Origin of the sequence: Paucimonas lemoignei, assembly GCF_004342585.1 — a bacterium.
In the GTDB taxonomy this organism is placed as follows: Bacteria; Pseudomonadota; Gammaproteobacteria; order Burkholderiales; family Burkholderiaceae_D; genus Paucimonas; species Paucimonas lemoignei.
Map to the genome: position 1 here is coordinate 57,672 of NZ_SLZQ01000011.1, position 57,671 is coordinate 115,342.

Here is a 57,671-nt window from a genome sequence, read left to right on the forward strand (position 1 = left end):
CATTCGCCCAAACCTTTGCCGATACCTTCCAACAAGAGATGCGTAACAAGCAAGCCCAGGATAACAGGCAGCAGGCCTTCCTCAATAACCTGGGAAACCAGATGCGCGAAATTGATAGGCAAAGGGAGAGCAGGCAGGAAAGGGAGCGGGAGCGCTTGCGGGAGACGGAGCGCAGCTATACGCCAAGCACTTCGCCTCAGCTCAGCAGGGACAATGTGCCATCTCGTGGAACACCGGCAACGCCTTATGCTTCTGCGAGAAGTGCCGAACCGCAAAGGCGAGTGGCGGAGCCCGAACGTCAGCTGCAGCCTAGTATTCAGCAACCCGTACGCCAGGCTGCCGCGCCCACCACGTCATCGAATACCAGCGCGGCTGATTACTGGGCCGCGCGCCGGGCCGGTATCGACCATCCTGACAACAGGAACTCGGACGCAACCAAGCAAGGGGCGGCATCACTGGGGCGTGCGGGCGCCTGGTGTATCAAGGCTAAAGGCGGCAAATTCATGTGTACTGGACCTTTTCAAAAGCTTTGGGCGCCCGAAGCCACGCTCGAATTGGCGTTGAGTCGTGTGGGATGCGCAGGGGGCTCCGGCTATAGTCCTTCGGAATTGAAAGGTGAGTATTTCGACTGCGGCCGCGACCTTAAGCCATCTGAACAGAAAATGCCAACTTACGATCCTTTTGCTAACTACAACAAGTAAGAAACTAGAATGCGAAAGCTTCCATGCGAGGCGGCCACTTCGACATTAAAAACATAATGAAATCATTCCGACTTCTTTTCCAGACCTGCGGCGTTGCCGCCGTTTTGAGTCTCGCGCTTGCACCTCTCTCGGCATGCGCCGCGCCGCAAGATTCTCCAGGTCAGAGCGTGACATTGAAAAGCGGGACCAGTCAATCGGTAAGGCGTGTCTTTCTTGGCCTTGAACTACAGCCCGTAACAACAGATATTGCGAGGGTTCTAGCACTACCGGATGAAAATGGAGCTTGGGTATTTAGCGTAGTGCCAGCAGGTCCTGCAGAGCAAGCAGGGATCGAAGCTGGAGATGTTGTTCTCAAATTTCAGGACGAGAGCATCACTACCGCTCAGCAGCTGTTGAAAGCAATAGCCACGCAAGAGCCAGGCGTTGAAGTCGCTCTTCAAGTTTGGCGAAACGGGAAAACATTGAATTTGCGCGCGCGTCTGTCCACACCTCCAACAGAATTTCAAATGGCTTCTCCTGGTTCTTGCACCGGGAAGCCCCAAGCACTGTCATTCACGCAGGCGATTTTTTATGGTCCCTATCTTGGCGAGTGCAATCAAGCAGGCCTGGCTCATGGACGTGGCCGAGCAACTGGAGTGATCCCCTTTTTTAAGACTGGGTATTGGTTGAATGAGGTAGAGAAAAATATCGAGAAAGTCAGAGCCTTTGCTTACTATGGGGAATTCCGAGAAGGTGTCCCTCAAGGGAGCGGCACTCTCATCGCACCCGCAGGAACAAAGATTGGAGACTTTGAACTGAAGAGCACCTATAAATATAGTGGGGAATTTGCCTACGGCCGGCCAACGGGTAAAGGCATTGTTCATTATAAAGGTGCCAAACTAAGCCTTAGCCCCGATCTCTTAAGGAAGCAGTGGGGCATTTTGCCGGAAGTTATGCAGAATAAGTGGCTAACGCAGAATATACACAAGTCGCCAGTGTCGTACGATTTCGCCTGGATCTTACCTGGACTAGTGATGCAACAGCACGTTAACGGCGCGACTAGCGAGGGCATGTACGACCGCGTCATTATTCACTACAACGAAACTAATGAATCCCTGTCTCTGATTGCCATGCGCTTAGGTAACACATGGGTTGGGAACGCCACTAGCGATGGTTCTGTTTTATTTGAAAAGGATGGACTGCTCAAGGGGAATGTACGCATCACGAAAACAGAAAATGGATTCAAGATTGAAAATGATGGATTAATGAGTTTGACTGCGATATCGCGACTCAATAATCCTTCCTATTTTTATCCGTATTCCGAGGAAGCGGCCGAACAGATGCTGGCCCAAGTCAGCGCTGAGGTCCGGGCTGAGAAGGCGGAAAGCGCTGCTTTCTGGAACAACATGGCAGCGGGGATGGGAGCAATGGCACGGGGCGCTGCTCAGGTTTCGCAAGAATATGCGGCGCAACGAGCCAGAAGCGATGCTTTGAATCAGTCGATCCAGCAATCGAGAGACATTGCGGCGGCGAAAGAAAGAGATCGTATCGCCAACGATCAGGCTCGACTCAATTCGAAACAGTCACAGCAGACAGCACAATATCAGGCGTCTTCTCGATCTCAGAATGCAGCAAGTAACCGTCAAGCTGCGCCTCAAGGGCAAGACGTCACTAAAGCCGTTGAGCAGCCAAAAAGAGTGATCGAGCAACAGGCCCAAATACAAGCGAGTGTCCAGCAACCGGCGCGTCAAGCTGTCGCGTCACCTACATCGACAACGTCGTCAAATACCAGCGCGGCTGATTACTGGGCCGCGCGCAGGGCCGGTATTGACAAGCCGGAGTCGGATAAATCGACGGCAGCATCCAGGGGACCGGCGCGTGCCTGGTGCCGGCAAGATAAGGAGGGCGCATATTGGTGCAGTGGGCCATTCCAGAATAACGTATGGGGTGAGACGCTGGAGCTGGCTCTTAATAGATCGGGATGCGCCGGCGGAACCGGCTATTCACCGAAGGTAGGGCAAGGCGGTTCCTCCTTCAATTGCGGACGCGAACTCAAGCCAGGCGAGATCATGGTGCCGACGTACGATCCGTTCTACAGAATGAATAAAGATCGGTGACGTCGCTGCGTCGAGCTGTTAAAAAATGCCGAGCTACGTGTGTATTGCTTTCTACAACAAGTAAGCAATACGAAGGCAATGGTTATTGAAGCTACCGGTACCCATGAATAAAAAAATATTGACATCACCAGGTTACCTGGCCACAGCCGGCATCTTGTGCATGGCCGCCATCGCGCAATCACCGGCTGCCCGAGCCGGCGACTACCTGTTCGTCGGCGTGCATCGTCCGCCACTGGCCAACAATAAAGCCTGCCCGCGGTTTGCGCTGGTGACCGAGGAATTTCAGACAGAGGATGAAGCCAAGGCCTTCAAGAAGTCATTCCTCGCCAATAAAGAATTCATGGACAAGAGTACGGAGATCTTCAAGCCCGGCAGAACGGGTCTGGTCTACCAGTACCAGGGACATTCGCCGGGCCTGCATGGCAAGTGTGTCTTTACAAAATACTCGACCGCGATTGGCCGCGATGAACCAAGCGCCCGGGATAATCTGGCCGCCCATGTGCGAACATTCCGAGAATACTTTATTTCCGAGCCCGAGGTCATCAAGGTGTGGGACAGAAGCGGGTTGGATCGCATCACGCGTCACTACGATGGCGTCGAGGTGACTTATCTTGTCCGTAAGACGCCAAGCGCTTCCACGGTGGTTGCACAGATCCGCAACACCAATCCCGACAAGCTGGCCCGGCTCTTCTTCCGGGTTAATGGCAAGTTGCTGAAGAAGCCGGTAGATGTGGACCCGCAAGGCAAAGCCAACTTCAATCTTGGGCGCGATGTCGAGCACTTCGGCGCCGCGGTCCAATGGCTCGATCCGCAGGAGCGCAACCAGTCCATCAGCGATGAGATGATGAATTCGCTAAAAAATAGCGTGCGTGAACAGATCATGATCAAGGATGGCAAGCCGCAGGGTAAAGGCAGTGCTATCGGGGTTAGAGGGTAGACCAGCCAGTAACTGAGGCCGCGGCGATCAAGTGCTCCGGTATTTTCAGGCAACCACACTTATGGTTTACTGCAGCATTCATAAATATAAACCGGAGACAAAGCCATGCGTATTGCAATCCACCTGTCGTTCGGCGTGCTCGGCGCCGCCCTGCTGATGAACGCTGCCACAGCCGCCACCGTCATCCGGATGGAAGCCGGCCCAAACGGCGCCCGCTCGCTCATGACGGTTGAAAAAGGCAAAGCCCGCATGCAGTCCGAGCCGCAAAACTATATCCTCATCGACCCCAGCGCTGACCAGTATCTCTACATCCTCCCGGAAGCGCGCCAGACCGTCACGATGAATAGCAAGCCGCCCATCGAAGCAGCGCAACCGGTCAAGGCCGCCAAGCCAGCTACCGTCAAGCTGGTGAACAAAGGCACGGGGCCGAAAATTGCCGGCTTTGCCACGCAGCGCTACCAGCTCTTCGCCAATGGCAAGCTCTGCTTGAACACGTATCTGTCGCGCGAGGCATTGCAGCGCGGCGAACTGAAGGATTTCCTCGCCGGCTTTCACCAGCTGCATGCCAAACAAAAGCAGCAATACCGCGCCATCGGCACGCAATATGCGCCCTGCGACGATGCGCAAGAGACCCTGATGGGGCGTTACGCCGAACTGGGCCTGGCAATGCGCACAGTGGATGCGGATGGTTCGCTGCGACAGGAAGTGGTGAGCATGGAAACCGGCATCAAGGTCAATGACGATACCTTCCAGGTGCCGGAAGGCTTCAAGCAATTGACGCATGAGGAATTCCTGCGCCAGCTCGAAGGCGGCACGGGCGGGAAGCAGGAGCCGACTCCCGCAGCCGACAAGCCGGGCAAGAGCTAAGCCTATCGCTGCAGGACTGGCTATGCGAGCTTGACCACAGTGTAGCCAACCCTGCTGCCGGATCATGGAATTTTCTATGGTAGGTTGACAATGGAATTCCAGTTTCTCGGTACCTCATCCGGCACGCCCACCAAGACCCGCAATGTCGCGGGCCTGGCACTGCGGGTGCCGAATGCGCGCCAGTGGCATCTCGTCGACTGCGGTGAGGGCACGCAGCACCGTATCCTCAATACCAATCTATCTCTTGCGACCCTGCGTGCGATTTTCATCACGCATATCCATGGCGACCATTGCTATGGCTTGCCTGGCCAGCGATTTCGACCGCTATACCCTCGATAAGGCCGGCGTTCTCGGCAAGGCCGATGCGGATCACTGACGGCGGCCATGCAGGCCCTGTCCGCACAGGCTAACCTGTCATGGATTTTTCACAAGCTGTACCCGGCGTAGGGATGGACGCGTTATCACCATGTGATCATTTGACAGCAAGCGCACCGAGGCATATAGTTACCCTGGTTTACTAAAGCCCGAGGTAGGTCTAGCGATCCATGCAAGGTTTTTTTCGCCAATACCTATTGGTGTACCGCCCGCTCATCCAAACCCTCAATGATCTACTCCATCCCTTCAACCTGAGCTATTCGCTCTGGCAAGTGATGGTATACCTGCATGAGCATGAGCAAGCGTCTCTGGTAGAAATTTCAACGCACTACGGCATAGAAAAGCCTGCCATTACCCGGCGCGTGCAGCGCCTGGAAGAATTGGGCTACATTACGATTGCCCAAGGCACTGACCGCCGCGAAAAAGCGATTGCCTTGAGCAGTCAAGGCCATGGCGTTTACGCGCAGTGCCGCCAGCGGATCTCGGCGCTGGAGCGGCGTGTCACCGCAGACATCGCTGCCGCCCGCCTTGAGCAGACCGCCGCAGTGCTGCAGCAGATTCGCGAAAACCTCATCTAGATTTCTGCACTTTTCCTATGCAATCCACACGACTCTGGACCCGGGACTTTGTCATTGTCTCGGGCGTCAATTTTCTTTTGGGCCTGGTGTTTTACATGCTGATCGTGGTGATCGGCTCGTACGCCATCAAGCAGTATGGCGCGTCGTTCAGCCAGGCGGGCCTGGTTGCCGGCATTTTCGTCATTGGCATTTTCCTCGGGCGGCTCGTGATCGGGCAGCTTGTCGATGTGCTTGGCCAGAAAAAGACCATGATCATCGGCATGATCGCCTTTACCTTGACCTCATGCCTGTACTTCCTCAGCAATTCCGTCATGACGCTGCTGGCCGTGCGTTTCGTGCACGGGTTTTCGCTCGGCGTGGCCAGCACGGCCGCCGCCACCGCCGTGGCGCACATCATTCCGCATCACCGCAAGGCTGAAGGCATCGGCTACTACAGTCTCAGCACCACCTTGTCATCGGCCAGCGGGCCCTTCATCGGTCTGTGGCTGCTGCAGCATATGGATTTCAACTGGATATTCGCGGCTTGCCTGCTCGTCGCGATCGTCGGCCTGTTTGCTGCGACACAGCTGCGACTGGCCGCGAAAGGCGCATCGCGCGGCAGTCTCAAAGATTTTCAATTCTCGCTGGCGAACCTGATGGAGTCCAAGGCAATCCCCATCGCCCTGGTCACTTTCCTGTGCGGCCTGTGTTATGCCAGCGTGCTGACATTCATTAACGCCTACGCCATCGAATTGGATCTTGTCACCGCGGCGAGCTTCTTCTTTATCGTCTACTCCGCTGTCGTGCTGTGCTCGCGACCGCTGACGGGAAAGCTGCTCGACCGCAAGGGCTCCAAATACGTGGTCTATCCCTGTTGCGTGTTCCTAGCCGCCGGCATGGTCTTGCTGGCCACCGCCCAAAGCGGGACGGCATTGCTGCTGGCAGGGGCATTGGTCGGCCTAGGATTCGGCAACCTGCAATCGGCATTGAACGCGATTGCCATCAAGGTGGTCGCGCCCGAGCGCATGGGACTGGCAACCTCGACTTTCTATATCTTCCTGGACGCCAGCCTGGGATTCGGTCCCTATCTGCTTGGCTTGCTGATTGCACAGACAGGCTACCGTAACCTGTACTGGAGCATGGCCGTGCTGGCTGCCGCATGCATGCTGGCGTTCTATCTTTTGCACGGTCGGCACGTGGCGCGGCTGCGGGAGCAGTTGGCGCGATCCACGTAAGCGGATGTCGGGCGCCTGGCGAGCGGCGCCCTGCATGAGCAGCAAACAGTCACTTCCAGTTCAAGCAATCTTTTTATCGCGTTCCTGCTCCACCAATGCGATATCTTCCGAAGAGGAATCATCGCGCCAATACAGCCTCTTCATGCGTTCGCAAAATTCGACCAACTTGGGATGCCGATGAAGCAGATTCCTGATTTCGCTTTGTCCCGGGAAGCCAAGCGCATTGGCGAACAAGCCATAAGCGGAAGCATCCGCCACTCCCGGCCGCTCGCCATGGAAGAAAGGCTGCTCGCCCAATAGCATCGCGAGCGCTTTCACATCTTGCGCTGCCAGGGCAAGGATCTGCGCCGGTTCATGCCGTGCCACGCCCTGGCCATGCAGCAGGGTACGCATCTTGCGGCGCACGAGGCCGGCGATCAAGTTACGTATTCCGGCCGGCAGCGCGCCAAAGTAGCCGGCCCGCGTGATCGGCCAGGATTCCGGATGCATCCATCGTTCCCAGGCGCCGGCGAAGTAGAGGCTTTCTTCCAGCGTGCGCAGGATAAGGTGTGCGCGCGCCTGCTCTTCTGACGATACACCATAGGTCAGGTCGATGCCGTGCTCGTTGGCCAGTGTCGCGATGATGATATTGCTGTCGGCCAGCGTGCTGCCGTCGTTGCGCAGGATGTACGGCACCTTGCCGGTTTTCGATTGCGGCATGCTGTTAAGCGCCACGCAGGTATAGGGAATCTTTTCCATGCGCAGCCAGGTTTCCAGCTTCAGGCAAAACGGGCTAGGGCTCGGCAAACCCCAGATCGACGGCATTCCGACAACGCGTATCGCTTCCATGCTGCGCTCCTGTGAGAGGTAAATGGTATTCCATACCGTAAGGTATGGTCATCATTCCATCAAGTCTTGTCATTGTCAATACCTTGAGGTATGGTGATGTCATGGATGACAAACTGAATCGACAGCGCTGGCTCACCGCCGGCTTGCAAACGTTGGCAGAAGTAGGGCCGGAAGGTTTGAGGATCATGCCGATTGCCGAGCAATTGGGCGTGACCAAGGGGAGCTTTTATTGGCACTTCAAGAATCTCGAGGATTACCAGGCAGCCTTGCTGGAAGAGTGGGAACACAGCTACACGCAAGAAGCGATTCAATACCTGGAAAAAGAAGAGTCTGATCCCACTACCAAACTACGCACCTGGATCACCGGGGCGGCGTATGCAGACTTCAAGCTGGACCGGGCGATCCGTTCATGGTCGTTGAACAATACGAATGTACGAGAAGTGCGAGCCAGGGTCGATCAAGAGCGGATCGATTACCTTGCGAAGTTATTGCGCGCGGTCGGCTGGTCGAAGGAGGAAGCGCTCACGCTCGCGCAATGGACGTATTGCGCCTGGGTCGGTTATGCCATCCTGGACGGGACGACGACAGAAAAACAGCTCAAGCTGATTCTCTCGATTCTCACTCCCAGGTAAGCCATCAGCTTTTGTTTTCTCCATTCGGCAATTCGCTGGCGCTGCCGGTCATGAGCTCGTACTGCGCAATTACCTGCGCACCAAACAGCAACAACGTAGCGGCAAGTTCCAGGCTCAGCAATAGCACCACCGCCGTGGTTAGCGCGCCATACACGACGCTGGCTTGCGAGAGATGGGCGAAGTACCACAACAGCACGCGCCGCACGCCTTCCCACAGGAGCGCTGCCGTCACGCCGCCGATCAGGGCATGCTGAAACGACAGGCGGCCGACCGGCATGAACCAGTAAATCAGGGTAAACATCAGCACTTCACCGCCCAGGCCCAATAGATACAGCAGCAAGCCCGATACGCGTTCCAAACTCCAGTGCCGTGAGCCCAGCACCAGTTCATGCTCGCTCATGATTTCCACGCCATGGACAAGCATCGTCAGCAGCAAGAGGCCGATACCAAACAGCAGGACCGCGCTGTAAGGCAGCAGCGCTGAAATCAGGAAGTGGCGCCGGCGCTTGGCAAAGCGATGGTAAAAAATGATCGACATCGCCTGGTTCAATACCGAGAATGCCAGCGAACTGAAAAACAGCATGCTGCCCAGCAGAGCCCAGCCGATCACCGAGCGGTTATCCAGGAAATTCAGCAATTCCTCGATCACGGCCCGGGATTGGCTCGGCACCAGCCACTCCAGGTAACGCCCGGCCGTATCCAGCAGTTCCGCCTGGTCGACCACGTGGGAGAGTGCAATGACAATCAAGATCAAGAGCGGCACCAGCGACAGCATGGCGTAGTAAGCCACGGCGCCGGCCAGCAGTAAGCCATTATTGGCCAGGAAGCTTTTCGCTGCCTGCAGTAAAAATGCACCCGGGTGCTTGAGGATGTGGGCTAGATGTTTGTTCAGTAGCGGCATTCGCTTCCAGGCAAGAGTGAATGTTGCATAGCTATAAGCATTCGACACCGAGCCTTGTGAAACGTTTATCCGCTTTCATTTGCGCCGCAATAACGGAATTGCCGCGTGACGTGGTGGAGAACATCGCTTACCAAAATGGCGCGGCGATGTTCAGCGTGGAGAAGTTCTAAGCTTCTTTGGTCAGCCGTTCAACGCCGCCTTGGCCGCTTCCTCCGGCGTCAAGCCTTCATAGAACTGGTCGGTGAACCATTCGACCTCTTCCTCGATATGTTCTTGCGCCTGTTCCAGCGTGGCGCCACCCGCCACCAGGTGTTTTTCAACCTCGATGCACCAGGCAATCAGCGCTTCGGTTTCCGGGTCGAGTTGTTCTTTCTTGGCCATTGCTTTGTCCTTTCAAAGCCGGCGCATCACGCTGCTACGCCGGCAAAATTTTATACGCCGATAAAGCGCATCCTGAAATTGCGCCCCTTGATATTGCCTTTGGATAGCGCCGCAAACGCCCGCTCGGCAACGCGACGGTCGAGCGCGACATAGGTCATGAATTCAAAGACATTGATCTTGCCCACCTGTTCCTTGGTGAGGCCAACTTCGCCGGTCAAGGCTCCGAGCAAATCACCTGGACGCAGCTTATCCTTCTTGCCGCCCTGGATACACACGGTCACCATCGGCGCGCGCAAGTTGTTGGGCTGTGCCTCATCATAAGCCGGCAAATCAAACCATTGCACCGGCTTGGCCTGGTATTCCTCTATCAGCTTGACCCATTTCTTTTCATTCGGCGCGCATAGCGACAGCGCCAGGCCTTTTTCGCCGCCGCGCCCGGTGCGGCCGATGCGGTGGACATGCACTTCGGCGTCTTTGGAGACGTCGACATTGATCACTGCGCCCAGCGTTTGAATATCCAGGCCGCGCGCGGCGACGTCGGTTGCCACCAGTACCGAACAACTGCGGTTGGCAAACAGCACCAGGATTTCATCGCGCTCGCGTTGTTCCAGGTCGCCATGCAGCGCCAGCGCGGAAAATCCCTGTTCACGCAAATACTCGGCCAGCTCGCGGCAATGGATCTTGGTATTGCAAAAGACTAGCGTCGACACCGGCTGGTAATGGTGCAAGAGCCCCGCGACTGCCGTGTGGCGCTCTTCATAACCGATTTCATAGAATCGCTGTTCGATCTGGCCTTCCGCGTGCTGCGTCTCCGCCGCGACTTCAACCGGGTCGCGCAAGAACGGACTGCTTAGCTTGCGGATATCGTCCGGGTAGGTCGCGGAAAAAAGCAATGTCTGGCGCCGCGCCGGGCAGGCGCTGACGATGCCGGCAATCTCTTCCTGAAAGCCCATGTCGACCATGCGGTCGGCCTCATCCAGCACCAGCGTCTGGATCGTATTGAGATTGATGCTGCCGCGCCCGAGATGGTCGCGAATGCGCCCCGGCGTGCCGACCACGATATGCGCGCCGTGTTCGAGCGAGGCGATTTGCGGGCGCATCGGCGCGCCGCCGCACAGCGTCAGCACCTTGATATTGTCGGCAAAGCGCGCGAGCTTGCGCAACTCATTCGATACCTGGTCAGCCAGTTCGCGCGTCGGGCACAAGACCAGCGCCTGGATCGCGAACCAGGTCGGGTTCAAGCGATGCAGGATGCCGATGCCGAATGCCGCCGTCTTGCCGCTGCCGGTCTTGGCTTGCGCGATCAGGTCGCGTCCTTCGAGGGCGACGGGCAAGCTTTGCGCCTGGATCGGCGTCATCTCTTGATAGCCGAGCGAGTCGAGATTGGCCAGCATGGCAGGCGCCAGCGGCAGGCTGGAAAATGAAGTGGTAGTCATAGAATCCTAGAGTAGGAAGACAGTGTAACAGGTCAACCTATGGCGGTTGAGGCCTGTGGTGCACGCTGCGCTTCCTAGGCTATGGCGGTGGAAAAGCGTGATGTGAAGATGAGGATGCAGGCATCGCGATCATGACAAGATAACGCGCATCCTGTGACGGCGATGGGCTTTTACCAATGTTTATTGCTATCAACGCTAAATGAAAATATGTGTAGGTGATTCGCAGGATTACCTGTATATTGAGCTTTGCACGTGCAGTTCAAGTCGTTTTATTGTCGGTCTCTCTCCCGTCTAGTTCGTTTCAGAACTATTCCTGTTTGAATCCCTTCGGTTATTTCTCTTGGTCTCCCGCGTGTATCTCCGGGTTTCAACCCTTAATTTTTTTACAAGGTAATCACATGAGTATTCAAACTGGCACAGTAAAATGGTTTAACGACGCTAAAGGTTTCGGCTTTATCACTCCGGAAGGCGGCGGCGCCGACCTGTTCGCCCATTTCCAGGACATTCAATCGACCGGCTTCAAGAGCCTGACTGAAAACCAGCGCGTCTCGTTCGAGCGCGGCACCGGTCCGAAAGGCGAGAAAGCCACCAATATCCGCGTCATCTAATAGATGACAGCGGCACTGCGCCGGCATCGGGCCTGCCTTGGGTAGATTCGATGCATCAGCAATAAAAAACTAGTCACGTCATCGGACCGGGACACCACGCAGATAGCATGGGTACCCTCCAGAAGTGACTAACCTGATCCGGATGGATTCGCTAAGCCCGCTGATGCGGGCTTTTGCGTTTACGGGCGCACGCCATGCGCGAGTTGCGTACCGCAAACTGCAGCCGATTGATCTGCCCTCACAGCAGTTAAGAGTTGTCAGAGAGGTCCGAGGAGAGATGGCCGCCTTCGTAATCCCAGGCAGCCTCGGCCTGGTCAAGATCATAGCCGGGGGGCCGGTACATTCCAGGTTTCCTCACGGCTTCGTCCACTTCTTGAGGCGTGAGCAATACCGTCGTTTTACACAAGGCGGTGCCTGTCGAATTGACCCGCAAGGCAAGCGCGGTGGCGGTGACATTGTCCGGAAGGTCGCCAATGATAAAGACATCTCTTTCACCGAACGCAAAATAATAGGCTTCGACTTTGCCGCCCACGGACTCGAACAACTGGTCGACGGCTGCACGGCGCTTGGTCCCGCCTTCTTTCAACAGCCCGCTTATGCCATCACCGATGTAATTCACCTCGATCAGATATTTGGCCATTTGCATCTCCTTCCGACACCGTGCAGTGACTCATTCTTTATAGGTCACTTCTGCATTTAGCAAAGAAGGAATTGCAAAAGGCTTGAGCAATCCGTGTCTCTTATGCCATGGTGCAATCAAATCGCGCAGGCATCGGCGCGGATAAGCATCAACCCTGATCCCTCACCTTGGCAACCGGACTATGCCGCAAGCGAAACGCATCCGGCATGCCCGAGCCTAATAGCGGGCGCAGATACAAGCGGAAGGCATCGGTAATATCGGTGCCGCTGGCAGTGATGAATTCATCTTCCATGACGCGCGTCTTGCCGGCTACCGCCTCCAACGGCAGCAATTCGTACTCGACCGAGTAATAGCCGGTGCGCTTGATCGCGACTGAGCCGTCGCGGTCGCCCCACATGGCGAATTGCACTGCCTTTTCCCCGACCTCGCGGGCTTCGCGCTGGTCGACGTCCGAGACACAGCCGATGAAGGAGCGCTGCAGGTAGCCGAAGGTATCGCCGCGCACCCGCTTGATGCCGAGCTTGGACTTGATTTCCTCGCATAGCAAATCCGCCATCGCGCCGGTGCCGGAGAGTTGCACATTACCGTGCGCATCGTGCTCCATTTCCTTGGCCAGGAGGCTGGCGATCGGCGCGCCGGATACATCATGGATGCCTTCGGAGACGGCAATCACGCAGCGGCCGAAGCGCTCGTACGTCGCTTTCACATCAGCCAGGAATTTTTCCAGGACAAAGGTGCGCTCCGGCAGATAGATCAGGTGCGGGCCATCGTCCGGAAATTTCTTGCCCAGCGCCGAGGCGGCAGTCAGAAAGCCGGCATGCCGCCCCATCACCACGCCCACATACACGCCCGGCAGCGAAGCATTGTCGAGATTGGCGCCGGTAAAGGCTTGCGCCACGAAGCGCGCCGCCGAGGGGAAGCCGGGCGTGTGGTCATTGCCGACCAGGTCGTTGTCGATGGTCTTGGGGATGTGGATGCTGCGCAGCGGATAGCCGGCCTTGCGCGCTTCCTCGCTGACAATGCGCACCGTGTCGGAGGAATCGTTGCCGCCTATATAAAAGAAGTGCTCGATCTCATGCGCGCGCAGCACCTGGAAAATTTCCTGGCAATACTTCAGGTCCGGCTTGTCGCGCGTGGAGCCCAGCGCGGAAGAAGGCGTGTTGGCGACCAGTTCCAGGTTGTGGCTGGTTTCCTGGGTGAGATCGACGAAGTCTTCATTGATGATGCCGCGCACGCCATGCCGCGCCCCGTACACCCGCTCGACTTGCTTAAAGCGTCGCGCTTCGAGCGTCACGCCGACCAGGGATTGATTGATGACCGCAGTGGGGCCGCCGCCTTGGGCGACCAGGATTTTTCCGGAAGGCATACCAATCCTCCTTGTTGTTGTCGATCTGGGACGATGCGTGATCCGATTCTATACCCAGCAATGGCGGCAATGACAACAAGATGGAGAAAAAGTGGAGGCTAGTGCGGCGAGATGTCTTTCTGCTGCGGCGCGGGAGCGGCGTCATTCCAGGCTGCCTGCACGGCTTTATCGACTTCACTCAACATGAAGTCATACCAGGAATCCGCCCTTTGCTTGATTTCTTCCAGGGTATCCATGGCAGCCTCCTTCTTTGTCGGTGGTGGTGACTTGACTATAGCACCAGACTTCGTTCCTAACGCGAGCCATGCATGGCGCTTATATAAATTTCCTTGTGCCCGTACCTGGTACCCGGCACCGGTTAATCTTCAGCCAGCTTCGTATATTTTTTCGCCGATCCATACGCCAGGCCGACCGGGTACTTCTGTTCATTCTTCTTCAGCTTGGCGGCTGCCGCTTCCAGCAAATCGAAGCCGGCTTCATCCGCCACCAGCAACAGATACATCAGCACATCCGCGCATTCCTCCTGCAGTGCCTGCCGATAGGCCGGGTCATTCTTGGCTGCCTGCATCTCGTCATCGGTTTTCCACTGCGTCAGCTCCAACAGCTCCGCCGCTTCGATGCTGACCGAGGCGATCAGGTTTTTCAGGGTATGGAATTGCTTCCAGTTGCGCTCGTCGCGAAATTGGAAGAGGGCGGTCTGTAAAGCGGCAAGGTCATTCATAAACGGCGGGCAGGTGGCGAACAATGGGCGGCAATATTTGCATCACATCATATACGGATTGGCTAGCCATGGCACCTCGCGCCACATTGTGTAAGCTTAGCTTCAAGGCGCCCGCCGCGTTACAATGGCGGCCTGCGCGGTCTATCTGTAGCCCTCTCAATTGTCCCTCATTAATTTTCCTTTCGAATGCCTGCAACCATGAGCAACACACCTTCCACAGCGCCTGCCGCTTCATTCGCCGAACTGAAACTGGGCGAGCCCTTGTTGCGCGTGCTGCAGGAACTCGGTTACGAAGCGCCATCGCCGATCCAGGCCGCCACCATTCCGGTGCTGCTGACCAACCGCGACGTGCTGGGGCAGGCGCAAACCGGCACCGGCAAGACCGCCGCTTTCGCCTTGCCGATCCTGGCGCGCCTCGATAGCCGCCAAAGCGCGCCGCAAGCGCTGGTGCTGGCGCCGACGCGCGAGCTGGCGATCCAGGTGGCCGAAGCCTTCCAGCGCTACGCCACGCATATCCCCGGCTTTCAGGTGTTGCCGATCTACGGCGGCCAGAGTTACGGTCCGCAGCTTTCCGCCTTGCGCCGCGGCGTGCATGTCGTGGTCGGCACGCCGGGCCGGGTCATCGATCACCTGGAAAAGGGCACGCTGGACCTCTCGCAATTGAAGACCTTGGTGCTGGACGAAGCCGATGAAATGCTGCGCATGGGTTTCATCGACGATGTCGAGACCATCCTGCAAGAAACGCCGGCATCGCGCCAGACCGCGCTGTTTTCCGCGACCATGCCCTCGGCGATCAAGCGCATCGCGCAAACCTATCTGCGCAATCCCGCCGAAGTGACGATTGCCGCCAAGACCACGACTTCTGAAAACATCCGCCAGCGCTACTGGCTGGTCTCCGGCATGCACAAGCTCGACGCCCTGACGCGCATCCTCGAAGCCGAGCCTTTCGACGGCATGATCATCTTCGCGCGCACCAAGCTGATGACTGAAGAGCTGGCCAGCAAACTGCAGGCGCGCGGCTTTTCGGCGGCAGCCATCAATGGCGACATGGCGCAGCAGCAGCGCGAGCGCACCATCGAGCAGCTTAAAAACGGCAGGATCGATATCCTGGTCGCCACCGACGTGGCCGCGCGCGGGCTGGACGTCGAGCGCATCAGCCATGTCATCAACTACGACGTGCCCTACGATCCGGAAAGCTATACCCACCGCATCGGCCGCACCGGTCGCGCCGGCCGCAGCGGCGAAGCGATCCTGTTCATCGCCCCGCGCGAACGCGGCATGTTGAAGGTGATCGAGCGCGCCACGCGCCAGCCGGTGTCACCGCTGGAGCTGCCGACCATCCAGGCGGTCAACGATGTGCGCATTGCCCGCTTCAAGGAGCAGATCACCGCCACCCTGGAAGCCGGCGGACTGGAAGTGTTCCAGTCGCTGATCGAGGATTACGAGCGCGAGCACAATGTTCCGGCGCTGGAAATCGCCGCCGCGCTGGCGAAAATTGCGCGCGGCGATGTGCCGCTGCTGCTGGATAAAAACCAGCGCGAGCCGCAGGCGGAAAAATCCTGGTCGGATGACCGGATGGCCGCGGGCGGCAGGTTCGAGCGCGGTGAACGAGGAGAACGTTTCGACCGTGCCGAGCGCCCGGCACGCGCGCCCAAGGAGCGCGTCCACCGCGAACCCGATCCCGGCATGGCGACCTTCCGCATCGAGGTCGGTTACCGGCAAGGCGCCAAGCCCGGCAATATCGTCGGCGCCATTGCCAATGAAGCGGGGATCGATTCCAAGCATATCGGCCGCATCGAAATCTATGACGATTACAGCACGCTCGATTTGCCTGACGATTTGCCGGCCGCGCTTTTGCAGCAATTGCAGACGGTATGGGTCGCCGGCAAACAATTGCGCATCAGCCGCGACGGCGAAGCGCCTCTGGCGGCGGATGAGCCCGCAGGTAATAAAGGCCGCGCAGCCGAGAAGGCGACGACCGACAAGCCGGTAAAAGAAAAGCTGGCAAAAGAAAGGCCGGCAAAGCTGGAGTCATCAAGCGACAGGTCAGCCAGCGACGGCGTCGCCCGCCCCTCTGAAAAGCCGGGCCATAAGGAACCCGGCGCTCTTGAGGCAAGCGAGCGCCCGGCTGCACCCAGGAAAGCGCATGCAGACAAAGGGAAGGGCAAAGGCGAAGTCGGCATGGAAGCCTACCGTATCGAGATCGGCCACAATCATGGCGTCAAACCCGCCAATATCGTCGGTGCGATTGCCAATGAAGCCGGGCTCGAGGCCAAGTACATTGGCCGCATCGAGATCTTCGATGACCACAGCGTGCTCGATCTGCCGGAAGGCATGCCGAAGGAAATCTTCGAACAGCTCAAGACCGTCATGGTTGCCGGACACCAGCTGCGCATCAGCCATGCCGGGGCGGCAATGGGCAACGTTGGTCCAGGCGGCGCCAAAAAGCCGACCTTCAGCGCCCCCAAGAGAGGCGGCGACCGCCGCGTGCAGGAAAAATCCTTGCGCGACAAAGTATCAGGCAAAGGGTTTGGCAAAGGCGGTGCAGCGCCCAGCAAGGCAAAACCAAAGCCGCATCGCAAAGGGAATATCTGAAACTGGACGGCGGGCGCAACAGCGCCACGTCCCTCGCTTATACGCCAAGTTCCCAAACGCTTCGGCTGCATGAAATGTCGAATTAACTTACATGCAGGGCGGAATTTGGAAAGGAAAAGTGCTTAAGTAATTGTTTTTACAGGAAGTTAAATTCTTGGTGCAAAAATTGCTTTTCATGCGATCTCTTAATAAAAAATTAACCCAAGGGAAATTTCATGAAACGCATACTTGCAACTTTGCTGATGGGATTCAGCTTTTTCGCTGCCTCCGCTCATGCTGCTGTTGAAACGTTTGATAGTGCTTCCTCTGCTGCGGCCAATGGCTTCCAATTGTCCAGTAACATTGAATTTCACGATGCCGGCAGGCCCTATCTCGAGTATTACGATCAAGGCCACACTATTACGGCTGCCAGCCCATTTGTTTTCAACAGCATCGACTTCAACTACGATCCCTGGAATAACTACAATGGCGGCTCGGGGAGCATCCTGAACATGCGCTTGCTTGACGCTAGCATGAACGTGCTGCTCGATGCATTCATCACCATTCCGACGGATCGCCAATGGATCACCTATTCCAATACCGTGGCGAATGTTCGCTATATCGATTTTGCCGCTACCAATGGTTTCTGGCCTAGCTTCGACAATCTGGTTTACAACGAAACACCTTCCAACGATGTTCCGGAACCGGCGACCATCGCAATGCTCGGACTTGGCCTGGCAGGCTTGGCGGCTTCCCGCCGTAAATCGCGCAAAAACTGAGTTGCCGCTTCCGGCTTCATCGGTCTGTCCGGTGCCGTTAGCGTCGGCAGAAACACCAGTAAAAAAGCCCGCTTGTTGCGGGCTTTTTCTTTGCCAGGCTCTCAACGCCTGCAAGGCATGTCACGTGCTTTGTAACGTGCCGGTAATTCGGGCGCGAGTCCGGTCAGGTGCGAGCCCGTCACTAATCGGCGAGCGGCACAGACGCCGCCGGCCGCCACAGGTTGAAGCGCTTGATAACGTGCCAGACTCCGGCTGCCGCGATCAATACGGCCAGGATTTCGAAGGTGAGCGGAAAGCCGCCATGGTCCGCAATGATACCGAACAAGAAGGGCAGGCAGCGCGTGCCGATTTCGAAGGCGAGCAGCACCCAGGTCGAACGTACGCCGCGATCCGCCTCATCCACCTGCTTGATCAAATACGCCATACAACTCGGATACAGCAGGCTGTATGCCGCGCCATAGGGTATGGCGCATAGCGCAAACTGCAAGGGGGAATGCGCAAAGCCCAATACCGCGATGGCGATGGCCGCGACGGTAAAGCAGGTTTTCACCACATGCTGCTCGCGCTCGCCATTGAGCCAATGACCGAAGAATATGCGCGTGGTCATGATGGTGAAAAACGTCGTCGTCAGAAAATATCCCGGCGAAAAACTCAGTTCGCGCGACGCACCCAGCCACATCGGCACGAATTGCAGCGGCAAGCCGAAGGTCAGGCCCAGGATCGCCATCAGGATAAACACTTCGAACATGGAGCCGGCATGGCGCGGCTTCTTCGCATCATCGGCAGCATCCGCAGGCAGCGCCTTGGCATGCGGCAGATACCGGCAAAACACCATCGCCACCAGCGCCAAGGCGAGCGGCAGCCAAAAGATGCCGCGCGTGCCGAACTGCGGCTCTGCGATTGCAGCGATGATGCTGAAAGTGCCGATACCCAGTTGCACCGACAAGCTGATATAGGAGATGGCCTGCGCATAATAGGCCTTGGGCGCCGCGTCTGTTGCACTGGTCAATAGCGGCCCGAAGGCAAAGGCATAGCCAAAGCCGGAAAGCAGCATCGCCGGAATCAACCAGGCAAGATTGGGCGCGCTGGCCAGCAACACCATTTGCACGGCGTAACACAGGAGCCCCATGCGCAACTGCTGGCGCAAGGTCCAGCGCGCCGCAATGCGGCGACCATTCAGCGCCACCAGCAGCACCGGCAGCAGCGACATCACCAGCAACATGCCGGCGACTGTCGCGCTGCCGTTTAATTGATGCACCAGGCGTGCTACATAAAACTGCGCGCCCATCACCCACCCGCAGAGCAGTCCCAATCCCAGGACGATGATCAGCTGACGGCGCATGTCAGGGGCGATTTCTTTCCACATGAGTGGCTCCTTTTTTATTGCAGCCAGCATGTCAGAGCCATTTATAATGTTCAACAATCTTGATAACTGCTATTTACAGCGTAAATAACTGATGGAACTGCATCAGCTCGATTTGAACCTGTTGCGCGTGTTCGACGTGGTATATGCGCAATCCAATTTGTCCAAGGCGGCAAAGGAATTGGGCATTTCGCAATCCGCCGTCAGCAATGCCCTCGGGCGCTTGCGCGACGCGCTCGGCCAGCCGCTATTCGTGCGCGCCGGCCAGGGCGTGGTGGCAACCACCTATGCCGACAGCATTGCGCCGCAAGTCAGGCAGGCGCTCGGCTTGCTGCAAAGCGCGCTGCAGGAAGCGTCCTTCAACTACAGGCTATCGAACCGGCGCTTCACGCTGATCTGCAGCGATTATTCGGCCGCCGTCGTGCTGCCTGCCGTGATGGTGCGCGTACAACAACTAGCGCCTGGCGTGACCCTGCATGTGGTCGCCAAACACGACAGCGGCGACTTTGCCGCGGCGCTGGCCAAAGGCGAAGCGGACCTGGCGATCGGCGGCTTGCCATTTTTGACCGGGCCGACCCGGCAGCAGCGCCTGTTCGACGAAAGCATGGTCTTGCTCGGCAGGCGCCAGCACCCGGCCGCCAGGAGCAGGCTCGGCCTGCAGGTGCTTAACCGCTACCCGCATGTGCTGGTGAACCCCTACGGCCACTGGCTGCCGTGGGAACAGTTAAAGGAAAAAGACGGCGTCGAGATCGAGCCGCACATTGCAGTGCGAGTGCCTACTTACCTGGCGGCGCTGTTGTTGCTGGAGCATTCGGATTATTTGACCTCGTGCCCAAAGCGTTTGGCCAATCTGCTGCTGGCGCGTTTTCCACTCATGGAAATCAAGCTGCCGATGCCGCTTGCCGACATCCCGGTCGGGCAGTACTGGCATGAGCGCGCGCATGAAGATCCGGGGCACCAGTGGCTACGGCAGCAGGTGCATGAGGTTTGTTTGGGGATGTAGGGCGCAGACGCCTGGCTTGGATCAGATCCCGGACCCTTGCAGCTTTCCCGCCCCGGCCGCCTTTTCCGCCAAGGCCAACCTGTCGCCCCGATTCGCCCTCGCCTGCGCAAACGTGATGGCAATCACCCCGCAAACGATCAATACCGAAGACAGCACCATCAGCGCAGTCATTTTTTCATCCAGCACCAGCCACCCCAAATAGAGCGCGACCACCGGATTGACGAACGCAAAGGTCGCAACCAGGGTAGGGGTCGCCGCCTTCACCAGCCAGTTATAGACTGGATACGTAATCACGCTGGCGACGATAACCAGATAAGTGACCGCCCAGCCCGAGCGGGGCGTGATTTGGCCAAACGAGAAGGTTTGCCAATCCCCGCACAGCGTGGCAACCAGGATCTGGCAAGCGCCGCCGGTCAGCATCTGCATCGCCGCGCCCTGCAGGGCGGACCCTTGCGGCGCCCTGCGCTTCATATACAGGGCCGCGACTGCCCACGACAGCGTGCCGAGCACGACCGCCACCAGTCCTTCAAGCTGCCAGTGCGTTCCCGCGCCGCTGCCGCGACCCACCAGCAAGGCCATGCCCGCGCTGCCCAGCAACAGCCCGGCCAGCACCCCGGCGCTTGGCCGCGTGCCGCCCGGCATGGCCCACTGCAGCAGCGTGGTCCAGATCGGCAACATTGCAAACAGCAAGGCAATGATCCCCGAGGGAAGCATTGGTCCGGCATAGACCATGGATCCTTGTCCAATGGCGATCATCAGCACGCCTGGCACGGCGGCCACCTTCCACTCGCCGAGCTTGGGCAACCGCGCGCCGGATAATGCGCTGATCAGCAGTAGCACGCTGCCCGCAATCAAAAATCGGATGCCGGAAATGAGAGAAGGCGGCATGCTTTCCAGCGCAATCCGGTTGGACAGGTAAGTGCTGCCCCACACCAGGTAAATCCAGCACAATGCCGCGCCGACCGGAATGCTTAACATGCCTGCTGCTTTTTTACTCATGCTGCTGTGATTCACTTTACGCTCACGGTCTGACTCCCATCGGGTAAGCTGGTAGTGTGGCGCGGCATGGTGCAAAAGCCCAACGAGAAATTTTGACGTAAGATGTAAGTGCAACTAACACCCTACGTCATGTACAGAAAACTCCCGCCCATTTCCATGCTGCGCGCCTTCGAGGCTGCGGCGCGCTTAAGCGGCTTTTCGGCGGCGGCAAAAGAGCTGTTCATCACGCATAGCGCGGTGAGCCAGCAAATCCGCGAGCTGGAAAACCGCATGGGTTGCCAGCTCTTTTATCGTTCCGGCAATGCCATGCTGCTGACGCCGGCGGGCAAAGGCCTGGCCGATAAAGTCCGCAAAGTCCTGCATGAACTGGAAGGCATGTTTCCGGACGCGCCCAGGCAAGGTGCTGCCGACCGCACCCTGACGCTGGAAGTGATGGCGCCGATTGCCGAGAATTGGCTGATTCCGCATTTGCAAGCGTTTAATCGGCAGCATCCGGATGTGCGCCTGAATATCCGCACCACGCCCGACCTCGTGATCCTGCAAGACGAGGCGGTCGACATGAGCTTGCGCTATGGCGACGGCAACTGGCGCGGCGTGGAAAAGCTCAAGCTGCTGGATGAAGAAATCTTCCCCGTCTGCAGCCCGAAATTTCTGCAAGCGCACCCCGGGATTACCCTGGACACTCTCAAGCAATTTCCCTTGCTGCGGCATTCCGTCATTTCCTGGAGCAACTGGTTCAGCAAGGCAGGCTTGTCACCCGATGAGCCGGACAATACCCTGGCATTCAACGAAATCACGCACACCATCCATGCCGCGCTACTCGGGCAGGGGATTGCTTTGGCGAGGTCGCTGCTGGTGCAGGAATATCTACAGCAAAGGCGCCTGGTCCGCTTGTTCGATATCGCGGCGCGCGGCGCCTTCAGTTATTACCTGGTCTGGCGAAAAAACGATGTAAAGGAGGCGACCATGTCCCTCTTCAGGAATTGGGTGATTGCGGAATTGCGGAAGACCACCGCGGCCGACACCGATTGCCTGCCGCCATTGATGGGATAAAGGTTTGTTTGGGGATGTAGGGACGCAGACCCCGGCCCGTTGCAGTGTCTACCCCAACGCCGGAAGGGCGCCGAGACGTTTCAATTCATCCGAGGCAATCGTCGCCAATTCGCGTAACGCGCGGATTTCCTTTTCGCGCAAGCGGCGCGCCTCGCGATCCAGCACACACAAGGTCCCGAGGCGAAATCCGTCCCGGCTGATCAAGGGCACTCCGGCATAAAAACGGATATAGGGGTTACCGGTAACCAGCGGATTTTGCTTGAAGCGCTCATCTTCCCGTGCATCTTCAACCACGAACAGATCATCCTGCAGGATCGCGTGGCTGCAAAATGCCCATTCGCGCGGCGTTTCGGCGAGAGTAATGCCGGCCCGTGACACGAACCATTGGCGCTGCGAGGTCAGCAGCGTAATCAAGGCCATTGGCATATCGGTGATTTCGCTCGCCAGCCAGGTGAGACGATCGAACGCCGGGTTGTCCGAAGTGCCGACCAACTCGAGCGCATGCACTGCCTTCAGGCGCGCCCCTTCATCCTGCGGTATAGGGTAGGCCGGTTCAGCGACAGGCTGAAATTCCGCATCAAGCGGGAACGATGACACCTGTGGCGCCTGATTCGCCTGCGCAACTTTCACTCTATTTTCCAGCAAGCGCATGACCGCGCTGGTTCTTACACGCCGATGTCCACCCGGGGTTTTCCAGGACGGCAGCGCACCACTCTCAATCCATTGTTGTGCGGTGCTGACCGCCACTCCCAGCAGCCTGGCAGTGGCGCGGGTGGTGAGAATAGGGTCGGCATCTTCTTTGAAAGACGCGGTTTTGCGGGGCGATGACATGGGCGTGCGATTTATGTGTGGCGCAAATTATAACCGTCATTCAGCAATAATCAATAAAAACGACGAAACTGACAAATCTATCGATGTTATAGAAACAAATTATGGATATATCAGCGGTTTTTCATGCGAATATCTTGCAAGCGATTAATTTTACTCAATAAGCAAAAACCAGTTTCGTCATTTTCGTCACATCTTGATGGGAATGGCTGGTCCGGCAGCCAAAGGAAGCAACACCATGTCCCATCCAAACGAAGAATCCAATCCGAGCGATACCTATGAAGCCCGACGCCTAGAAGCATTGCACCGGCTGGATTTGCTCGACACCGCGCCGACGGAGGCATTTGACCGCATCACGCGCATGGCCGCGCAGATTTTCAATCTGCCGATTTCGGCGGTATCGCTGACCGACGCCGACCGGCAGTGGTTCAAGTCCCGCGTGGGCGTAGCGCATGACTCCATCCCGCGCGACAAGGCGCCTTGCAGTCATGTCGCCGATACGGCGGGCGTGGTGGTCATTCCCGATCTGCTCGACGATGCGTGTTACCGCGACAGTCCGCTTGCCGAAAGCGGCATCCGTTTTTACGCCGGCGCGCCGCTGATAACTGACGATGGCTACAGCCTGGGAGCGATGTGCGTGCTCGGCACCGAGCCGCGCCAGACGACTCCAGAGGAAATGGCATCCCTGCACGACCTGGCGGCCATGGCGATGGCGCAGATCGAATTGCAGCACGCGCTGGGCCGCATCGATCCGGTCAGCGGCCTGCCCAACCGCAAGCAGTTCCGCGAAGATTTCGACGACCTGAACAAGGATGGGAAAGGCATCGAAGCGCGCGTACTGGTCATGGTCAATTTCGCCAAGCCGGAAGAGATCCGCGACGGCACCCGCGCGATGGGTTCGCATTACTTCGAAGACCTGATCCGCCATTCGGTGACCTTGTTAAGGAGCATACTCGGCAAGGGCCGCACGATCTATCACGTCGGCGAAGCACAGGTGGCTTTTTTCGCCCGCCAGGGGATCGAGCTGCAAGCCTACAGCCGGGAGCTGGCGCAAGTGCTGCAACAGCAGCGCCATGCCAGCAATGCCTCGTTCATGACCACCACGTCGGTCGGCATCGCGCCATTCCTGCTCGGGCAGACCGGGTATGCCGACGTGCTGCGCATGGCGCACAGCGCCTGCCAGGAAGCGTTCGAGATGGACGAGCATGTCTGCGTGTATTCCACGGAACACGATGCCGCCCACTTGCGCCGCTTTACCTTGCTGAACAAGTTCAGCAGCGCGCTGGAACACACCGAGCGCCTGAGCCTGGTGTACCAGCCGCGCATCGATATCGCATCGGGCGCCTGCGTCGGCGCCGAAGCGCTGCTGCGCTGGACCGATCCGGACCTGGGCCCGGTGTCGCCAGGCGAATTCATGCCGATCGTCGAGCTGAGTTCGATGGCGCGTCCCGTTACCGCCTGGTTGATGGAAACCGCCATCCGCCAGTTGAGGCAGTGGCAAGACGACGGCATCGACATGCAGGTATCGCTGAATGTCTCGGCCACCAATCTGCTGGAGCCGGATTTCGCCGAGCGGCTGCTTGCCACGCTAACGAAATATCAGGTCGCGCCGCAAGCCGTGGAACTGGAGCTGACCGAAAGCGCGTTCATGTCGAATCCGGGCAAGGCGCAAGCCACGCTGACGGCCGTCGCCGACGCCGGCGTGCGCCTGGCGATCGACGACTTCGGCACAGGCTACAGCAGCCTGTCATACCTGCAAAGCCTGCCGGCTGATATCGTCAAAATCGACCAATCCTTCATCCGCAAGCTGTTCGAGGGCGAGCGCGCCAGGATGCTGGTCGGCGCGATGGTGTCGCTATCCCATGAGCTGGGTTACCGTGTCGTGGCCGAGGGCGTGGAAACGCAGGAAGCGCTCGACTTCCTGCGAAAGACCGGGTGCGATGAAGTGCAAGGCTACCTGTTTGCCAAACCCATGCCGCCGGAAAGCCTGGTGCAGTGGCTGGCGCAGCAGCAGGTGAGTGAAGCGGCCTAAGGAAGCAGCCGGGCAAGAGCGCGATTGATCGCCATGTTGAACGACCAGCCGATCTTCAAGCCGGAATAGACATTCGACGGGGTCAATACGATGCCAAGCAGGATGCCGGTCAGGACGGCGCGCAGACTGAGTTCGCGTTCAATCGGCATAAAGGGTAACGAGACAATGCGGAAGCTCCATCAAACCATGCGGGTTGCCATGCGTCCTTGATCGAAGCGCAGATTAGGGAGCGTTACTGGCACATGTAAAAGACCAATGAAGAAAGTAAATAAGCTTATTTAAATAGAAGCATATTGGAAAATAACTACACTGATTCCAACACTCCCATTGCCTTTTGCATCTTTTCTCCCAATAGCGACGTTTCGCCATATGTCATCACCAGTTCTTGTGTGGCCCGTGTCATGGCGACATACAATAAGCGCGCCTCTTCCTGAGCATCATCGTCTTCCTTCGATGGCGCACCAATGGCAGGGATACCCACCATGGGGAACTCCAGTCCTTTACTGCTATGCATAGTTATCAGCTTGACGCTGTCGTGCGCCGGTGAATAGCTTTTCTTTTTATCTTGTTGCCATTGAAACGGAATGCCTTTCCGTTTCAATGTCTCCATCATCTGTTCCCCAATACCGTAGCGTCGGTAAATGATCGCCATATCTTTCCATGGCGTGCCAACACGGTTCGCTTCGATGAGTTTATTCGCCAAGAATTCAGCCTCATCTCTAATGGATGGAAGCTTGATAAGTAAGGGTTTCGGGCCATGACGGCCTGCGCTCATGGGTTGCACAGTAGGTGCTTGATCTTCTTCACTGTCAGCCGGCGATAGCAAGTCATCAGCAAAAGCACGGGCTACCGCCAGGATTTCGGCAGTGTTGCGATAGTTAAGCTTCAGGATGGTTGTGCGGCCCTTGGCTTGCACGCCAACGCTGGAAAATGAAAACCGTAGTTTCTTTGGGCCGTTATAGATAGATTGTGCATCGTCATACAACACCAGCAGTGAATTGGTATCTGGATGAATCATTTGCACGACCAGCTTAAACCACTCTGGTCGGAAGTCATGGCCTTCGTCAATCAAAACTGCATCATATTGCGCAGTCGGAATCAGTTTTTGATCGACAGCGCGGATGACGCGCTCCACGCTTTGCTCGAAATACGCATTCAAATCCGGATTGTGCGGCGGCTTACCAACGTTATAGGCTTCCAGTTGGCGAGCACACCAGGCATGGAAATTCACTACGTGGACCTTGTCCTGCACGCCTTTAGCTTCCATCACGCTAGCCAGTTTGGCAGCTAGTGTCTTGTTATAGCAGAGAACAAGGATAGGACGATGGCATAGCTTGGCGAGGTGTTCCGCGCGATATCCAAGGATCAGTGTCTTACCTGAGCCAGCTACGCCATGGATGACGCGATGGCCTTCGCCCAAGCTGCGCGCCAGTTGCTCTTGCTGAAGATCCATGACGCGTAGGACATCGGGAATTTCCACGGTTTTTTGATCGGTGTCGGCAAACAGGTCAGACTGGCTAGAGATACGCACTTCGGGAAACATGTGCCAACGGATGCGATCAATCTGGGGCAAGCTCAGGGGCATCTTGAACTTGAATGGGAACATATCCCAAAGCCGCTTTTGAAATGCCTCAGGATCAGCACTCTCAGTCATCTCATCCTGGCAGATAACAAGATGTGCCGGTAACACGTCGCCCAATTGGGCGCCATCAAATTGTTTGCGATTGATATTGGACAGCACCACACCATGGCCATAAGAGATAAATGGCTTGCCTTTCAATGAGCCGCTGGGGAAAACCAATTTTGGGTCACGTTCCAACCTGCTTGTAATGGCAAACATGTATTGTCGCGCTTGCTCAAGCGGATTCAGCACATGCTTGATGCCATGATTGGTCAGGATGGCAGCCTGCTGCTTATCCATGCTATGGATGGTATCGAGCTTCCAATCTTTCACTTCCAAGACTAGTAGGCCACGACTAGGATGAAACACTACGAAGTCTGGATGCTGAGTGCGTTCGCCAATAGAAACGTCATACCAGCACAGATAATCGTCTTCCAGCTTATCTTCCAAGCGGTAGGCGAGGCGCTTTTCTCCTGAGGTCATGCGCGAGGCGCAGGAGCTAATTGCAGGGATGAGTGTGGCCACGGCGTTCTCTTTTAAGTCGGAATACCAAAGATATTACCAAAGAGAAATACCAATGGTACTTTATTGTCGTTTTATCTTATGGCTCTTTTCTCCCATATTTATGGGATATCGACGGCCCGCCTACACAGGTAAAATGTTGCCAAATATAAATATTAAAACATTAACCCTGACACTATTTTTACGGCAAACATGGGGCGCAACAAAAAAACCTCTCCCGCAGAAGACTTGCTCGAATTCGTCGCGATGCTCCCGGCGTGGGCCGGCATCGCCATCGCGGCCATCACTTATTTCTGGCTGCATTCGATAGCCAGCCAACCGGCTCCTGCTGCGCCGGTGCAGCCGGCCCAAATGGGCGCGTACGTCACCAGCACGCTCTGGAAAACGCTGGCGTACTACGGCCAATTCTTCATTCCGCTGATATGCCTGGGCGGCGCGGCCCTATCGGCATGGCGGCGCAAGCAGCGCGAAGCTTTGCTCGTCAATGCGGCAAAGAGCGAGGCGGCCAGCGCGCTGGATGACATCTCCTGGCAAGAGTTTGAAATGCTGGTTGGCGAAGCGTTTCGGCGGCAGGGGTATCAAGTCATGGAAAACGGCGGCAGCAGGCCGGATGGTGGAATCGATCTCATCCTGCGCAAGGAAGATGAGCTATTCCTGGTGCAGTGCAAGCAATGGAAAGCGTTTCGGGTGGGCGTGGATGTGGTGCGCGAGTTGTATGGCGTGATGGCAGCGAAAGGGGCGGCTGGCGGATACGTGGTGACGTCCGGGTTGTTTACCGAGGCAGCGATGAGGTTTGCTAAAGGGCGGAATTTGAAGTTGATTGATGGGCGGGTTCTGATGGGGTGGATTCGGCAGGTGAAGCCGATTCAAAAGGCTATTGCGACTTCTAAAGTCGCAAATGAATCCGCTCTCACGCCAGAATTAGATACAAAGGCAGCGATTCAGAATCTTTAGGCAGTTTATAGAAATAAAAACGAAGGAGTTCGTCTAATCTTCGAGAAATATTTTGCTGGCTCGGAATGAGCTCTAACGCATATGGTTTAAGCACATTTTTCGCTTTCGGGGGGAAGCATTCATGTACCTACGTTCATATCGAGTACAAAACTTCAGGCGTCTTCAGAGCGCGCATATAGAACTAGATTCAGATATCTCAATTTTTGTTGGTTCAAATAACAGCGGGAAAACGTCTGCGACGCAAGCGATTCAAACGTTTTTGTCCGGGTCTAAAGAGAGATTTTCTCTATATGACTTTAGTTCCAGTGTCTGGAAAAAACTTAACGAAATCGGAGAGGCTGATCCGTCTGGCGATGATCAAGCATCGATGCCCTGCGTCGTACTGGATCTTTGGTTTGAAGTAACGCAGGATGACCTGTACCTCGTCATCCCACTCCTTCCAAGTACGCAATGGCAGGGAAACGAAGTCGGAATCCGCATTGAGTTTGGCGCACGCGATGCGATCGAACTGTTGCAACGGTATAGAGGAAAGCAGAAGGAGGCAAAAGAACGCGCTGCCGCTTTAGTGGGAGGAGCCGGAAACTACATTCCTTGGCCAAAAACATTAACCGAATATCTTGAAAAGGAATTGCACCGAGAGTTCGAGTTGCGATATTTCGTGCTTGATCGCACACAGTTCGATTCCGAGTATAGGCAATCTAACGGGTATGAGCCCTCTCTACTTGCGGGTGAACTAGGTGGTGGTGCGCTCCTAAAATCACTTGTTCGCGTAGACTGCTTAAATGCTCAACGCCATTTGACTGACCCCAAATCCAACACGTCCGGCGGAGCTGGGCGAGCGGAAGATCTATCAAAACGCTTAAGTCGATTCTACCAGCGCAACCTCGATCAGCGGGAGGAGGATCACGCAGCATTGAAGGCGCTGTTTGATTCCGAAGAGGGGTTGAACAAGCATCTTATGGAGGTATTCGAGCCAACGCTGAAACAACTTGAAACGCTTGGATATCCAGGACTTAATAATCCGCGTTTAGAGATCAAGTCTGCTTTGAATCCGGCGACAATCATGAGCCAAGATGCGAAGGTTCATTACATTGTCGGCAGCGGCGATAGTACTGTCACACTACCCGACAGTTATAACGGCCTTGGGTTTAAGAATCTTATATATATGGTTGTCGAGATCCTGGATCTTCATCAAAAATGGAAAGAAGAAGAGGACAAGCGTCCACCGCTTCATTTGATTTTTATAGAAGAGCCAGAGGCACATTTGCATGCGCAACTTCAGCAAGTATTCATCCGTAACGTATTTAGCCTGCTTAATGACACTGACAACGCAGGCGAATCATTCGCCAGTCAAGTTGTAGTCACTACGCATTCTCCACACATACTGTATGAACGCGGCTTTACACCAATACGTTATTTTCGTCGCCATAATCAGGACGGTGAGCAGTCAACAAAGGTACTGAACCTCTCAAGTTTCCAAAAAGGGCCAACACCAAAGGATCGTGACTTTCTGCAGCGCTATCTTAAATTAACACACTGTGATTTGTTTTTTGCTGATGCTGCAATATTGGTCGAGGGGAATGTGGAGCGGCTCCTCATGCCATCAATGATCGAGAAAGAGTCGAAAACTCTGAGGTCGGCAGCAATCTGTATATTGGAAGTTGGCGGTGCATTCGGACACCGGTTCAAAGAACTGATCGAGTTCCTCGGCATCACAACACTCATCATCACTGATATCGACAGCGTGACTGAGGCGAGCGCGCCAGATGTCGTAGATGAAGATGAAGAGAAAGAATTCGAGATTCCGAGTGTAGACGAAAATGCGCCTCCACAAAAACGTTACGGAAGAACTTGCCTGCCGGCTGAGCCTGGAGCAGTGACGGCAAATCAAACGTTGATTCAATGGCTTCCGAAAATGCGTACGATTGAAGAGTTGTTAGCTGCTTCGTGCGAACAAAAAACCGAGAAGTTGGGCGATTCAGATATGGCGAGAGTGATGGTCGCATATCAAACATCTACAGAGGTAACTTGGAACGATCAACACATGTTATTGTGTGGACGCACTTTGGAAGAAGCATTTGGTCTGGAAAATGCGGCTTGGTGCCAAGAGGCCACGCAACGTTACGTTGGGCTAAAGCTAAAGGCCGTGCCAGCCTCTCCAAATGATTTGGCTATTGGGCTATACAAGCGTGTGACTGGAAAACATTTCGACAAAACGAAGTTTGCCCTTGCCGTACTTAGTAGTAACCCTGAACATTGGAGCGTGCCACTTTATATCAAACAGGGACTGATTTGGCTCGCAGCGCAAATAGGGTTGGAAGCCGAGTCAAATCCACAAGAAGGGACACACAAAGAGATTATTGCAGACGCACTAGCTCAAACGCAGGCTGCGGTAACAAGTATTGTTGCTCTTACTGAAAAAATGCCGGTCGAGAGTATTAAAGCATTCGCCGAGACTCCTACGCTTGCTCCAGCAGTAGACTATGCAGCCGCAGTTGTTACTGATAATAAAAATAAGGGGGCAGTGTGAATCGCCGCGCAAGCCAACCTGATACACAAGCTGATTTACAGCTCCGTCAAATCATTGGCGTACGTCAGAGCTTTATCATGGTGGCCGGCGCCGGCTCTGGTAAGACAACGTCACTCATCAAGGCATTAAAAACGATCATCGACGAACATGGGACTAGCCTAAGAAAGAAACGTCAGCGTGTCGCATGCATCACATATACGGAAATCGCGTCGAAGGAGATATGGGCTGATATTAGCAATAACCCGCTAGTTCATGTTTCGACGATACATAGTTTTTTTTGGATGATTATTCGATCTTTCCAAAACGATATTCGCGATTGGGTTGCTCAGCGTATTGATGAAAAGCTTGCAGAGCTTCGGGCTGCCGCTGCCGGGTTCGGCCCGCGTGTACATGAACGTACACGTGAAAGAAATAAACGTGATATCGAAAGATATGAGTATCAGCGTACACGTATTGGATCTGTATCCGCATTTACATACGGTACAGGGAGCGACTACATTAAAGGCGTCTTAGGACATGACGACGTTATTAAGATCGCCTCAGCATTTTTAACAGAGCGGCCATTATTTCGGACACTTTTCGGCCAGCAGTTCCCGTTTTTGTTTGTAGACGAAAGCCAGGACACCATGCCGTATGTTGTGGACGCATTGAAAGCTGTTCAGCATCAAATGCGCTCTCATTTTTGTCTAGGATTCTTCGGCGACCCAATGCAGCAGATTTATCCGACTGGTGTTGGAAAGATTCAGCAAGAAGCAGGTTGGATTACTATCACAAAGCCAGAAAACTTTCGTTGTGCAACTTCCGTACTTTCTGTGGCAAATGCTATACGGCGTGGTGGTGACGATTTAGTCCAAGTAGGCGGACGAACATCAATGGTCGAGGGCGAAGCTCGACCAGTTATTGGCACTGCACGCATATTTATATTGCCAATTGACGAGCAGCGTAATGAGCGTCTTCTTGCAGTTAGAGACTGGATTTCCCGTCACAACAATGATCCTGAATGGCAGCCGAGCGAAACTACTTCAGTAAAAACACTTGTGATCGTTCACAGAATGGCAGCATCTCGCTTAGGGTTTTCGGCGCTGTATTCAGCTATGAATGATAATGCGCCTGAAACGTTTAAAGCAGGGTTTCTTGATGCATCAGCTTGGCCGTTGAGGCCATTTGTTTCTTTTGTTATTCCGTTAAGCGACGCTGTTCGTAAAGGGCAGGAATTCAAGGCAATGTCGATTCTGCGGTCAAGTAGCCCACGATTGGTTGGGGAAAATTTGCGGGGGAGAGACGTCGCTCAGGTGCTCGGCGAGCTACGAGAGGCCTGTATGCAGTTGGCAGAAATGGTGTCTCCTGATTCTAACGCGTCGGTGCGCGATGTACTGCTTCATTTACGAGACTCCCGCCTCTTAACGTTGGATCACCGAATTATGGCGTATCTAGATGATCAAACGCCGGAAAACGTTGAAGGCGACGATGACAATGATGACGGTGATAACCGTGAAATCACAGCGATGGATTCTTTCATGCGATGCGAAGTATCCCAATTTTTGGGTTACCAAGCATATTTGAATGACGAATCACCGTTCTCAACGCAACAAGGTATTAAGGGAGCAGAGTTTGCCAGAGTACTCGTTGTTTTAGACGACGATGAAGGTACCCACGTCCAGTTTTCTTATGATAAATATTTTGGAATAAAGCGAATGTCGGCTCGTGATGAACAAAATGTTCTTGAAGGAAAAGAAACTGCCATAGAACGTACACGTCGACTTTTTTATGTTTGCTGTACAAGAGCTCGTACTGATTTGGCCGTTGTGCTCTTCTCAAATGATATAGCTTTGGCAGAACGTCAAGTACGCGCAACCGGAATCTTCCCCGATAACGCAGTCTACACATTACCCGCGTTGGCTACATAGGTAACCTTGCCATGAGAGGCGAAGCGGAATCGTCTCTTTGGCCCTCAGGAAAATAGCTAAAACTAAGATGGCTTTCCTGGACTTTTATTGCCGTCCATTTCAGCTTCCAATTGTGCCGCCAGCGCCCCACACTGCTGCACTTTCCTGAGCAGCCGGTACTAACCTATCTATATCCATTAGAGCCTGATTTCTCAATTTTTCCACGTTTGCTCTTCTGATTGCCGATTTCGCAAGAATTGGCGAAGAATCGTTATTCATAGCCATACGTCGCTCGATATGATGACAGTAATGTCAACTACACAGATTGTCGACTGAGGCTTACATAACTTTTATAAAGTTCCAAGTCGCTGCAAGTCTGCCAGAACTACCTTGCGTGAATAAGATCTCACCGCACTATCCCAGTGCACCCCTGCACCACCTCCTCGCCCCGATCTGAAGCATCCCCTCCATCATTTAGTGCATAACCACCCCATTTGCACCAAATACCCCCAATTCCCCCTGGCACGCCCATTGCAAATAGATGAGCAAATGACTCGTGCGCTGCAGTTGTGCGCGACCGCAACCGAATGAAACAGGGGAAGAAAATGATGAAAATTCTTGTGATTGGCCATGGCATGGTGGGGCATAAATTCCTCGAAAGCCTGGATGACGCAGGCCTGCACGACGCCGAAGTCACCGTCTTGTGCGAAGAGCCGCGCGCGGCTTACGACCGTGTGCACCTGTCCGAATTCTTTTCCGGTAAATCGGCAGAAGACCTCTCGCTGGTGTCGCCGGGATTTTTCGATCGCGGCAACCTGGCGCTGCGCTTGAACACGCGTGCCGCATCGATTGACCGCTACGCCAAGACCGTCACCACCAGCGACGGCAAGGAGCTGGACTATGACAAGCTAGTGATCGCTACCGGCTCTTATCCTTTCGTGCCCCCGGTGCCCGGCAAGGATCGCAAGGACTGTTTTGTCTACCGCACCATCGAAGACCTGGAAGCCATGCTGGAATGCGGCAGCCGCTCGACTAGCGGCGTGGTCATCGGCGGCGGCCTGTTGGGTCTGGAATGCGCCAAGGCGCTGCGCGACATGAGTCTGGAGACGCACGTGGTGGAATTCGCGCCGCGCCTGATGGCGGTGCAGATGGATGAGGGGGGCGGGCGCATGCTGCGCCGGAAGATCGAGGAACTCGGTGTCGTCGTGCACACCCAGAAAAACACCCTTGAGATCGTCGATGGCGAAACCGCGCGTCACCGCCTGGTATTTGCCGATGGTACCCATCTCGAAACCGACATGATCGTGTTCTCCGCGGGTATTCGTCCGCGCGACGAGCTGGCGCGTGAATCCGGCCTGACAGTGGGACCGCGTGGCGGCATCGTCATCGACAACCACTGTTTGACCTCGGACCCGGATATCTATGCCATTGGTGAATGCGCCCTGTGGAATGGTCAGATTTTCGGCTTGGTGGCGCCAGGTTACGACATGGCGCGCACGGCGGCTCGCCACCTGGCCGAGCAGGCTGGTGAGTTTGCCGGCGCCGACATGAGCACCAAGCTGAAACTCCTGGGCGTGGACGTGGCCAGCATCGGCGACCCCATGGGCGCGACCGCCGGCAGCCGTTCGTGTCAGTTCACCGACGAGCGCAAGCAGGTCTATAAGAAGATCGTCGTTTCCGAGTGCGGCAAGTACTTGCTGGGCGCGGTGCTGGTGGGCGACGCGACCGAATACGGCACCTTGCTGCAAATGATGCTCAACAAGATCGAGCTGCCGAAAGATCCGGAATTCCTGATCCTGCCGCAAAGCGATGGCAAGGCGAAACCAGGCCTGGGTGTCGATGCCTTGCCGGCATCCGCGCAAATCTGCTCCTGCAACAATGTCTCCAAGGGCCAGATCTGCGAAGCGGTGTGCAACGGTGTGACCAGTATCGGTGACATGAAGGCTTGCACCAAGGCGGGCACGGCATGCGGCGGTTGCGTGCCGCTGGTGACGCAAGTGATGAAGGCCGAGATGAAGAAGCAGGGCATGGCGGTGAACAACCATTTGTGCGAACACTTCGCTTACTCGCGCCAGGAATTGTTCCACCTGATTAAAGTCGGCCAGATCAAGACCTTCGACGATTTGCTGGCCAAGCATGGCAAGGGCCTGGGCTGCGATATTTGCAAGCCGGTCGCTGCCAACATCTTTGCTTCATGCTGGAACGACTTCGTGCTGAAAAAAGAGCACGCCAGCCTGCAGGATTCCAACGACTACTTCCTCGGCAATATCCAGAAGGATGGCACCTATTCGGTGGTGCCGCGCATGGCGGGCGGCGAAGTCACGCCGGATGGCTTGATCGCCGTTGGCCAGGTAGCGAAGAAATACGGCTTGTACACCAAGATCACCGGCGGCCAGCGCGTCGATTTGTTTGGCGCGCGCCTGGACCAGTTGCCGGCCATTTGGGAAGAGTTGATCGCTGCCGGTTTTGAATCCGGCCATGCCTATGGCAAGTCGCTGCGCACCGTGAAATCCTGCGTCGGCTCGACCTGGTGCCGCTATGGCGTCGACGATAGCGTGGGTCTGGCGATCGAACTGGAGAATCGCTACAAGGGCTTGCGCGCGCCGCACAAGATCAAGTTCGGCGTCTCTGGCTGTACCCGTGAATGCGCCGAAGCGCAAGGCAAGGATGTCGGCATCATCGCCACCGAAAAGGGCTGGAATCTGTACGTCTGCGGCAATGGCGGCATGAAGCCGCGCCATGCCGAATTGCTGGCTTCCGACTTGTCCAAGCAAGACTTGATCAAGTATATCGACCGCTTCCTGATGTTCTATATCCGCACCGCCGACCGCCTGCAGCGCACCAGCGTCTGGCGCGACAACCTCGAAGGCGGTCTCGATTATCTGAAAGAAGTCATCCTGCAAGACAAGCTGGGAATGGCGGCGGAACTCGAAGCCGACATGCAGCACGTGGTCGATACCTATGCCTGCGAATGGAAAGCTGCCGTCACCAATCCCGAGACGCGCAAGCGCTTCCGCCAGTTCGTCAACAGCGACCAGCCGGACCCGAACGTCGTGTTCGTCGAGGAGCGTGGACAGATTCGTCCGGCCACGCCGGAAGAACGCAAGATTATCCCGATCATTGCCGAAGCAGCTTAAGTATTTAAGGAGAGGACGCCATGACACAAGCACAAACTCGCATCAAATCTCAACCCCGCTGGAATCCCGTTTGCACCATTGACGATATCTTGCCCAATACCGGCATCTGCGCCCTGGTCGACGATAAGCCTGTCGCCGTATTTCAGGTCAGCGGCGCGAACGGGCAACTCTTCGCCATCGACAACTTTGATCCGAACTCGAATGCCAGCGTGTTATCGCGCGGCTTGATCGGCACGCTCGGCGAGCGCGTCGTCGTTGCCTCGCCCATCTACAAGCATCACTTCGACCTTGAAACGGGGGAATGCCTGGAAGCGCCGGAGAATTCGATCAAGGCCTATCCGGTACGCGTCGAGAACAGCACGGTCTGGGTCGCGGTATAAGAGCAGGCCGGATTAATCCGGCTTGTCTGGAGCGCTGGCGTGCCATTCACGGTGAGCCGGCATCCAGTCGAGTGCCAGGTGCTGGTATAGCTCGGGACTGAGGCGCGAGCTCACCACGTTGGCGATGAACGAAACCGCCATGAGGCCGATGACCATTTCATGGCCGTCGATCATTTCCATGACAATGATGGCGGCCGTGATGGGCGATTGCGTCACGGCAGCCAGGAAGCCGGCCATGCACAGTGCCATGAACGGTGCCGTTCCACCCGCGTCGGGTAATAATGGGGAAAGCGTCGCGCCCAATGCGCCGCCCACTGCCAATGACGGCGCAAAGATCCCGCCGGGAATACCCGAGTAGTAACTCACGATGGTTGCCAGAAAGCGCGTGATCGAGGCGTGCCAGGGCAGCTCCAGCGCGCCGGACGCCGCCTGCTTGGTGACTTCATAACCCGTGCCGAACGACAGCCCATCTCCCGCCCAGCCGATCACGGCTACCAGTAATCCGCAGATGCCGGCAAATCGCACCGGATGATTGCGCCGCCAGACCCAAAGCGGAAAATCCTTGGCTTTTTGGGGCCAAAGCATCAGCCAACTGAAGGCGCCGCCCAGCAGACCGCAGAGCACGCCGCCGGCCAGGACCGGCATGATGATCGAGGCACTTTGCGGCAGGACGCTGAATTGGCCAAAATAATTGTAATTGCCGAGCAGCGCGATGGACACCAGGCCGGACAGAATGATCGTGCTGATCAGCACGCCGCTGGTGCGCGTTTCCAGGCGGCGTCCCAGTTCTTCGATGGCGAACACGATGCCGGCCAGCGGCGTATTGAAGGCGGCCGCCACGCCCGCTGCGCCGCCTGCCAAAATCAGGTCGGCCGGGCGCAGGGCCCGGGAATGCGGCAACAGGCGATGCGAGGCGTGCATGATGGATGCCGCCACTTGCACCGATGGTCCCTCGCGCCCGGCGGAAAATCCACCCAGCAGCGCGAACGCGCCCACAACAATCTTGCCGATGGCAATACGGATCGATACCAGCTTGCTGATCTCGCCGCCTTGTGAAACGAGTTTGGTGGCAGCAATAACTTGCGGAATGCCGCTACCTTGTATGCCCGAAAAATAACGCCGGGTGCACCACACCGCAGTCATGCCGATGGCCGGCGTCAATATGAATGTCACCCAAGGCCGGCCTTGCGCGAGAAGGGTAAAGGCATGCAGGGCTAGCTCTGCGAGTTTGGCAAAAGAGACGACCACCAGGCCGGCTAGCACGGCGGCTGTCCACAAGGTAATGCGCGTGCGCCAGCGCAGGCTGCTTAACAAACCGCGATGGATAGCCATGTAGAAGAAACAGTAAAAAACAAAAAGGGCCAATGATCCCACTGGCCCATTCGAATGGATGGTATGCCGTCAACGCACTTGCAGCTTCCCGCCTTGGGTCGTTGACGGATGCGGCCATGAAATTATAGTCCGAATTTTATTTTGATAATGAAACCATGTGGGACCTTGCTTGCGATAACAGCAACCATTCCCTGCCTTTGTTAGTCTGAACTAAAACTATTCATACGTTCAACGTAATGAAATTTCAGCTCAGCAAACTAACGCTACGTACACGCCTCCTGATCATCATTCTGCTTGCTTCGCTGCCGGCGGTTGGCCTATTTCTGTTGGAGAGTTCCAGGGAGTATGACAAAGCCCAGCGTGAAGCCCAGAATAACCTGATGGCCATGGCGACGCTGGTCGCCAGTAATGAGAGCCGGGTGGTGCAAGGCATCAAGGACATCTTGCTTGCCATTAGCCAGCAACCCTTCGTGCAGAACCGCGACTTGCCGATGTGCCGTGACACGCTGGTCAGGATGGCGAAGCAGTTTTCTGCATATGACAATTTTTCTGTCATCGACACCAATGGCGATATTCTGTGTACCGGCAGTCCGCTCGACGGGGCGGTCAATGTCCAGGATCGTCCCTACTTCCAAACGATGATGCGTGAAAAGCGCTTTGTCGGCGGCGCTTATCTTGTCAGCCGCGTCACCGGATTACAGGTCGCCACCTTCGCGTTGCCGGTCATTCAGGATGGGCAAGTCACAGGGGCAATCTCGACGGCCTTGCGCCTTGAAGAATTGACTTCGATGGCACGCGGCATTCCGCTTCCTGCGGGCACAGTCATTGGCATTACGGATATGCAAGGCGTTCTTCTAACACGCGAACCTGCCATACCGGAAATAATCGGCAAGCCAGTCCAGGATGCCGCCCTGATGCGCAGCTTGTCCGCCGGTGCGCCGCATTTTGTGGATGGACATGGCATGGATGGCGTCCAGCGCTTGTATGCCGCGGTTCCTATCCAGTTTGAAGGCAAGCCATTCTTTTATGTGTTCGTTGGGTTGGATAAATCCAGACTCGAAAGGGCGGCGCGCAATTCGCTGGTAATCGACTTTAGCGTATTGGCATTGATTATTGCTCTGTCCTATATCGGCACCGGCTATCTGAGCCAACGTTCGCTCCTCAAGCCCGTGCAGCGCATCATCGCGGCGGCGCAGGGCGTGAGCGCGGGCAACCTGAAGGCCAGGACCGAGCTGAATCATGAAGCTGGCGAAATCGGTGAACTGGCGCGGCAATTCGATGTGATGGCCGAGGCGCTGGAAGCGCGCGAGGAAGCCAATCGCTCGGCCAACAAGTACATCGAATACATCGCCCAGCATGATCCGCTCACCAACCTGCCGAACCGGCGCTTGTTTGCCATGCAGCTGGAGCAGCAGACGGCGCGCATGAAGACAACAGGCAAATGTCTGGCCGTGTTATTCCTGAATCTGGATCGCTTCAGACTCGTCAACGATTCGCTGGGGCAGGACGTCGGCGACCAGTTGCTGTTGACCGTGGCAAAACGCTTGGAAGGCTGTGTATTGGCCGAAGCGACGGTGGCGCATCTGGGCCGGGATGAATTCGTCTGCATGCTGCCTGGCGTCGGCCCGCAAGAAGTCATGATGGGCGTGGTCCAGACATTGGTCCGCCAGGTGACCGAGCCGTTTGTGATTGGCGGGGAACATATCGAAATCGGCGCCACGGTAGGCGTGAGCCTGTTTCCTGACCATAGCGAGGATGGGACGACGCTGGTGCGTTATGCCGAAGTGGCGATGCATGAAGCCAAGGAAAGCAACATGCCGGTGCGCCTGTATTCGCCTTATATGGGAACCATTGCCGGCAGGCGCAGGGTCCTGGAAACGGAATTGCGGCGGGCCTTGGCCAACCGCGAATTCCTGGTGGCGTACCAGCCCAAGGTCGATACCGTGAGCAAGCGCATCGTCGGCGCCGAAGCCCTGATCCGCTGGCAGCATCCGGAAAAAGGCTTGCTCTCGCCAGCCGGGTATATCCGCGTGGCCGAGGAAATCCAGCTGATCGTGCCGATCGGCGAGTGGGTATTGCGCGCCGCCTGTTTTCAGAACAAGCTCTGGCAGGATGCCGGGCTGCCGCCGATCCAGGTTGCCGTCAATGTGTCGGCGCATCAGTTCAAGCGCGACGATTTCGTGGATACCGTGCGGCACGCCTTGCAGGACAGCGGTCTGGAGGCGCGCTACCTGGAGCTGGAAATCACCGAGGGCACCTTCCTGCATGGCAGTCATGAAGTGCTGCATGCCTTGCGCGGCCTTGGCATCGCGCTGGCCATCGACGATTTCGGCACGGGCTATTCCAACCTGAGTTATCTGAAGAACCTGCCGGTCGACAAGCTCAAGATCGACCAATCCTTCATCCGCGATATCGTGCGCGATCCTAACGATGCTGCCGTCACGCAAGCCATCATCAACGTGGCCCGCAGCCTGAAGCTGACGGTGGTGGCCGAAGGCGTGGAAGACCGCCAAACATTCAATATCCTCGAACAACTTGGCTGCGATGAAATCCAGGGCTATTACTGCGGTAAGCCGCAGCTGCCCGACGATTTCCGTGCCTTGTTGCAAAGCGGTTATGCGACGCCATTTGTATCGACCGATACAACGACAAGCAATGCGCCGGCATGAGTAAGAGCTAGTTACGGCGCGCGGTTGATTTCTTAAAACTAATAAAGTTCCGACCTATATATTGCGACTCAGGGCGTGTCGAACTGCCCTGATTCGGCGCAAGCGGACTATACTCATGCATAGATGAAAACACGTATTGGCAAACTATCGCTGCGTACGCGCTTACTCTTGATCATTCTGCTGGCGTCACTGCCGGCGGCAGGGTTTTTTGCACTCGAAAGTTCCAGGCAATATAAGCGGGCTTATCACGATGCAGGGGCGACCCTGATGGCGATTGCCAGACTGGCTGCCAGCAACCAGACCCAGGTAATACAGGGCGTCAAGGACACGTTGCTTGCCATCAGCGAACAAACTTTCGTGCGGCGCCAGGATCGCGCTTCCTGCCGCTCCTATCTCACGCGCCTGAAAGACCGCTATCCCGCGTATAACAATTTTGTTCTGATCGAATCCAATGGCGATGTCGTGTGTTCCGGCACGCCGCCACCCCAACCGGTCAATGTCAGCGATCGGTCTTACTTCCAGACGTTAGTGCAGGAAAAACGTTTCGTCAGCGGCGGCTATCTGGCCCATCGCTTTACTGGCGCGCCGCTTGCGACATTCGCCTTACCTTTGATGGAAGACGGCAAGCTGGTCGGCGCCATTGCCACGGCCTTGCGCATGGAAGCATTCAGTTCGCTGGCGCATGATGTTCCCTTGCCGGCCGGCGCGTCGTTTTTGATCAGCGATGCGTATGGCAATGTCCTGGCGCGCCAGCCGGCTCTTCCTGAGATCATCGGTAAATCTTTGCCGGATGCGGGCATGCGCGAAGGCCTCGGCGTGCGCTCGCCACAGTTTCTGGAAGCGCAGGGCATGGATGGCGTGCACCGCTTGTATGCCGTTGTTCCCAGCCTGTATGACGGCAAGCCGGCGTTTTATATCTTTGTCGGCATCGACCAGGCCAAGCTGGCCAATACCGCCAAGTTATCGCTGAAGAAAAATCTTGCCGTGCTGAGCATGATCGTCTTGCTGTCGATTGCCGGCACGTGGTTCCTGAGCCGGCGCTTCCTGATTTCTCCGATGCGGCGGGTAATCCGGGCGGCCAAGGATGTGCGCGCCGGTAACCTGAAGACCAGGACCGGGATCGATCACGATACCGGCGAGATCGGCGAGCTGGCCATGCATTTCGATGCCATGACGCACGCGCTGGAAGAGCGCGAGCAGGCGAGCCAGGCGGCGCAGCAATATATCGAATATCTGGCGCAGCACGACCCGCTGACCAACCTGCCCAACCGCCGGCTGCTGGATATCTGCCTGGCGCAGTTGATCGAACAGATGACCACGGAAGGCAAGCCGTTGATCGTGCTGTTTTTGAACCTGGACCGCTTCCGGCTCATCAACGATTCGATGGGGCAAGTGGTGGGCGACCAGTTGCTGCAAACCGTGGCAAAGCGCCTGGAATTCGGCGTCCCGGTCGATGCCTCTGTGGCGCATCTGGGTAGCGATGAATTCGTCTGCGTCGTACCCGGCGTGGGCCGCAAGGAGCTTAGCAGCGTGGCCAGGGCATTGGTGTCGCGGGTGACCGAGCCGTTTTTCATCAATGGCGAGCGCATCGAGATCGGCACGACAGTAGGCGCTGCCATTTTTCCGGAGCATAGCGACGATGGCACGGCGCTGGTGCGGCATGCCGAAGTCGCCATGCATGAAGCCAAGGAAAGCCGGATGCCGATCCGCGTGTTTTCGCCGCACCTGGGCGCGGCGGCCGGCCGGCGGCGCGTGCTGGAAACCGACTTGCGGCGGGCACTCGCCAATCACGAATTCCTGCTGGCGTATCAGCCCAAGGTCGATGCCGGCAGTCGACGCATCGTCGGCGCCGAAGCCCTGATCCGCTGGCAGCATCCGGAAAAGGGCTTGCTGTCTCCCGCCGGCTATATTCATCTGGCCGAGGAGATCCAGCTGATCGTGCCGCTGGGCGAATGGGCCTTGCGCGCCGCCTGTTTTCAGAACAAGCTCTGGCAGGATGCCGGGCTGCCGCCGATCCAGGTTGCCGTGAATGTATCGGCGCATCAGTTCAAGCGCGAGGATTTCGTCGAAACGGTGCAGCGCGCGCTTGATGACAGCGGCCTGGAGGCGCGTTACCTGGAGCTGGAAATTACCGAGGGAGCCTTACTGCAGGGTAGTCATGACGTGCTGCATGCCTTGCGCGGCATGGGTATCGTGCTGGCCATCGACGACTTCGGCACGGGTTATTCCAACCTGAGTTATCTGAAGGATCTGCCGGTCGACAAGCTCAAGATCGACCAATCCTTCATCCGCGATATCGTGCGCGACCCCAGCGATGCGGCAGTGGCGCAGGCGATCATCAACGTCGCCAAGAGCTTGCGCATGAAGGTGGTGGCCGAAGGCGTGGAAGACCGCCAGACCTTCGACATCCTCGAAGGCTTGCATTGCGACGAGATCCAGGGGTATTACTGCGGCAGGCCGCAACTGCCCGATGAATTCATCCAGCTGCTGCGGCAAGGCTTCGCCATGCCGGAGGAGGATATTCACATCATCCGGGCGAAAGAGTAAGCGCGTTTCTTACGACTACGCCGTCGTGCCATCCAGCTTGAACACGCTTGCCACCTTGGCCAGCCGGTCCGCTTGTTCCCGCATCGCTGCCGAGGCTGCTGCCGCTTCTTCGACCAGGGCGGCGTTTTGCTGGGTGGTCTGGTCCATCTGCGTGATCGCCTGGTTGATTTGCTCGATTCCGCTTGACTGTTCGTGGCTGGCGGCGACGATTTCCGCCATGATGTCGGTGACGCGTTTGACGCTATTTACGATCTCTTCCATGGTCATGCCCGCCTGGTCGACGAGCTTGCTGCCGGCATTGACCTGCGTGACCGAGTCATCGATCAGTGACTTGATTTCCTTGGCGGCGCCGGCGGAACGCTGCGCCAGCGCGCGGACTTCCGCCGCGACGACCGCAAAGCCGCGTCCCTGTTCGCCGGCGCGGGCCGCTTCCACTGCGGCGTTGAGCGCCAGGATATTGGTTTGAAAGGCGATGCTGTCGATGACGGTAATGATGTCGGCAATCCGGCCCGAACAGTCATTGATCGCCGCCATGGTCTGCACCACGCTGGAGACGACCTGGCCACCTTTGGTGGCGACGTCGGTGGCGGTATGGGCCAGCGTGTCGGCCTGGCGCGCATTGTCGGCATTCTGCCTGACGGTCGAGGTCAATTCTTCCATCGAGGCCGCAGTCTGTTCCAGCGCGCTGGCCTGCTGCTCGGTGCGCGCCGAGAGATCGAGATTGCCGGCTGCGACCTGGGACGAAGCCGTTGCGATGGCTGCCGAGCCGGAGCGCATTTCCAGAACGGTTTGCCGCAGGCTCTGCGTCATGGCATGCAGGGCCGTGAGCAGCTCACCCGTTTCATCCTTCGACCTGACCTGGATGTTCAGGTTGAGGTCGCCGGTGGCCACCGTGTTTGCCAGCGCGACCGCTTCCTTTAGCGGCCGCGTAATGCTGCGCGCGATCCGCCAGGCCAGCACGGCGCCGATCAGCAAGGCCGCGAGGGTGATGGCGGCAATGAGCGTGCGGCTGGTGTTATAGACGGCATCGATGCGCTCGTGGGCATCCTCGAAAAGCTTTTTCTGATATTCCAGGACGGACCTGACGGCATCGACATAGGCATCCATGGCAGACATCAGCCGGGCATCGGTCATTTGCCGGGCTTCGGCTTCCATGCCCCTGGATTTCATTTGCAGGATTTGCTTGCGCAGGTCGATGTAGGCGGCTCGCTTTTCCGCAACGGTGGAAATCAGCGCCTTGCCGCGCTCCGAGGCGATCAGGTTTTCCAGTTCTTTCTGAATGGTGCTGACCTGTGCGGATTGCGCGGCCATTTGTTTTTCCAGCAGCTTCTGGTCTTCAGGATCGTTGCTTCTGACGAGAGCAAAGGTGCGCGTGGCATTGATCGCAGTTCCCCGCAACCATTCTTGCGCCAGTGTCGCCTTGTGTTCGGCTTCGAACATCGCTGTCTTGGCGTCGTCGATATGTTGAAGTTGCCATAGGTTGGTCACGCTCATCACCACCATCAGCAACAGCAGTACAGCGAAACCCAGGCCAAGCCGAAAACCGATTTTCATGTTTACCATGCTTCGTCTACATTTCAAGAAAAATTGACATAAGGAAACATTTTACGAAGGCCCTTGCCGAATGTAGATGCCAATGCGTTAACGTTAAATAGAAAATAGGGCTGACCGATGTGCTTCTACAACATCCTGCCTGCAGAGTAATGGCAAATCGATATCGGTTTCCACTGCAATTGACGCAATGGAAACCGATCTAAGGTTCGCTGTGGCCATCCTGCCTTTGCTGCAGGCGCCGCAGCGCGGCTTCGATGCGCTGGTCCAGCATCTTTTCGATGTCGGGCTCGGCCGGCACGATGGAAATCCCGCCGGTCACTTCCAGCACCGCATATTTGATCTGTTCCATGTTTTCCAGGCCCTGGGAAAGGCGCGCCGCGGCCATGATGTCGGAACGCGTGACGTTTGTTTTTTTTAAGACGTCTTCCAGCACCTGGCCCTGGTTCACCAGCACCACCGGCACGCCCTCGGTGATTCTTTCGATCGTGCGTGAACGGGTCTTGATGGCGGAAAGGCCAAGGTCGATGGTGACGAAGGTGAGGATGACGGTCATGGCCATCACGACGGAGCGGTCTTCATCGACCAGCGCATTCTGGGTCGCTTCGCTGAGGATCAGCAGCAGGATGAAGTCGAACGTGGTCAGTTCGCTGAGCGTGCGTTTGCCGGTGAGGCGAAACAGCACGAGCAGGAAGACATAGATTGCCGCGGTACGCAGGATGATTTCCATGGCATGACGTCAGGGATAGACAAATTGAGTGAAGGTCACGGGCGCGTCGCCATCCATGGCGACGGTGCCGCGCAAGGAGCCGATCTGCTGCGGCTCGAAATGAAAGTGCAGTTCGGCCGGTACATTTGCCCGCGTATTGAATTCAAATGTTAGTACGCCATCTTCGGCGATGGTGCGGTCCGGCGGCGGCGTGATGCTGGTGAATTCGAGCGCCTCGATATAAGCATTGCTGAAGCTGATCCGGGTCTTGCCTGCGCGCGGCTGGATGGACAGGCGGATGGTGTCGGAGGAATGGTTGCGCAGGAAGCGCTGGTACTGGAGCTGCAACTTGCCGTCGGAGGCGCTGATGCGCGTGTCGCTCAATGGACCGCCGCGCCCGAGCAGGCCGAGCGCCACCGCCGCCAGGATGAGCAGAAATGCGATCCAGGCAGCACGCTGGATGAGCCATTCACGCTTTTGCTGGCGGTGATCTTCATCCAGCTCGAATCCGGGATGATTGGTTTGTTCCATAGCCGACCGTCGTTACCGACATGACTCTCATGAAGCCAAAGGTAACGCAGTCGGCTATGGCAGGCAGTGTCCGGTATCAATGAAGAGGTGGATGCCGGCGTCGGCGCAGTTAGGCGCCGAACTAAGTGCCGAACAGGTCGGCAAAGGCTTGGCGATATTCGGCGTGGCCCAGACGCATGCTGTTGTTGTGCGTGCCGCCCGGCACGACGATCAGCTTCTTCTTGCCGGGCGCCGCCGCGTACAGTTTTTCCGACAAATGCGATGGAATGAAGTGGTCGGCATCGCCGTGCACGATCAGCACCGGCACGTTGACGCGCCGGATCTTGGCGGCGGAATCGAACCTTTGCGACATCAGCAATTGCACGGGCAGCCACGGGTAGGAGAGGGCGCGCGCCACATCCGGCAAGGAAGAAAACGAGGATTCGACGATCAGGCCGCCTGCCGCCGATTCTTCGCTCGCTTGCGCCAGGCGGGATGCCAGGTCGATCGCCACCGCGCCACCGAGCGAATGACCGTAGATGAAGCGCTTGCCGGCATCGGGCTGCAGGCGCGACAGATACTCCCACGCCACGCGCGCATCTTCATACACGGTCTTTTCAGAAGGGTAATCGCCATCGCTCTTGCCAAAGCCGCGGTAATCGATGGCCAGCACGGAAAAGCCGAAATCGCGCAACTGCTCGATGCGGAAAAGATGACCGGTCAGGTTCCAGCGGGCGCCATGCAGGTACAGCACCGCCGGCGCATCTTTCTGCCGCGCCGGCCACCACCAGGTATGGATATGCTCGGTCCGGCCCTTGGCCTGCACCGGCAGGTTGGACTCGACCAGGCCATGCGGCAAGCCGTTGTACCAGCTGGCGGTGCCGGGCTCGACGCGGAACGTGAGTTCGCGTTCCTTTTGCCCGAGCTGTCCGCAGCCGACGGCGGCGACGACGGAGATCAGGGTGGACGAAACGGCAAGCGTGCGGGTACGTCCGCGCACACGGTCGGCGAGCGCGGAAAACAGGGACTTCAGGGGCATTCTTTGCAAAGCGTGTTATCGATTAAGCGGCGCGCCTATCCATGCGCCGGCAAGTAGGCAAGAATATTTTTAGATATGGCACGCTGGAAAATGTTCCTGAAGCTTAACTCATCATCAAGGATCGTGTGGCGCTGGTTTACTGCTTTCCCGATTCATTCTCAGGTTTTTGATTTTGCATCGAAGCATTATTGTTGGTCGCCGGCGTGTTGGCGCCATCGTTGTAATTCGCGCCACTGCCGGCTTCATTGGCATTTTCCTTTTTCACCTGTGGCTGGGTTTGCGCATTGTTGTTGGTATTGGCGCTATTGGCGCCATCGTTGTAGTTGGATCCTTGTTGTGACTGACTCATGACTGGCTCCTGTCGATGAAAGAATGGGGAGAATGCGCAGGCCATGCAAGCGGCTTGGGTGTATGGCTCCGAGCCGCCGTGACGACGTTGCGCATGTCGTATCAGTTTGGTCATTCGGATCGTGTCTTCGTTCCATTTGCGGGTGGCGGGGAATCGGTCACGGTACGGGATTTCTGCTTGTGGAACGATTAAAGCTGACTATCGGTCAACTTGATTGCCCAGTGCTGTTTTGCCAGGTGCGCCAAATTCGTGAAGAAATTTTTATTCGGTAGGCTAGCCATCCGCTTTGCCATGATCTTTTTGCTGGCATTGTTGCCCGCGCTCGGCCTGGCAATATTTAATTCTCACGTTCAATACGAAAACCAGAAAGCGCACTCACGCGAATCGGCGCTTCGCGTCGTCCGTTTATTGAAAGGCGCGCATACCCAGATCATCGATGATGCCAAGTCGCTGGTGAAATCGATGGCGCAATTTCCGCCATTTCGCGATCAGGCGGCGCAACGCTGCAATTTTTTGCGCAAGAGTTTTCCCCAGATGTTCCAGCGGTTTTCGGATATTGCGCTAGCGGCGCCCGATGGGAACATTCTTTGTTCCACCGGTAATATCGATCGCGTCGCCATGCTCGGCAGCACACCGTTTTTTTCCGAGCTGCTGACCCGGCGCGATGTCGGCACGGGAGCGTACCGCTTCGATCCCATGCTGGCGTCGCCGTATGTGCTGATCGGCGCACCGGTCCTCAGCCGGGAAAACGACGTCGATGCCATCCTGCTTGCGACGCTGGATTTTTCCGCCTTTGAAGCGCTGCAGCTGACCGCCCAGCTTTCCTCTGATTCGGTGATTTTTGTGTTCGATTCCAGCGGCCTGTTTTTGGCGCGCTATCCCGACCCGGAAGGATGGGAAGGCACCAACCGCATTACCAAAGCGGCGATTTTTCACGCCGTGCAAAGCAGCCTGGCCGACGAAGGGACGCTGGACTTGCTGGGGGCGGATGGCGTGCCGCGCCTGTTTGCCTACACCAAGCTGCGCAAGGCGCCGGGCCAGACGGTGTATCTCGCCACCGGGGTGCCGGTTGCCCTGGCCTATGCCAATGCGCGTCAAGATATCGTAGCGGATCTGATTACCTACGGCGGCTTGCTGCTGCTGGTGCTGTTGATCGCCTGGGCGGCGGTGCAGGCCCTGGTGTCAAGAAAACTGCGCAGGCTGGTGCAGAGCGCGGGCCGCTTGCAGGCCGGCGAGCTTGGCGCCCGCACCGGCATGCAGGGGGCTGGCGATGAAATCGGCAAGCTTGCCGCCGCGTTCGATGCCATGGCCGACTCGATGGAGTCACGCATCCTGGAGTTGCAGCGTCACGGCAATGAGATGCGCGACCTGAAGGAGATGAGCGATGCCATGCAGGTGTGCGCCACGCAGGATGAAGTCCTGGCAATCGTCAGGCAATTCGCCTTGCGCCTGTTTCCCGATCAGCCCGGCGCGCTGTATCTGACGCATGCGAGCGGCGACTTTTTTGAATTGCGAACGCACTGGCACGAGCCGGTGGTGAATAGCGAATTTCTGCCGCAGGATTGCTGGGCGGCGCGGCGCGGAAAAGTGTATCGGGTGGATGCGGCCAGCAACCAGCCGCGCTGCCACCATGTCCATACGCCGCCGCCGATCAACTACATGTGCGTGCCGCTCATGGCGCAGGGCGAAATGCTCGGCATACTGCATCTCGAGAATGACCAGGCTGCCCGGCTGGCGGATGAGCAGCCGGTGGCGATGGCGTTTGCTGAACATACGGCATTGACGCTGGCGAACCTGCGCTTGCGCGACAAGCTGCATGTCCAGGCCATGCGCGACGGCTTGACCGGCCTGCTGAACCGCCGTTTCATGGAAGAGTCGCTGTTGCGCGAGACGCGGCACGCCCGCCGCAACCATAGCCAGATCGCAATCATCATGATCGATATCGATCACTTCAAGCGTTTCAACGATACCTTCGGCCATGCCGCCGGCGATGCCTTGCTGCGCGCCATCGGCAAGATGCTGCAGGAAGCCATGCGCGGCAGCGATCTGGCATGCCGCTATGGCGGTGAAGAATTCACCGTGATTTTGCCGGGCACCCCGCTGCAGGCGGCCGCGACGATTGCGGAAAAGCTGCGCGAAAGCACGCAATCGATGGAAGTGGCCATGGAAGGGCAGGCACTGGGGAAAATCACCATTTCGCTGGGCGTGGCGTGCTTTCCCGAGCATGGCGATACCTATGAGGCGGTCTTGCATGCCGCCGACCTGGCCTTGATGCATGCAAAGCAGACCCGCAACCGGGTCGTGAAATATGCGCAGGACGAGCTCGAAATCCGCAGGCAAACGCAGCGCAGGTAATGGCGGGCCAACGGAACCTTTAGACAACTTCTTGCTCTGAAATGTGTGTCTTATCACATTCGAACCTATGGCATTTTCCGATCTGCTGCTTGGCAGTGTCGCGGTACGCGGCAAAACGACCAGCCACTCGCTGAATGAACTATTGCGGGCAATTCGCCAGCATCTCGGCATGGATGTGGCGTTCATTTCGCAGTTCACCGGTGGTCAACGCATCTTCCGTGAAGTCGACCCATCCAGTCCGCATAACCCGGTGCAGCCTGGCGCCGGCGATCCCCTTGAAGAATCCTTTTGCCTGCGCGTGGTGGATGGCCGCTTGCCGGAATTGATGCACGATGCGCGCAAGCACCCGGTCGCTGCGGCATTGCCGGTAACCGAAGCCGTGCCGGTCGGGGCGCACATGAGCGTCCCCATCAAGCTCGATGATGGCAGCGTGTACGGCACATTCTGCTGCTTCAGCCATGCCGCCGACCTGACGCTGGACGAGCGCGATCTGGCGATGATGCGCGTGTTTGCCGATGTGGCGGCCCATCTCATCAGCGCCGAACAGCGCGCAGCGGCCTCCCGCTCGGAGCAGGAAAGCCGCATCCGCCATGCCTTGGCGAGCGACTGGCATACCGTGTTGTATCAGCCGATTTTCGATACCCAGGTCAATGGCGTGGTTGGCTTCGAAGCGCTCTCGCGCTTTCATCTCGACCCGTATCAGCCGCCGGACCACTGGTTTCAGAAAGCGTATGAAGTCGGCCTCGGCAATGCGCTGGAAGCCAGGGCGATCCACAAGGCGCTGGAAGGACTGGAAAGCCTGCCGGACAATGCTTTTGTGTCGGTCAACATGTCGCCCGAACATATCCTCTCCGGCGCGATGGACGAGCTTTTCCAGGATCATGCGCTCGAACGTGTAGTCCTGGAAATCACCGAGCATGCGGAGGTGGACCACTATGGCGATCTGATGCGCATGATTAAGCCATTCCGCGAGCGCGGCATGCAATTGGCGGTGGATGATGCGGGTGCCGGCTATGCGAGCTTTCGCCACATCCTCAACCTGGAGCCGGACCGCATCAAGCTGGACATGAGCTTGACCCGCCATATCGACACGGATAAATCGCGCCGCGCGCTGACCGCAGCCTTCGCGAAATTCGCCAGCGAAACCGATATCAGCCTTGTGGCTGAAGGGGTGGAGACGCCTTCCGAAGTCGCGACACTGTCCGACCTGGGCGTCTTCAAGCTGCAGGGGTATTACATTGCCCGCCCGCTCAAGCTCGACGCGGCGGCATCTTTCCAGCCGCTCAGGTAGTCATCCGGGGCAGTCACTTTTCCTCGTGCGCCGACGCCAGGCCGAGCGACTTCAGCGCATCGAGGTTGATGGGCTTGATCAGGTGCTGATTGAATCCGGCATCGGCGGCGCGCTGCTTGTCATGCACCTGCCCATAGCCGCTCAGCGCGACCAGGTATACCGAGCGCAACGCGGGGTTGGTCTTGATGGCATTCGCCACGTCATAGCCGCTCATCCCGGGCAGGCCGATATCCAGAATGGCGATGTCCGGATGAATCTTCTTGGCCAGTTCGATGGCCGACGGTCCGTCGTTGGCGACGGTGCATTGATGACCATCGCTGCGAATCAAAGCGGACAGCGTATTGGCGGCATCCACATTGTCGTCGACGACAAGGACGTTGCGCACCTGACTGCGTGATACATCCTGGTTGCTCTTTTTAGCCTCGGGCTCCGCTTCCGCAGGCAGAATCGTCGGCAGGGTGACGGTAAAGCGGCTGCCCTGCCCGATCCCCTTGCTGTCGACTTCAACCGTGCCGCCATGCAGCTCGACCAGCTTGCGCACGAGCGACAGGCCGATCCCGAGCCCATCCTGCGCGCGGTCAGGCGCATGTCCCGCCTGCGCGAACAAGTCAAAGATATGCTGCATGCGCTGCGGGTCGACGCCGATGCCGTCATCGGTCACGCTCAACACCAGCTTACCGGCGGAATGCACGGCGCTCAGCACAATGTGGCCGCCGGCGGGCGTAAATTTGGCGGCATTGGTCAAGAGGTTGGCGATCACTTGCGACAGGCGCACGGCATCGCCCTGGACCCACACATTTTCCGTCGGGAGTTGGGCGTCGAATTCATGTCGGCGCGCTTCGATTATCGGTCCGGCCGTTTCGATGGCCGGCTTGACGAATTCCTTCAGTTCGACCGGCGCCTGGCGCAAGGTCACTTTGCCATGCGTGATGCGCGACACGTCCAGCAAATCGTCGACCAGGCGCACCAGGTGATTGGTCTGGCGCAGAATGACTTCGCGCGCGCGTTGTTCCGAAGTTGATGCCTGCGGCGAAATGATCGCCATGAGTTCGACGGCATTGCGGATCGGCGCCAGCGGATTGCGCAATTCGTGCGCCAGGGTGGCGAGGAACTCATCCTTCTTGCGGTCCGCCTGCTGCAGCCGTTCTTCGGCATCCTTGCTGGTGGTGATGTCTTGCGAGATGCGAGCAACCCGGACTTCGTTGGGATCATCGTCGCGCACCGGAAAGCCGCGGTCGCGTATCCAGGTGATCTGGCCATCGGGCCGCACGAGCCGGTATTCTTCTTCAAACATACCCGACTCGCAAAAGCGCGAAAACGCCGTCGCCACGCGGATGCGGTCGTCCGGATGAATGGGTTCGAGCCAGTCCAGCGGCTGTTCCGCCAGGCGGCTCTTGTCGCGCTGCCACAGCCTCTCGTAGGCGGGACTGATGTACAGCAGCTGCTGGTCCTTGCAGTCGAACATCCAGAATACATCCGAAACGTTCTCGGCGATCTGGCGAAAGCGTCGCTCGCTTTCGCGCAACTGCGATTCGGCGCGCCCGAGGCGCAACAGCGCCTTGACGTTTGCCACCAGCTCTTCAGGGTCGACTGGTTCGACCAGGTAATTGTCGGCGCCGCCTTCCAGCGCGCGCACCTTGTCCAGGCTGCCGACAAAGGACGCCGAGGTCTGCAGGATGAGAATCTGTTCGGTGATCGGGTTTTGCTTGATCTGCTTGCAAACGTCAAAGCCGTTAATGTCCGGCAGCTTCACATCCAGCAGGATCAAGTCGGGCTGCTCGCTTTGCGCCTTGGCGATGGCTTCCCCGCCGCTGCATGCTTCGATGATTTCGAAACCGGCACGTTGAAGAATACGCGTCTTGGCGTATCGTGCGGCGTCGCTGTCATCAACGTTCAAAATACGTATCGTGCTCATGCCATCTCCGGCTTCAATGAATCTTATTCGAGATTGGCATATTACCGCCCAATCCGTCTTGATCCTTGATTTCAAATAGGGACGCCTTGCTTACGCACCTTCGCAATCCTTCCAGTAACTCCCTGCGCAATAAAGGCTTGATGAAGTAAGCGTCGGCGCCGAGCGCCAGGCCTTTGCCCTTGTCATCGATATCGGTCGCCACCAGGATGGGAATGTGGCTACGGGCGGAGTCGGCCTTGACGCGCGCCAGCCATTGCCAACTCTCGACGCGATTGAGCATGATATCGAGCACGATGGCCTTCGGTTCGACCTTGCGCCATAGCTCGTCGGCTTCCTGGGTGGAGCGCGCAACCATCGGAACGTAGGGGCTGCCATCCAGGTATTTTTTATAAAGCTGCACGGTTTCCTGCTGATCCTCGATGAGCAGGATCGGCACGCCCGTTCCCGGCAACGCGGCGTCATCCTGCGACGGCAAGACCACCGGCGCACCATGGCTCGGCAGGGTGACCGGCAGGGTGACCGTGAATGTCGAGCCGACGCCCAATGTGCTTTCCAGATGAATCGATCCGCCCAGATGCGCCGCGAGCTGGCGGCACAGCGGCAAGCCGAGCCCGGTGCCCTTGAATTTTTTTTGCGCGGGATTCGGCACCTGCGTGAATTCCTCGAAAATGAGTTGCTGGTGTTCCGGCGCGATCCCCATGCCGGTGTCTTTCACGGACAAGGCGATCATGGTCTGGCAAGCAGATAACGCAGCCGACACGCGCACTTCGCCGCGCTCGGTGAATTTCAGCGCATTCGAAATGAAGTTGCGCAGAATTTGCGAAACCTTGCCTTCGTCGCTGGTCATGACCAAGTCATGCGGCACCGGATCGAATTCCAGCTTGATGGAGGGCGTCACCAGGAGCGGACGCAGCATGCCGCGCAGCGCGCTGAACAACTCGCTGAGGCTGAATGGCGCCGGATGCAATTCGATTTTGCCTGCCTCGATTTTTGCCAGGTCCAGCAAGTCGTTGACCAGTTCGGACAGCGCTTCGGCATTCTTTAGAATGAAATTGACCTGCTTTTCCTGTTCCGAATTCAAGTCGCCATCGATCCGCTCGATCAGCAGCTTGGCAATGGCGCGGATGGAGCTGAGCGGCGTGCGGAATTCATGGCTCATGTTCGACAGGAAGCGGGTTTTCATTTCATCCGCCCGCCGCAAGTGATCTGCCTTTTCATCCAGCTCGGCATAGAGCGCGACCACGCCGCGGTTGGTATCTTCCAGCTCCTGCGTCAGGCGCACCAGCTCTTCCTGGCGCGCCTTGAGTTCATCGAGCGTGGCTAGCAATTCGCGATTCTGCAAATGGACTTCATCCAGAGTGGCGCCATGTTGCGGCGTTTGCAGCTTGGCGACGAGGTCGCCGAGCCGGGCTGCGGTGACGAGGCCTGCTTCCCTGGGCAGCAGTTTTTTCAGGACGATGGTCGTGCCTTTTCCGGCATCGCTGTTGATGCTGAACTGGTCCATCAGGCGGCGCGCGCCGACGATTCCCAATCCCATGCCGTTGGGGGACTTGTATTGGCCGGACAGGACATCGGCCAGATTGGCGATGCCCGGGCCGCTGTCCCGGATCGTGATAATCAAGAGTTGCGGCACGGTTTCACCTTCGATGGCGAATTCGACCCGGCCCGAACTGGCATATTCAATGACGTTGCGCGCCAGCTCGGAAACGGCGGTGGCGATGCGGGTCTGGTCCTGGGCGACAAAACCCAGGAGCTTGGCAATGGCCCTGGCGCGCTGCCGGCAAACGACAACGTCTTCTTCAGCAGAGATGACAGTGTTTAAGATGCGCTGCATGTCGCCTACCTTGAATAACGCATGACCAACACGGTGACGTCGTCGCGGCGACGCCAGTAATCACGGTACAGAACCGCGGCGATGATGGCCGGGTCCGCCACCAGCAATCCGGGATATCCATCCACCGACCATTGGGTGGAAAGACCGTCCGAATGCATGATCAGCAAGTCGTGGTCTTGCCACGCCACGCTGAATTCCTGCGTCTTGCGCATGTTGCCGCCGACGATGCCGTTATGGGACATCAGCTGCTTGCGGCCTTGCGCCTGCAGCACCATGGTCGCGATATTGCCGACCCCGGCAAAATGGAACGTCGACGTGGCGTATGCCAGGCGGCCGGCGGCAACTGCCGCGCCACGAGTGCCGCGCAGGGCGCCATGCGTGGCTTCAAGCAGTTGCGCGGGCGAATACTGCGAGTGCGTTGCAAGCATTGCGACTGCCGGCTCTGACGCTGCCGCTGCCAGCGGACCGTGTCCCAGGCCATCCGCGACCATGACGCTGCACCCCGCCTTGTCCGCCGCGACGGCCCAGGCGTCACCACAGGCTTCTTCGCCGGGCATGGGAATGCATACTACGCCGATATCCACCGGCGCGCCGGCTGCGGCATGATTTGCCGGCCACAGGCGCATGCAGATGACCGTGCCCTTGTTCGGCGCGGTAAAGATGTCGAAAGTCGACGCGATCCTTTGCATCGCGCCCAGGCCGGTTCCCGAAGTGCCGGCCGTGGAAACGCCATCGGCCATGCTCTGGTGGAGGCTGGCGATGCCCGGACCTTTGTCGATGACCAGGATTTCGATGCCGGATGCGCCGAGCGACTGCATGCCGCGGGATAAATCGCGCATGAGGATTTCGCCGCCATTGGCATGCTTCAAAAGATTCGTCGCCGCTTCCGTCACCAGCAATGCAGCCTTGCCGATATACGTCTCGTCGAAACCGATTTTGTGAGCCAGGTCGGATGCTGCCCTTCGCGCCGTGGCGATCTGGCTCGGATCGTCGACGCGCAAACTGATTTGTCTACCCGTCCCGGTCATCGCAGCTTCCACTTTGCTACGGAAACTGTCGTGCCTTTTCCAACCGTGGAGTCGATTTCGAATTCATCGCACAAGCGTTTTGCGCCGCTCAGGCCCAAGCCGAGGCCGCCGCCGGTGGTGTAACCGTCGGTCATGGCCTTCTTGATATCAGGTATGCCAGGTCCGTTATCGATGAAAGTCAGTTTGATACCGTGGCGCACGCCATCGGAGAGGTGCTGGAGCAGCACTTCTCCGCCACCGCCGTAGCGAACCGTGTTGCGTCCCAGTTCGCTGGCGGCAGTGATGAACTTGGTCTGATCCACGAGGCTGAAACCGATGGCCACTGTCGCATCGCGCAGCGCCTGGCGCAGGCGCACGATGTCATCATCCGCTTTCAACGGAAGCGTCTTTGTCTGATCGGCCGACGCAGCGTTAACCGATAATGTCATGAGATGTGTCTCTTTATAGGTGATGCTGCGTGCTGTCGAGCAAAGCCATGCCCCGCTCGACATTCAGTGCCGTCCGCACACCCGTCAATGCCAGTCCCAGCTCCACCAGCGTGATGGCTACTGCCGGCTGCATGCCGACGACCACCGTCTGGGCATCGAGCACGCGCGCCATGGCGGCGGTATTGCTGATCATGCGGCCGATGAAGGAATCGACGATATCGAGTGTGGAGATGTCGATGAGCACGCCCTTGGCGCGATCCTTGACGATGCGTTCGGTCAGCTCGTCCTGCAGTGTCATTGCCAGGCGGTCGTGCATATCGACCTGGATGGTGACGAGCAGGAATTTGCCCATCCTTAAAATTGGAATGCGTTCCATACCGCCTCTTATAGCGTCAGTTCGGCTTGCGTGACGGTCGAGCCGGTGCGCTTCAGGGCGACCATGAAGGCGTCGGCGAGCGTGGCCTTGGTGATGACGTCATCGAGCGCCACGCCGAGATGCACGATGGTCTGCGCGATTTGCGGGCGGATGCCGCTGATGATGCAGTCGGCGCCCATCAGGCGGGCCGCGGCGACGGTTTTCAGCAAGTGCTGGGCAACCAGCGTATCCACCGTGGGAACGCCGGTGATGTCGATGATGGCGATGGAGGCGCCGGTGTCGATAATCTTTTGCAGCAGGCTTTCCATCACCACTTGCGTGCGGGCGCTGTCGAGCGTGCCGATCAAGGGCAGCGCCAATACATCTTTCCAGAGCTGGACCACGGGCGTCGACAGTTCCAGCAATTCCTGCTGCTGGCGGAGGATGATCTGTTCGCGGCTTTTCTGGAAAACCTCGACGGTAAACAGGCCCAGTTGGTCGAACAGGGTGCTGACTGCCCATGTCTCTTCAGCCAGGGTGGCCGCGTCGGCAGCGAATTCCTTGCGCAAAAGCGCAAACAAAGGCTGTTTCAACGAGAATACAAAATTGGCCGTTTCGATCGGCGTGAAACCCTGGCGCACGCGAGCGTCGGAAATTTCAGTCAGTAACTGGCGGACTTCCAGGAAAGCGGGGGAGTTGACGTCGCCGCTTTCTCCGCATGCTTTTGCCAGGAACGTCAGGAATTGCGCAGCCTGGCGCTTGATGTCTTCATCCGAAATGTTGGCTCGTCTGCCCAAACCTCCCAATATGCCTTCAGTCCAGTTCTTGAGCAGGTCGTCGTGATTGGCAGAGATAAGCTGTGACAGCTTGGAGAAGGAAAGTAAAGCCATATCGAATCCTAAAAATTAAATAAAGCGCGGGAAAAGAAGTGCGACAGCTTATTTAATTGACAAATGGCAACGTTGATTTATATCAATCTATTGCCAGTTGCACTGAAATGGCTAGGATTTACATCGATTTAACATTATTTAATGACTTAAGATTGCTATAAATCAAATAACAATTTATTTTTTGATAAAATTGCTTATTAACAATCTATTCGCAATGTAGGCAAGCTGCGCATTGATCTCCAGGGGCCCGTACCGTCGCATGTAATGCGTGCAAGGGGATGTGCCTACTTCACTTGGACGCTGGTCAGTGGCGCTTGCACATGACTCTCAAGGAAAAGGTGCCGCAATTGATCTGTCCCTCCTGTCAGGCAGAAAACAAGGAACATGCCAAATTCTGCGCCAAGTGCGCAACGCCGCTTGCATCGCTCGGCGCTGCGGCGCCGAAGGCAGACAGCGCCGGCCAGGCGGCCACATGCGTGCAGTGCCATGCTCAAATCAGGCCGCAAGCGAAATTCTGTCCAGGTTGCGGCAGCCCGCAACAGCCGCGTTCACAGGCCGCGCAGCCTGCCGAGATACCAGTCGAACCGCCGGCCGAACTGCAAGCCGAGATGCCGGTGCAGATGCCGGTCGAGGCGGCGCCCCCGGCTCAGGCCGAACCTGTGGTCCAGGTCCGGGCAAGCAGTGCTCCCGTTGTCGCTGAAACCGTAGCTTCGTCCCAGAGTGAAGAGATTGCGCCGGCAAGCCGCATTGTCGACGAACCGAAGACTGCGCCGCAGCCTCCCGCGATAGCGGAATCGGCGCAGCCGCAATCGCCGGACAGCGAAGTCCAGGATCCGCAGCCTGGGCGCTCGCGTAAATGGATACCGGCAGTCGCCGCCGTAGCGGCGATTGTCGTCGCAGGCGCGGCCTTCCTGTACATGAAACAGT

At 57.2% G+C, this 57,671-nt stretch carries 49 protein-coding genes (2 of these 49 cut by a window edge); 24 read left to right on the forward strand and 25 right to left on the reverse strand.

Annotated features, from left to right (window positions below; translation table 11 throughout):
• From EDC30_RS15285 to EDC30_RS15315, 7 genes are all read left to right on the forward strand, one after another.
• On the forward strand, positions 1-701 hold the end of the coding sequence (locus EDC30_RS15285; protein ID WP_132259721.1) for a hypothetical protein. 1,894 nt of this gene lie to the left of the window's left edge; only the last 701 of its 2,595 coding nucleotides appear in the window; the start codon falls outside the window, past its left edge; the stop codon is at positions 699-701.
• 56 nt (positions 702-757) lie between these two features.
• Complete coding sequence (locus EDC30_RS15290; RefSeq protein WP_165973841.1) at positions 758-2,797, forward strand: PDZ domain-containing protein; 2,040 nt, start codon at positions 758-760, stop codon at positions 2,795-2,797.
• Between the two features lie 103 nt (positions 2,798-2,900).
• Positions 2,901-3,734: a hypothetical protein gene (locus EDC30_RS15295; protein ID WP_132259723.1), complete on the forward strand. Its 834-nt coding sequence runs from the start codon at positions 2,901-2,903 to the stop codon at positions 3,732-3,734.
• Positions 3,735-3,839: 105 nt separating this feature from the next.
• Complete coding sequence (locus EDC30_RS15300) at positions 3,840-4,601, forward strand: hypothetical protein (RefSeq protein WP_132259724.1); 762 nt, start codon at positions 3,840-3,842, stop codon at positions 4,599-4,601.
• A gap of 90 nt (positions 4,602-4,691) precedes the next feature.
• On the forward strand, positions 4,692-4,940 hold the full coding sequence (locus tag EDC30_RS15305; RefSeq protein WP_132259725.1) for an MBL fold metallo-hydrolase: 249 nt from the start codon (positions 4,692-4,694) through the stop codon (positions 4,938-4,940).
• Positions 4,941-5,146: 206 nt separating this feature from the next.
• Positions 5,147-5,554, forward strand: coding sequence for a MarR family winged helix-turn-helix transcriptional regulator (locus EDC30_RS15310; RefSeq protein WP_132259726.1), 408 nt, complete (start codon positions 5,147-5,149; stop codon positions 5,552-5,554).
• A gap of 17 nt (positions 5,555-5,571) precedes the next feature.
• Positions 5,572-6,768: an MFS transporter gene (locus EDC30_RS15315; protein ID WP_132259727.1), complete on the forward strand. Its 1,197-nt coding sequence runs from the start codon at positions 5,572-5,574 to the stop codon at positions 6,766-6,768.
• A gap of 60 nt (positions 6,769-6,828) precedes the next feature.
• Here the strand turns inward: EDC30_RS15315 and EDC30_RS15320 are convergent, their stop codons facing one another.
• Entirely contained in the window at positions 6,829-7,596 is a 768-nt protein-coding gene (locus EDC30_RS15320; RefSeq protein ID WP_132259728.1) for a glutathione S-transferase family protein, read from the reverse strand.
• 101 nt (positions 7,597-7,697) lie between these two features.
• Here EDC30_RS15320 and EDC30_RS15325 point away from each other — a divergent pair, with 101 nt between their 5' ends.
• Positions 7,698-8,228, forward strand: a complete 531-nt coding sequence (locus EDC30_RS15325) for a TetR/AcrR family transcriptional regulator (protein WP_165973842.1) — start codon at positions 7,698-7,700, stop codon at positions 8,226-8,228.
• A 4-nt stretch (positions 8,229-8,232) separates the two neighbouring features.
• On the opposite strand, the gene EDC30_RS15330 is transcribed toward EDC30_RS15325, so the two are convergent.
• The 3 genes from EDC30_RS15330 to dbpA form a co-directional block, all read right to left on the reverse strand.
• The gene (locus EDC30_RS15330) at positions 8,233-9,129 is read right to left on the reverse strand and encodes a YihY/virulence factor BrkB family protein (protein WP_132259730.1); all 897 of its coding nucleotides are present in this window, start codon (positions 9,127-9,129) and stop codon (positions 8,233-8,235) included.
• Positions 9,130-9,309: 180 nt separating this feature from the next.
• Entirely contained in the window at positions 9,310-9,510 is a 201-nt protein-coding gene (locus EDC30_RS15335; RefSeq protein ID WP_132259731.1) for a hypothetical protein, read from the reverse strand.
• Positions 9,511-9,560: 50 nt separating this feature from the next.
• Positions 9,561-10,946: an ATP-dependent RNA helicase DbpA gene (gene dbpA / locus EDC30_RS15340; RefSeq protein ID WP_132259732.1), complete on the reverse strand. Its 1,386-nt coding sequence runs from the start codon at positions 10,944-10,946 to the stop codon at positions 9,561-9,563.
• Positions 10,947-11,344: 398 nt separating this feature from the next.
• On the opposite strand from dbpA, the gene EDC30_RS15345 reads away from it, so the two are divergent.
• Positions 11,345-11,554, forward strand: coding sequence for a cold-shock protein (locus EDC30_RS15345; protein WP_132259733.1), 210 nt, complete (start codon positions 11,345-11,347; stop codon positions 11,552-11,554).
• Positions 11,555-11,801: 247 nt separating this feature from the next.
• Here the strand turns inward: EDC30_RS15345 and EDC30_RS15350 are convergent, their stop codons facing one another.
• The 4 genes from EDC30_RS15350 to EDC30_RS15360 form a co-directional block, all read right to left on the reverse strand.
• Positions 11,802-12,194, reverse strand: coding sequence for a GYD domain-containing protein (locus EDC30_RS15350; protein WP_132259734.1), 393 nt, complete (start codon positions 12,192-12,194; stop codon positions 11,802-11,804).
• Positions 12,195-12,342: 148 nt separating this feature from the next.
• The gene (locus EDC30_RS15355; protein WP_132259735.1) at positions 12,343-13,560 is read right to left on the reverse strand and encodes a 6-phosphofructokinase; all 1,218 of its coding nucleotides are present in this window, start codon (positions 13,558-13,560) and stop codon (positions 12,343-12,345) included.
• Between the two features lie 98 nt (positions 13,561-13,658).
• Entirely contained in the window at positions 13,659-13,796 is a 138-nt protein-coding gene (locus EDC30_RS19525; protein ID WP_165973843.1) for a hypothetical protein, read from the reverse strand.
• A 122-nt stretch (positions 13,797-13,918) separates the two neighbouring features.
• A complete protein-coding gene (locus EDC30_RS15360) occupies positions 13,919-14,281 on the reverse strand; it encodes a nucleotide pyrophosphohydrolase (RefSeq protein WP_132259736.1) in 363 nt (120 codons plus the stop codon).
• Between the two features lie 198 nt (positions 14,282-14,479).
• Here EDC30_RS15360 and EDC30_RS15365 point away from each other — a divergent pair, with 198 nt between their 5' ends.
• Together EDC30_RS15365 and EDC30_RS15370 are read left to right on the forward strand one after the other, a co-directional pair.
• Complete coding sequence (locus EDC30_RS15365) at positions 14,480-16,876, forward strand: DEAD/DEAH box helicase (RefSeq protein WP_132259737.1); 2,397 nt, start codon at positions 14,480-14,482, stop codon at positions 16,874-16,876.
• A 215-nt stretch (positions 16,877-17,091) separates the two neighbouring features.
• Entirely contained in the window at positions 17,092-17,634 is a 543-nt protein-coding gene (locus EDC30_RS15370) for a PEP-CTERM sorting domain-containing protein (RefSeq protein WP_132259738.1), read from the forward strand.
• 181 nt (positions 17,635-17,815) lie between these two features.
• Here EDC30_RS15370 and EDC30_RS15375 read toward each other — a convergent pair whose 3' ends face one another.
• Positions 17,816-19,000: an MFS transporter gene (locus EDC30_RS15375; RefSeq protein WP_165973844.1), complete on the reverse strand. Its 1,185-nt coding sequence runs from the start codon at positions 18,998-19,000 to the stop codon at positions 17,816-17,818.
• A gap of 91 nt (positions 19,001-19,091) precedes the next feature.
• Between EDC30_RS15375 and EDC30_RS15380 the strand changes: the two genes are divergently transcribed.
• Positions 19,092-20,000, forward strand: a complete 909-nt coding sequence (locus EDC30_RS15380) for a LysR family transcriptional regulator (protein WP_132259740.1) — start codon at positions 19,092-19,094, stop codon at positions 19,998-20,000.
• A 21-nt stretch (positions 20,001-20,021) separates the two neighbouring features.
• Here the strand turns inward: EDC30_RS15380 and EDC30_RS15385 are convergent, their stop codons facing one another.
• Entirely contained in the window at positions 20,022-20,978 is a 957-nt protein-coding gene (locus EDC30_RS15385; protein WP_165973845.1) for an EamA family transporter, read from the reverse strand.
• Between the two features lie 150 nt (positions 20,979-21,128).
• Here EDC30_RS15385 and EDC30_RS15390 point away from each other — a divergent pair, with 150 nt between their 5' ends.
• A complete protein-coding gene (locus EDC30_RS15390) occupies positions 21,129-22,052 on the forward strand; it encodes a LysR substrate-binding domain-containing protein (protein ID WP_132259742.1) in 924 nt (307 codons plus the stop codon).
• Between the two features lie 48 nt (positions 22,053-22,100).
• On the opposite strand, the gene EDC30_RS15395 is transcribed toward EDC30_RS15390, so the two are convergent.
• Entirely contained in the window at positions 22,101-22,883 is a 783-nt protein-coding gene (locus tag EDC30_RS15395; RefSeq protein WP_132259743.1) for a GAF domain-containing protein, read from the reverse strand.
• Positions 22,884-23,118: 235 nt separating this feature from the next.
• Here EDC30_RS15395 and EDC30_RS15400 point away from each other — a divergent pair, with 235 nt between their 5' ends.
• On the forward strand, positions 23,119-24,912 hold the full coding sequence (locus tag EDC30_RS15400) for a putative bifunctional diguanylate cyclase/phosphodiesterase (RefSeq protein ID WP_132259744.1): 1,794 nt from the start codon (positions 23,119-23,121) through the stop codon (positions 24,910-24,912).
• On the opposite strand, the gene EDC30_RS15405 is transcribed toward EDC30_RS15400, so the two are convergent.
• Positions 24,909-25,061 carry an OPT/YSL family transporter gene (locus EDC30_RS15405; protein ID WP_207907298.1) on the reverse strand — a complete coding sequence of 51 codons (153 nt, stop codon included), beginning with the start codon at positions 25,059-25,061 and terminating at the stop codon, positions 24,909-24,911. The genes EDC30_RS15400 and EDC30_RS15405 overlap by 4 nt on opposite strands.
• Before the next feature lie 155 nt (positions 25,062-25,216).
• Positions 25,217-27,058, reverse strand: coding sequence for a DEAD/DEAH box helicase (locus tag EDC30_RS15410; protein WP_207907299.1), 1,842 nt, complete (start codon positions 27,056-27,058; stop codon positions 25,217-25,219).
• A 225-nt stretch (positions 27,059-27,283) separates the two neighbouring features.
• Between EDC30_RS15410 and EDC30_RS15415 the strand changes: the two genes are divergently transcribed.
• From EDC30_RS15415 to nirD, 5 genes are all read left to right on the forward strand, one after another.
• Positions 27,284-28,009, forward strand: coding sequence for a restriction endonuclease (locus EDC30_RS15415; RefSeq protein WP_165973846.1), 726 nt, complete (start codon positions 27,284-27,286; stop codon positions 28,007-28,009).
• A 121-nt stretch (positions 28,010-28,130) separates the two neighbouring features.
• A complete protein-coding gene (locus EDC30_RS15420) occupies positions 28,131-30,539 on the forward strand; it encodes an ATP-dependent nuclease (protein WP_132259746.1) in 2,409 nt (802 codons plus the stop codon).
• Positions 30,536-32,446, forward strand: coding sequence for a UvrD-helicase domain-containing protein (locus tag EDC30_RS15425; protein WP_132259747.1), 1,911 nt, complete (start codon positions 30,536-30,538; stop codon positions 32,444-32,446). Before EDC30_RS15420 ends, EDC30_RS15425 begins: the two co-directional genes overlap by 4 nt.
• Positions 32,447-33,033: 587 nt before the next feature.
• Positions 33,034-35,562, forward strand: a complete 2,529-nt coding sequence (gene nirB, locus EDC30_RS15430) for a nitrite reductase large subunit NirB (protein ID WP_132259775.1) — start codon at positions 33,034-33,036, stop codon at positions 35,560-35,562.
• Between the two features lie 20 nt (positions 35,563-35,582).
• Positions 35,583-35,942 carry a nitrite reductase small subunit NirD gene (gene nirD / locus EDC30_RS15435; protein ID WP_132259748.1) on the forward strand — a complete coding sequence of 120 codons (360 nt, stop codon included), beginning with the start codon at positions 35,583-35,585 and terminating at the stop codon, positions 35,940-35,942.
• Between the two features lie 12 nt (positions 35,943-35,954).
• Here the strand turns inward: nirD and EDC30_RS15440 are convergent, their stop codons facing one another.
• Entirely contained in the window at positions 35,955-37,274 is a 1,320-nt protein-coding gene (locus EDC30_RS15440) for a chloride channel protein (RefSeq protein ID WP_132259749.1), read from the reverse strand.
• Positions 37,275-37,510: 236 nt separating this feature from the next.
• On the opposite strand from EDC30_RS15440, the gene EDC30_RS15445 reads away from it, so the two are divergent.
• Positions 37,511-39,943 (forward strand): bifunctional diguanylate cyclase/phosphodiesterase, encoded by a 2,433-nt coding sequence (locus EDC30_RS15445; RefSeq protein ID WP_132259750.1) that lies wholly within the window; start codon positions 37,511-37,513, stop codon positions 39,941-39,943.
• 123 nt (positions 39,944-40,066) lie between these two features.
• Positions 40,067-42,490, forward strand: a complete 2,424-nt coding sequence (locus EDC30_RS15450; RefSeq protein ID WP_132259751.1) for a bifunctional diguanylate cyclase/phosphodiesterase — start codon at positions 40,067-40,069, stop codon at positions 42,488-42,490.
• A 15-nt stretch (positions 42,491-42,505) separates the two neighbouring features.
• Here the strand turns inward: EDC30_RS15450 and EDC30_RS19925 are convergent, their stop codons facing one another.
• The 5 genes from EDC30_RS19925 to EDC30_RS15475 all read right to left on the reverse strand — a co-directional run bounded on the left by EDC30_RS19925 (position 42,506) and on the right by EDC30_RS15475 (position 46,648).
• On the reverse strand, positions 42,506-44,044 hold the full coding sequence (locus tag EDC30_RS19925; protein WP_279389766.1) for a methyl-accepting chemotaxis protein: 1,539 nt from the start codon (positions 44,042-44,044) through the stop codon (positions 42,506-42,508).
• Between the two features lie 199 nt (positions 44,045-44,243).
• Positions 44,244-44,771 carry a DUF421 domain-containing protein gene (locus EDC30_RS15460; protein ID WP_132259753.1) on the reverse strand — a complete coding sequence of 176 codons (528 nt, stop codon included), beginning with the start codon at positions 44,769-44,771 and terminating at the stop codon, positions 44,244-44,246.
• A gap of 9 nt (positions 44,772-44,780) precedes the next feature.
• Complete coding sequence (locus EDC30_RS15465) at positions 44,781-45,281, reverse strand: hypothetical protein (protein WP_132259754.1); 501 nt, start codon at positions 45,279-45,281, stop codon at positions 44,781-44,783.
• A 121-nt stretch (positions 45,282-45,402) separates the two neighbouring features.
• Positions 45,403-46,299, reverse strand: a complete 897-nt coding sequence (locus EDC30_RS15470) for an alpha/beta hydrolase (protein ID WP_132259755.1) — start codon at positions 46,297-46,299, stop codon at positions 45,403-45,405.
• A 136-nt stretch (positions 46,300-46,435) separates the two neighbouring features.
• A complete protein-coding gene (locus EDC30_RS15475; RefSeq protein WP_132259756.1) occupies positions 46,436-46,648 on the reverse strand; it encodes a hypothetical protein in 213 nt (70 codons plus the stop codon).
• Positions 46,649-46,897: 249 nt separating this feature from the next.
• Here EDC30_RS15475 and EDC30_RS15480 point away from each other — a divergent pair, with 249 nt between their 5' ends.
• Positions 46,898-49,003, forward strand: a complete 2,106-nt coding sequence (locus EDC30_RS15480; protein ID WP_132259757.1) for a sensor domain-containing diguanylate cyclase — start codon at positions 46,898-46,900, stop codon at positions 49,001-49,003.
• A 67-nt stretch (positions 49,004-49,070) separates the two neighbouring features.
• Positions 49,071-50,294 carry a sensor domain-containing phosphodiesterase gene (locus EDC30_RS15485; protein WP_132259758.1) on the forward strand — a complete coding sequence of 408 codons (1,224 nt, stop codon included), beginning with the start codon at positions 49,071-49,073 and terminating at the stop codon, positions 50,292-50,294.
• A gap of 13 nt (positions 50,295-50,307) precedes the next feature.
• On the opposite strand, the gene EDC30_RS15490 is transcribed toward EDC30_RS15485, so the two are convergent.
• Genes EDC30_RS15490 through EDC30_RS15515 form a run of 6 tightly spaced genes read right to left on the reverse strand, consistent with a single transcriptional unit; the run spans position 50,308 to position 56,744 of the window.
• Positions 50,308-52,209: a hybrid sensor histidine kinase/response regulator gene (locus EDC30_RS15490; protein ID WP_132259759.1), complete on the reverse strand. Its 1,902-nt coding sequence runs from the start codon at positions 52,207-52,209 to the stop codon at positions 50,308-50,310.
• Positions 52,210-52,222: 13 nt separating this feature from the next.
• Entirely contained in the window at positions 52,223-54,043 is a 1,821-nt protein-coding gene (locus tag EDC30_RS15495; protein ID WP_132259760.1) for an ATP-binding protein, read from the reverse strand.
• A 5-nt stretch (positions 54,044-54,048) separates the two neighbouring features.
• Complete coding sequence (locus EDC30_RS15500) at positions 54,049-55,071, reverse strand: ATP-binding SpoIIE family protein phosphatase (protein WP_132259761.1); 1,023 nt, start codon at positions 55,069-55,071, stop codon at positions 54,049-54,051.
• Positions 55,068-55,499 carry an anti-sigma regulatory factor gene (locus EDC30_RS15505; protein WP_132259762.1) on the reverse strand — a complete coding sequence of 144 codons (432 nt, stop codon included), beginning with the start codon at positions 55,497-55,499 and terminating at the stop codon, positions 55,068-55,070. Before EDC30_RS15505 ends, EDC30_RS15500 begins: the two co-directional genes overlap by 4 nt.
• Positions 55,500-55,512: 13 nt before the next feature.
• Positions 55,513-55,875 carry an STAS domain-containing protein gene (locus tag EDC30_RS15510; RefSeq protein WP_132259763.1) on the reverse strand — a complete coding sequence of 121 codons (363 nt, stop codon included), beginning with the start codon at positions 55,873-55,875 and terminating at the stop codon, positions 55,513-55,515.
• A gap of 8 nt (positions 55,876-55,883) precedes the next feature.
• On the reverse strand, positions 55,884-56,744 hold the full coding sequence (locus EDC30_RS15515) for an STAS domain-containing protein (RefSeq protein WP_132259764.1): 861 nt from the start codon (positions 56,742-56,744) through the stop codon (positions 55,884-55,886).
• Positions 56,745-57,064: 320 nt separating this feature from the next.
• Here EDC30_RS15515 and EDC30_RS15520 point away from each other — a divergent pair, with 320 nt between their 5' ends.
• Positions 57,065-57,671: the 5' portion of a zinc-ribbon domain-containing protein gene (locus EDC30_RS15520; RefSeq protein WP_165973847.1), read on the forward strand. Its footprint extends 554 nt past the window's final position; 607 of the gene's 1,161 nt are visible here — the first part of the coding sequence; it begins with the start codon at positions 57,065-57,067; the stop codon falls past the right edge of the window.

Excerpts from the sequence above, each read along its gene's own strand:
- EDC30_RS15290 (WP_165973841.1), top strand. The coding sequence starts at position 758 with ATGAAATCATTCCGACTTCTTTTCCAGACCTGCGGCGTTGCCGCCGTT.
- EDC30_RS15295 (WP_132259723.1), top strand. The coding sequence starts at position 2,901 with ATGAATAAAAAAATATTGACATCACCAGGTTACCTGGCCACAGCCGGC.
- EDC30_RS15300 (WP_132259724.1), top strand. The coding sequence starts at position 3,840 with ATGCGTATTGCAATCCACCTGTCGTTCGGCGTGCTCGGCGCCGCCCTG.
- EDC30_RS15305 (WP_132259725.1), top strand. The coding sequence starts at position 4,692 with ATGGAATTCCAGTTTCTCGGTACCTCATCCGGCACGCCCACCAAGACC.
- EDC30_RS15310 (WP_132259726.1), top strand. The coding sequence starts at position 5,147 with ATGCAAGGTTTTTTTCGCCAATACCTATTGGTGTACCGCCCGCTCATC.
- EDC30_RS15315 (WP_132259727.1), top strand. The coding sequence starts at position 5,572 with ATGCAATCCACACGACTCTGGACCCGGGACTTTGTCATTGTCTCGGGC.
- EDC30_RS15320 (WP_132259728.1), bottom strand. The coding sequence starts at position 7,596 with ATGGAAGCGATACGCGTTGTCGGAATGCCGTCGATCTGGGGTTTGCCG.
- EDC30_RS15325 (WP_165973842.1), top strand. The coding sequence starts at position 7,698 with ATGGATGACAAACTGAATCGACAGCGCTGGCTCACCGCCGGCTTGCAA.
- EDC30_RS15330 (WP_132259730.1), bottom strand. The coding sequence starts at position 9,129 with ATGCCGCTACTGAACAAACATCTAGCCCACATCCTCAAGCACCCGGGT.
- EDC30_RS15335 (WP_132259731.1), bottom strand. The coding sequence starts at position 9,510 with ATGGCCAAGAAAGAACAACTCGACCCGGAAACCGAAGCGCTGATTGCC.
- dbpA (WP_132259732.1), bottom strand. The coding sequence starts at position 10,946 with ATGACTACCACTTCATTTTCCAGCCTGCCGCTGGCGCCTGCCATGCTG.
- EDC30_RS15345 (WP_132259733.1), top strand. The coding sequence starts at position 11,345 with ATGAGTATTCAAACTGGCACAGTAAAATGGTTTAACGACGCTAAAGGT.
- EDC30_RS15350 (WP_132259734.1), bottom strand. The coding sequence starts at position 12,194 with ATGGCCAAATATCTGATCGAGGTGAATTACATCGGTGATGGCATAAGC.
- EDC30_RS15355 (WP_132259735.1), bottom strand. The coding sequence starts at position 13,560 with ATGCCTTCCGGAAAAATCCTGGTCGCCCAAGGCGGCGGCCCCACTGCG.
- EDC30_RS19525 (WP_165973843.1), bottom strand. The coding sequence starts at position 13,796 with ATGGATACCCTGGAAGAAATCAAGCAAAGGGCGGATTCCTGGTATGAC.
- EDC30_RS15360 (WP_132259736.1), bottom strand. The coding sequence starts at position 14,281 with ATGAATGACCTTGCCGCTTTACAGACCGCCCTCTTCCAATTTCGCGAC.
- EDC30_RS15365 (WP_132259737.1), top strand. The coding sequence starts at position 14,480 with ATGAGCAACACACCTTCCACAGCGCCTGCCGCTTCATTCGCCGAACTG.
- EDC30_RS15370 (WP_132259738.1), top strand. The coding sequence starts at position 17,092 with ATGAAACGCATACTTGCAACTTTGCTGATGGGATTCAGCTTTTTCGCT.
- EDC30_RS15375 (WP_165973844.1), bottom strand. The coding sequence starts at position 19,000 with ATGTGGAAAGAAATCGCCCCTGACATGCGCCGTCAGCTGATCATCGTC.
- EDC30_RS15380 (WP_132259740.1), top strand. The coding sequence starts at position 19,092 with ATGGAACTGCATCAGCTCGATTTGAACCTGTTGCGCGTGTTCGACGTG.
- EDC30_RS15385 (WP_165973845.1), bottom strand. The coding sequence starts at position 20,978 with ATGTTAAGCATTCCGGTCGGCGCGGCATTGTGCTGGATTTACCTGGTG.
- EDC30_RS15390 (WP_132259742.1), top strand. The coding sequence starts at position 21,129 with ATGTACAGAAAACTCCCGCCCATTTCCATGCTGCGCGCCTTCGAGGCT.
- EDC30_RS15395 (WP_132259743.1), bottom strand. The coding sequence starts at position 22,883 with ATGTCATCGCCCCGCAAAACCGCGTCTTTCAAAGAAGATGCCGACCCT.
- EDC30_RS15400 (WP_132259744.1), top strand. The coding sequence starts at position 23,119 with ATGTCCCATCCAAACGAAGAATCCAATCCGAGCGATACCTATGAAGCC.
- EDC30_RS15405 (WP_207907298.1), bottom strand. The coding sequence starts at position 25,061 with ATGCCGATTGAACGCGAACTCAGTCTGCGCGCCGTCCTGACCGGCATC.
- EDC30_RS15420 (WP_132259746.1), top strand. The coding sequence starts at position 28,131 with ATGTACCTACGTTCATATCGAGTACAAAACTTCAGGCGTCTTCAGAGC.
- nirB (WP_132259775.1), top strand. The coding sequence starts at position 33,034 with ATGAAAATTCTTGTGATTGGCCATGGCATGGTGGGGCATAAATTCCTC.
- nirD (WP_132259748.1), top strand. The coding sequence starts at position 35,583 with ATGACACAAGCACAAACTCGCATCAAATCTCAACCCCGCTGGAATCCC.
- EDC30_RS15440 (WP_132259749.1), bottom strand. The coding sequence starts at position 37,274 with ATGGCTATCCATCGCGGTTTGTTAAGCAGCCTGCGCTGGCGCACGCGC.
- EDC30_RS15445 (WP_132259750.1), top strand. The coding sequence starts at position 37,511 with ATGAAATTTCAGCTCAGCAAACTAACGCTACGTACACGCCTCCTGATC.
- EDC30_RS15450 (WP_132259751.1), top strand. The coding sequence starts at position 40,067 with ATGAAAACACGTATTGGCAAACTATCGCTGCGTACGCGCTTACTCTTG.
- EDC30_RS19925 (WP_279389766.1), bottom strand. The coding sequence starts at position 44,044 with ATGAAAATCGGTTTTCGGCTTGGCCTGGGTTTCGCTGTACTGCTGTTG.
- EDC30_RS15460 (WP_132259753.1), bottom strand. The coding sequence starts at position 44,771 with ATGGAAATCATCCTGCGTACCGCGGCAATCTATGTCTTCCTGCTCGTG.
- EDC30_RS15465 (WP_132259754.1), bottom strand. The coding sequence starts at position 45,281 with ATGGAACAAACCAATCATCCCGGATTCGAGCTGGATGAAGATCACCGC.
- EDC30_RS15470 (WP_132259755.1), bottom strand. The coding sequence starts at position 46,299 with ATGCCCCTGAAGTCCCTGTTTTCCGCGCTCGCCGACCGTGTGCGCGGA.
- EDC30_RS15475 (WP_132259756.1), bottom strand. The coding sequence starts at position 46,648 with ATGAGTCAGTCACAACAAGGATCCAACTACAACGATGGCGCCAATAGC.
- EDC30_RS15485 (WP_132259758.1), top strand. The coding sequence starts at position 49,071 with ATGGCATTTTCCGATCTGCTGCTTGGCAGTGTCGCGGTACGCGGCAAA.
- EDC30_RS15490 (WP_132259759.1), bottom strand. The coding sequence starts at position 52,209 with ATGAGCACGATACGTATTTTGAACGTTGATGACAGCGACGCCGCACGA.
- EDC30_RS15495 (WP_132259760.1), bottom strand. The coding sequence starts at position 54,043 with ATGCAGCGCATCTTAAACACTGTCATCTCTGCTGAAGAAGACGTTGTC.
- EDC30_RS15500 (WP_132259761.1), bottom strand. The coding sequence starts at position 55,071 with ATGACCGGGACGGGTAGACAAATCAGTTTGCGCGTCGACGATCCGAGC.
- EDC30_RS15505 (WP_132259762.1), bottom strand. The coding sequence starts at position 55,499 with ATGACATTATCGGTTAACGCTGCGTCGGCCGATCAGACAAAGACGCTT.
- EDC30_RS15510 (WP_132259763.1), bottom strand. The coding sequence starts at position 55,875 with ATGGAACGCATTCCAATTTTAAGGATGGGCAAATTCCTGCTCGTCACC.
- EDC30_RS15515 (WP_132259764.1), bottom strand. The coding sequence starts at position 56,744 with ATGGCTTTACTTTCCTTCTCCAAGCTGTCACAGCTTATCTCTGCCAAT.